The following is a 57,671-nucleotide window of genomic DNA, read 5'->3' as shown; positions in this document are numbered from 1 at the left end:
CCGGCCATTGCCGAAGCCACTTGCATGACTTGTTCCTGGTAAACGATGATGCCATAAGTCGGGGCTAAGATGGTCTTTAAAGAAGCATCCGGATACGTCACGGGTTCCTGATTGAAGCGCCGTTTGATGAAGTGGTCAATGTTTTCCATTGGCCCCGGCCGGTATAAGGCGTTAACAGCTGCAACTAGTTCAAAGGTATCGGGGCGTAACCGTCTTAACACGTTTTTGATCCCGCTAGATTCGAATTGAAAGACGCCGTTGGTATCGCCCCTTTGAAACAGGGCTAGAGTTGCCGGGTCATTGAGATCGATCTGGCTGATCTTTAGCGGCTTGCCAGTTTGGACTTGAACGTACTTTAAGGCTGCTGCCAGCAAACTCAAGTTGCGCAATCCCAGAAAGTCCATTTTCAGTAAACCGACCTGTTCAACGTAGTCCTTCGTGTATTGCGTCATCAACATGGTTTCTGAACCGTTTTGAACCGGTACGATATCGGTCAATGGCTGGTCACTTAAAACCACCCCGGCGGCATGGGTTGAATAGTGGCGGGGTAAGCCCTCCAGTTTAGAGGCCGTCTCGAATAATAACTGATTTGTCGTGGAGTCTGAGACCAGGTTTCTTAGTGGCTGAGATTGCTTGTAGGCCTCTTTGAGTGAAATATGCAGCACACTAGGGATCGTCTTGCTCCATTCGCTCAAATCATAAGGCCGTAAACCGAACACTCGGCCAACATCACGAATGGCCTGTTTGGTTGCCAACGTCCCAAAGGTAATAATTTGTCCCACTCGCTCATGACCGTATTTTTGGTGAACGTATTCCAAAACTTCTTCTCGTCGGTTATCCGGGATATCTAGGTCGATATCTGGCATCTGTGCCCGTTCTTCGTTTAAGAAACGTTCAAACAGCAAATTGTATTGCAACGGATCAACATCCGTAATGCCTAAAACGTAGGCCACTAACGAACCGGCTGCGGAACCACGGCCTGGTCCAGTGGTGATCCCCGCCCGCTTAGTAAACTGCATGACGTCCCAAACAATCAGAAAATAGTCGTCAAACCCCATCCGGTCAATGACTTCCAGCTCATGGGTAAGCCGTCCTTCATAAGGTGCCGCATCCGTGATCTGATTTTCCTTTAATCGCCACTTCAACCCCACTTGGCACTGGGCTAACAAATAAGCCTTGGCCGGTTGCTGATCAGGCGTCTGAAATCGGGGTAACTGGGGGTGCTGAAATTTCAACTGGACTTGGCAGGCATTAGCGACGGCCTCGGTCCGCTGAGCAGCGGCTGTTAAGCCCAAACGATCGTACAAACTCGTAAATTCTGCTGCTGGCCGTAACCAGTATTGCCCCGTCTTCTTCTGAGCTTCTGCCAAATTGCTGATCGTCGTGCCGTCTTTAATGGCGTTTAACACGCCGACAGCAAACCGGTCATCAGCATCCAAATAACGGATATCCGGTAAAGCGACGACGTTCACCTGTGCATCCGCAGCTAACTTCGTCAGTAATTGCCGAACCGTTTCGGACTGCGTCGGCGCGATGCCAATCAATAAACTATGCTCATCGACCACCTGAGATAGACGGGCTAATAGTTGGTGAACATTGTCTTGTTCGCCTTGGTCTAACCAGTACTGCAGCTCACCTTCATGAGGTAAGATCACCATCAGGTCGGAGAGCCACTGTTTGACCTGTGCCACAGTAACCGGTTCACGATCGGTTCTGGTTTGAATAAAGGATGAGATCGCCATTAAATGCTGGTAGCCCGCTTGATTCTTTGCTAGCAGAATCATGGGAAATGCCTGTTCAGTCGCAAAGATTCCTGCCAAATCAGCCGTTAGGCCAATAATGGGCTGCACGTCATATTTTTGACACAGTTGATAAAAAGCGACCGTCCCGTACATGACGTTGCGGTCAGTAAGCGCCAATGCCTGATAACCTCGCTGGGCAGCAGTCTTAACCAGCTCTTCCAGTTGGTTGGTGCTTTGCAGCAGACTGTAGCTGCTGATGACTTGTAATGGAACAAACGCCATGATCAATCGGCTTCCTTTCTCGTTAATCTTCCGTTTACCATTATAACAGAGTGTCTCATTTTAAAGCTTTCATTTTGGCTGGTATTATGCTAGAATTTCTTTGATTGCGAGGTGTCTACAATGAAAACTTTAGAAGCAAACCTGGTTGTTATTTTTTGGGCAATCATTTTTGGTGAAGTCATTGGTTACATTGGCGGTCAATTGGAAGTCATGACTTACGTACCCGCACAGATCGGTGTCGTAGCAGTCATCGCTGCCTTGATTTTCACCAATGGTGTCAAATTAGTTTCAAACTCAGATACAAAAGCGAACAAATAATAACGACAAAAAAACGGCGGTTCCTGATTGGGAGCTGCCGTTTTTTTGTCGTTATTTTTGCTGATCTTGGTTCGGCCGGGTATTAAAGGTTAAACCATTCCCCTCAGAATTTAATCCGAGTTCAACCGTATCTTGAGCAGTGACTTGACCACCAATGATCAGCTTAGCTAATGGGGTCTCGACTAGGCTGGTAATGGTCCGTTGCAATGGCCGCGCACCATAAGCCGGCAAATAACCGCGCTTGGCTAGCCAGTTCGTGGCCGCAGGCGTGATCGTCAATGCAATCTGCTGTTCAGCCAACCGGTTAGAAAGCCGCTGAATCAGCTTGCCCACGATCTGTTCAACATCCGCCATGGTCAATGGTTTAAACATGATCGTATCATCGATCCGGTTTAAGAATTCCGGTTTGAATGACCGTTGCAGTAAACTAGCAACCTGTTTCTTGGCATCGTCAGCAATCTGGCCTTGATCATCCGTCCCTTCCAACAAAAGATCTGATCCCAGATTAGAAGTCATAATCAGTAACGTGTTCTTGAAGTTTACCGTTCGACCTTGGCTATCAGTCAAACGGCCATCATCCAACACCTGCAGTAAGATGTTGAAGACGTCTGGGTGAGCCTTTTCAATTTCATCAAATAAGACGATGGCATACGGGTGTCGTCGAACAGCCTCGGTCAGCTGGCCGCCTTCTTCATAGCCGATGTAGCCTGGCGCTGCCCCGACTAACCGGGAAACGGATTCCTTCTCCATGTACTCAGACATATCGATGCGAACCATTTCGTCCTCGGAATCAAACAGGTTTTCAGCTAAGGCCTTCGCAAGTTCCGTTTTACCCACCCCAGTAGGCCCTAAGAACAGAAATGAACCCAGTGGTTTACTTGGATCCTGTAAGCCTGCCCGTGAACGTAATACGGCGTCTGACACCGCTTGAACGGCTTCATCTTGACCAATCACGCGGTGATGCAGGTTATCCGCTAAATGCAGCAGTTTTTCCCGTTCAGTGGCCACCAAGCGATTAACGGGGATTCCCGTCATTTTAGCGACCACTGCGGCGATTTCTTTTTCAGTGACGGATTCTTCCACCAGCCAGTCACCAGAATGATCCTTATTTTCCATCGCTGCTAATTCTTTTTTCAGTTGCGGAATGGTGCCGTGTTGCAGAACCGCCGCTTTATCCAAATCATATTGGGCTTCAGCATCGTTTAACTCACGGTTAGCTTGATCCAGCTCCGTTTTCTTCTTGCTTAGGGCATCTAGCGACTGTTTTTCGTCTTCCCAGCGCGCATTCAAGTTGCTGACGGTTTCTTTCACGTCGGCTAACGTCTTTTGAACTTCTTTCAAACGGGCCTGTGACGCCTCGTCGGTCTCCTGCTTTAAAGCCGCTTCTTCCACCTGCAGGCGCATCTGCTGCCGCCGTGCCCGGTCCAGTTCCGTTGGTGCTGAATTCATGGCCACCCGAATCGAAGCTGACGCCTCATCCACCAGGTCCAGCGCTTTATCTGGCAAATAGCGGTCGGTAATGTATCGGTCGGATAATTTAGCCGCTGCTACCAAGGCGTTATCGTGGATTCGCACGCCATGATGGATTTCGTAGCGTTCCCGCAGACCCCGTAAAATAGTAATGGTGTCTTCAACGGAAGGCTCTGCTACAGCGACCCGCTGGAACCGGCGTTCAAGGGCCCGATCCTTTTCCATGTACTGCCGGTATTCATCCGTCGTCGTGGCCCCGATCAAATGCAGTTCACCACGCGCCAGCATGGGCTTTAGGAGATTACCGGCATCCATACTGCCTTCGCTCTTGCCAGCACCCACGATGTTATGAATTTCATCAATAAACATGATGATGTCACCATTGGACTTCTTAACCTCGTTTAAGACGGCTTTTAACCGTTCCTCAAATTCACCCCGGTACTTAGCACCGGCAATCAGCGATCCCATATCCAGTGAGAAAATGGTTTTGTTTTTCAGGTTTTCTGGCACGTCGCCGCGGGCGATTCGTTGTGCTAAGCCTTCAACGATCGCCGTTTTCCCAACGCCGGGTTCACCGATCAAAACCGGGTTATTCTTGGTTTTCCGGGAAAGGATCCGCGTTACGGTCAAAATTTCTTCATCCCGGCCAATAATGGGATCCCGCTTACCGCTACGCATGGCTTTAACCAAGTCCGTCCCGTATTTTTCGAGCGCTTGAAAACCCTCTTCTTGATTTTTAGACGTGATTTTTTCACCTCCACGAATTTCAGTGACTTTATTTTTGACCTGCTGAAGGGTCAAACCCTGTTCATTTAGATAATCCCCGAAGCGACTGCCGCTCATTTGCACGACGGCAATAATCAAGGTGTCACTGGCAATATACTCATCGTCCAAGTCTTTACGGACCTCATCGGCTTTTTGCAGCAAGCGGTATAGATCTGGTGACAGATTTTGACCATACGTCACGTTTTGACCTTCAACCTCACTGATTTGATCAATTTCGTGATCCAGTTCAGCGTTGAGCTGATCCATATTCAGGCCAAGCTCACTAAAAATCTGTCGGTCCAGCTGACCTGGCTGAATCAAAAATTTAAAGAGGTGGGAGACACCGATGGATTGCTGCTTGCGATTAACGGCAATCTGCTGGGCTTCCGCAATCGCATCGGTCACTGACTGCGTTAAAATGTCTGGGTTCATTAAACGATCATCATCCTTTACTTATTTGGCTGAATTTTGCCTTTGACTTTCGTCCATTCTAGCATACGTTTCACCGAAAATAAAAATGTTTTGACCTTTTTTGACCAAAGTATTTTAACGGGCTTTTCGCCGGGTTTTGGTTGGCTTTTGGAAGACGTCAGCCGCTGGTTTAAAGCCCCAGAATTTATGGCCGCGATAGGTTTGCTGGGCAAGTTTGCCATGAACGGCCATTTCCTTGCCCCGCTTAGTTTTAATTTGAAAGTGGATTTCTTTTCCAGCCAACAGGTCGGCAACTTCCTGTTCGGAAAAGTGATGGCCGCCCCAGACTTGGTTGAAATTCACTTCTTTACCACTGGCAGTTTGACCACCCGTTTTCGCCTTTTTAGGATAATGCTTGACCAGTTTTTCGGGATCACCCAAATTAACTTTCAGTTTATCAGCGTTCGCAACCATGATCGGTAAATCGTGGTTCACCGTCTGGGTCGCGGTGGTCAGCAGTTCCGCCGGGGGTAATTTAAACGCACCCACTTGTTCCATCAGGTCCATTAACCGCTTAGTGGCATTGGTACTGCTAATAATCGTCCCTTCGGTGAGAATCGCGGAAATCGTGCCCGTATTGGTCATGGATAAAAATCCCCGCCGTTCTTTCATTAATGCGGTCGTCCCTGCGGTGATCTGCGATAAGGTCGATACCCGCGTTGCCCCAGTGCCAATATTGTGGTGCTGTAAATAGTTCATTAGCCACTTCATGGTTGGTTTCACCGGTTTCTTATTGGCACCTTCAAAAATGAACGGTGACGCGGTTTGCCCTAACTGCTTCTTAGTCGCTTCACCCGCTTCATCCGTATCACTGATTTGACGGGAACTATCAAAGATTAATTTATAATTCAAAGCTACTGGCACGTTGAAGGCTGTCTTAAACGCCGGATAATCCTTCAGCTCCGCCGTTGTGTGGTCAAATTGGTAATCTTCCCCCAGCATGGCCAGGTAGTTCTTGGCGACAACTGAATAAATGGCCGGCCCAGCTTTACCGTACTTGGCTAAACTGCTTAGTGAACTAGGCACTTTTTCACCGGGACGGTTGGCCCCATGGTCAACACTGCCGTTAGTGACGTGAGTAAACCGTGGTTCACGGTGCGTCAGCAGTTTTTGATCCACGTCGACCACTGCCGCAATCTTAGGCACTAATGGCAGTAGTTGATAGAACTGTGCCATGGAGATTTTTGAATCATCCGTCCGCGGATAGCTGACGATTTTGGCTTCATACATTTTTTGATAAGTACTCAGTACTTCCTTAGCGCTATAGCCCTTGGGCGCCAAAATTGACGCCAAGTTTGACAGGTCCAATAACTTCGGTGGTGCCGAGTGGCGCCGGACCGTCTTAACGTTGGTAATGGCACTTTCGTGGTACTGCTCCAGCTCGTGTTTGGCATCAGCCTGTTTTTCATGACGCCACTTAGCTGCTTCGTCCTCATCTTTAAAATGACGGGCGAAAACGTGCTCCGCGTTGTCTTGAAACTTCACTTCATAGAAGGGCTTGCGTTTGTAATTTTTAATAGCCATTAACTGTTCGTAAACATGGCGCACCATGAGCGACTTTAACCGCCCCTCACGGACCACTTTCACCGGATAACCCGCCTGCTTTGTCACCGTGGTGGCGATCCGGGTCAGCTGCATGGACAGAAAGTCCCACTTGCTGCGGGCATCGGACTTTAAGTAATCTCCATCCTGCATTTGGCTTGTGATCGATTTGATCTCACGAAAACCGCTTTGAATCGAACGGGCTTCTTCATCCGCAAAGTACAGCCGCTTGACTGGTTTTTCCCATTTAATCGCGTTAATGATCTCCCAGGCCAGCAGTTCACCTTCCCCGGACGGATCCACATCGGTAGCGATGACCATCACATCGCAATCGGCCACCGACTTTTTGATCTCGGCTAAATCCGACTTGGTGGATTTTTTCCGGCCCGTTCGCGGATTCTTGGCCATGATCGGCCGTTTCTCCCAGCTAAAATCGTTAACTTGCCAGGGCAGGTGTTCCAGTTTCCAAGAACGGTACTGGGCCGCTTTATCCGCTGGCACCTGTTCCTTAGGATCAACGAATTCCATCAAATGGCCATGGGAATGAACGATTCGGTACGTTTGTCCTTCAAACTCCCCGCTGGTACCGCCCAAAGCACTCGCAAAGTTCTTAGCCGCACTGGCCTTCTCACATAATATGGCGTACTCCGTCATTGTGTAACGCTCCTTATAAGTGAAAAAGAGTTTTAGCAGCCGTCTTTAACTGTTAAAGCTCTTTTTGACTGGATTATGCTTGTTCAGCATTTAATTGAATCATTTTTAAAATCACGTCCGTAGCTTTAGCCATGGTCTGCTCCGAAACAAATTCAAACCGGCCGTGCATGTTTTCACCGCCAGCAAAGATATTCGGCGTCGGCAGGCCTAAGAAAGAAATCTTAGACCCATCCGTTCCGCCCCGCACTGGTGCGATATCCGGTTTAATTCCTAATTCGGTCATCGCTTTTTTAGCCAATTCTACCACGCTCATATCTTTTTCGATAATCTCACGCATGTTGTAATACTGGTCTTTAAGGGTGACTTGCACCGTCTGGTCACCATACTTAGCGTTCAACCGATCTGCAATACCCGCAAACAGCCGTTTACGGTCTTCGAACTGCTGCCGGTCATGGTCGCGGATAATGTAACTCAAATCAGCCGTATCAACGTCGCCACTCATTTTATACAGGTGGAAAAAGCCCTCTCGTCTAGCCGTCTTCTCGGGTCGGTCATGTTCCGGTAAGGCATTATGAAAATCGATTGCCAACTGGTTAGCATTGACCATGGTATCCTTAGCTGAACCTGGGTGAACGTTGGTCCCAGTAATGTGTACCCGGCCATCCGCTGCGTTGAAGGTTTCGTATTCCAACTGCCCCAGCGGTCCGCCATCAACGGTATACGCAAAGTCCGCACCAAAATCCTGCACGTCAAAATGATCAGCACCAGTCCCGATTTCCTCGTCTGGTCCTAAGCCAACCTTGATGGTGCCATGTTTAACTTCTGGATGAGCCGTTAGGTAAGCCATGGCGGTCATAATTTCAGCCACCCCGGACTTATCGTCTGAGCCTAATAACGTTGAGCCGTCTGTGGTAATCAGTGTTTGACCCGCGTAATTTAAGAGGTTAGGGAACACCTTGGGATCCAGCACATATTTTCCAGCTGGGTCCAACGGAATCACCGAATGCCCATCGTAGTTTTCAACGATCTGCGGGTGGATATCCTGGCCGTTAAAGTCGGCCGTATCCACGTGGGAAATGAACCCAATCGTTGGTACCTGCCTATCAAGATTGCTGGGCAACGTGGCAAAAACGTAGCCGCTAGGCGCGCTGACGTGAACATCAGTCAACCCGATCTGGTTCAGTTCGGCGGCCAGCGTCTTCAAAAAATCGACTTGACTTTGAGTGGACGGAACGGTCGTGCTCTCTTCATCAGAGCGGGTTTCAACTTTGATATAGGTCAAAAAACGTGGTACTAAGTCATCGTATTGCATGTCATCGTCACCCCTTAAATAAACGTAAACGGATCCGTATTCAATTCAGATGGCACAATTTCAATTGGCCACTGCTGTTCACTTGCCCACTGCTTGAACAATTTAGTCAAGTGAGGCTTGCAGATACTTTCAATGTGGTGGCCCGGATCGATCACTGGAAAATGAGCCGCAATCATATCATGACCCGTATGGTAATAAACGTCGCCGGTCACGTAGGCGTCCGCGCCCTTTTGCTGAGCAATCTTGAAGAATTTACCGCCGTCACCGCCAAGCACCGCAATTCGCTGCACGGTCTTGTCCAGATCGTCAGCCACCACGCGTAAGCCCGGCACGTTAAACACCTGTTTGCAGTGGGCCGCAAATTCTCGCACGGTCATTTTATTAGGTAAATCACCGATGCGACCCATACTATATTGATGGCCTTCGTGATCGAGTTGGGTCAGTTCCAAAGCGGGATGCCCGCCAGGATACACTTCGTTAATGGCTTTCACCACCGCCTGTAATTTGGCATGGGGTACGCGCGTCTGAATCGCTAACTCATCGGTGTTGTTGCGTTCACCCACCGGGCCCAATTCCGGGTCCGCTCCCTGCATGGGCGTAAACCAGGTGGTGCCATTCCATTCATAGCTGGCACCGGAATAACGGGCCATATCACCAGCACCGGCGCCCACCATGGCCAACCGGACAGCATCCGCATAGACCGGCTGCACGTGGACGGTGAGCAGATAATTAACCTCGCGGATCCCGTCAACCATGCCAACCGTGTTTGACAAGCCTAAGGCATCAACTAACCAGTCATTCATGCCGCCATCGGCACTATCTAAATTGGTATGCGCTGCGTACACCGTAATGTGGTGCTGCAATAACGTGGCATACATCTGATTTTGCGGATCTTCCAAATCTAAATTACGCGCTGGATGAAACATCATCGGATGATGCGCAAAAATAAAATCAGCGCCAGCAGCCACGGCTTCAGCCACCACTTCTGGCCGCACATCTAACGTGACTAATACTTTGTGACATTCAGCTTCCAATGAACCCAGCTGCAACCCCACTGGATCTTTCGGCTCAGCGATTGACTTGGGTGCAAATTGTTCAAACCGTTCAATTAAGGTTTTAACCTTCATCTAAAATAACCTCCTGAATCTGATCGCGTTCCTGAGTAAAGGCTGCAATCTTTTCTTGTGGCGCGTTTTTAGCCTGTTTCATCGTGGCAATAACTTCGTCAAGACGCGCTTGTTCACGGCGCCACTTTTGTTGCAGCACGGGACTTTTTTCCTGCAATAAAAATGGACCGTATTTGAGTTCAACTGCCGTATAGCTGACTGCTTGATCAGTCGGATCAGCAACAATAATTTCGTAAATATGGCCGTCCTCTGCTAGAATCCGTTCAGCAATGATTTGATAGCGATTATCCTGCAGCCACCGCCGGACATTGTCTTCCCCCACGTTCGGCTGTAAAATCAGCCGTTCGTGATGGGTCAAATGCGACTTGCCGTTTTCTAGAATATTGGTGATCAACGTGCCGCCCATCCCAGCGATCGTCACCGTATCGATGTGATCTTCTGGCTGAATCGCTTCTAGCCCGTTCGCCAGCCGTGCCGTGATCACAGCCGTCAGCTGTTCATTTTCGATTTCAGTTAACGCATTGTGGTAAGGTCCCTTCACGACTTCGCCAGCAATCGCCGCACTAATGACACCCTGTTTGGCTAAATGCACCGGCAGATAAGCATGGTCTGAGCCAATATCGGCTAGCCGCGCACCAGGCTGAACAAAGTCGGCGACGACTTGTAGACGATTAGATAAATGTGTCCCGTTCATACGTTGTTTCACTCCTCTTCAATCTCGTAGTTCCATTATAGGCTAGAGCCCGAAGCTAGCACAACAAAAGAACGGGTTTTATTCGCCAGCTTATACTAAAAAGGGTGTCACGGTGATTTTCACATCGTGATACCCTTTTCGTTTTGACCTTACTTTATAATGACGTCATTACTCATCATTTCGTTTGCGACGTTTCAGTCCAGCTGCGCCTAACAGACTTGTCAGCATACCAAGCAGGCCGAAACCGACCGTTGCCTGATTTTGTTCGTTGGTCTGTGGCAACTGCTGCTGGTTAGTGGTTGAAGGATTAACTTGATTATCCAGAACTGTCGTAGTTGAATTTGCGTTAGCTGAATGACTAGAAGCGCCAGTAGTCGTCTCACTGAGTGTTTCAGCACGCCCAGCATTTTCACCAGTTTCTACCGAGGTCCCAGAACCGCCATTTGATTGATTCTGATTGGTCTTAGTAACGGCTTCACCTGGTTCAGGCGTCTTCGTAACCACTTTGCCAGGTGTCGTGGTATTGTCCGTTGGCACGTTCTCAGGAGGTGTCGGTACCTTTTGAATATTGGTTGGTGTCCCTGGAGTACCACCACCATCTGGCTTAGCAATCGGCGTGTAAGTCACAACGACATCTTCGTTATACATTGGCACGTCTCGCGTCGCAACTTTGCCAACGGTTTGCTGACCAACTTGACTTGGATTTACCGTATAACCTGGAAGCGTTGGTGACGGCACTTCGTCGTAGGCGCTATCTGGTGTTGCAACACTGTCACTCGTAACTTCATCAGTCACCACCTGCCAAGTAATCGTCTCGACCTTTGGTGCTGGCACGGTGCCCGTGTAACTTGGATCATCAACAGCATAGTGGATTGTCCGGGTTGAAATAGTCGTGGTGCGGTCCAGCTTGTGTGCCAGCTTGATTGTCAGGTTATCACTGGTATCATTACCCGCTTTAAATGTATACGGTACCTTGTCGTCCTGTCCCGCGGCTAAAACATAGTGATCCGGAATCACTACCTGGTAGTTGCCGGTTTCATTGGTCTTGCCCGTAAGCGTTTTTGGCGTACCAACTACTTTGTTGTTCGCATCCGTATCTACGTAAGTCACTGTCAGATCAGCATTATTTGCCGAATAGGTAACGGTGATGCTGCTATTAACAGGCCGCGTAGTCGTGGCTTGATCGATTCCTGCTGGTACACTGGCTTCCTTTGGCGTATAACCTGGTATTGATGGCGAAATAACTTGAGGGTAGTTACCAATTGGCGTATAGGTCGTCACGTGCGTAACCTCATCTGTATCTGCCGTCCAATTCAATGGCTGACTGACAGGATTTGGATTGCCCGCAGGAAGGCCGGTATAGGTGATTGTCCGGGTCGTGGTGCCGGTAAAACCATCCGGTAAGTTGGTAGTGTGTTTGTGAACCAAGTTAACCGTCAAATTGTCCGTATCATCTGGAGTAATCGTGTAAGTTAGCTTGTCAGCTTGTCCCTTCGCTAATTCATAGTTATCAGGAACCTTAACATCATACGTGCCTTTCTGATTGGTAACACCATCAACTTCAACAGGATTACCCACTGGTTGGTTCTTGTTATCGTTGTCCACATAAGTAACGGTTAGGCTGTTCTTGTTAGCTGTGTAGTTAATGACAACATCAGCTGGATTAGTTGGCATCGTTTTGAGCACAGTAGGCGTAACTGCTGGTGTATTTGCTGACGTTGGCGTGTACCCTTCTACATTTGGTGTTACATAATTTGGATAATTACCGCTTGGTGTATACGTTGTTACTTGAGTAACCAGATCGGTATTCGCTGTCCAGCTCACATTCTGATGGGTCACCTTTTGTGTCCCATCAACTCCATTAATGATAATCGTCCGCGTTGTGGTACCACTGAAACCATCAGGTAATTTGGTATCGTGTTTGTGAACCAAGTTAACCGTCAAATTGTCCGTATCATCTGGAGTAATCGTGTAGTTCGACTTATCTTTCTGGCCTGGTGCTAATTCATAGTTATCAGGAACTTTAACATCATATGTGCCTTTCTGATTGGTAACACCATCAACTTCGACAGGATTGCCTACTGGTTGATTTTTGTTATCGTTGTCCACATAAGTAACGGTTAGGCTGTTCTTGTTAGCCGTGTAGTTAATGACAACATCAGCTGGGTTAGCGGGCGCCTCAACCGTTGCCTTATTCGTAATTGCCGGCGTATCAATATTTGATGGCGTGTACCCCTTAACTTCAGGTGTTACATAATCTGGATAATCTCCACTTGGCGTATAGGTTGTGGTATGGGTCACCAAATCAGTATCCGTAGTCCAAGTAACGTCCTGATTAATCACAGTTTGTGTTCCATCCACATTATTGACTGTAATCTTACGAGTCGTCGTACTGTTAAAGCCCTTTGGTAAATCAGTCGTGTGTTTGTGAACCAAGTTAACCGTCAAATTATCCGTGTCATCTGGAGTAATCGTGTAAGTTAGCTTATCAGCTTGTCCCTTCGCTAATTCATAATTATCTGGAACCTTAACATCATATGTGCCTTTCTGATTGGTAACACCATCAACTTCAAAAGGAGCACCTACAGGTTGGTTCTTATTATCGTTGTCTACATAGGTAACCGTTAGGCTTGAATCACCTATTAAATCATACTGTACATAATCACCATCATCATAATAGTGCGCAACTTGGCCTAACGCAGCTAACCCATCCTTTTTGCCGCTATCAATGATAGTTCGAGTAACTGTATTATCCGTACCGGTTTCTAACTGATATCCCTTTGGAATCAATGCAGTATCTGTAGCATTAAATTCTGATTTTGTTTTCGGATAGTCTTTAAGTGTGTCGACATTATCATTAACTGTCTGAGTTAAATCTGGAATTTCAACATACTGATCGTGACCTTCGGCGTCTACATAGTGATAGCGAGCCTTCACAGTAGAAGTCCCCACAATCTTGATTAAAGCATCAGTGGAACTAACAACGACCTTTGAACCGTCACCATAAAATGCGGTTTGCAGATAACCTGTATTACCAGCCATGTCATTGAAGGTAATTGTCTTGCCATCAACCGTCTGATCAGCTACTTTACCAGCAATAGCAATCCGTCCAGTTGAAGTATTCGGCTTGATGCCACTAACTTGAATCATGATTGACCGGATCTTAGACCAGTCACCATTTGGAATCTGGTCCGCCGTTACGTAACCGGTGGTACTAGGAGACGTATCAGCAGTATTAAAGGTTTGAGCGGTAGTTGAATAAAGAACAGTGGAATTAAGCGCTGTCCCGTCACCGTTTGCAGTTGCAAAGTTCGTTGGCATGGTAATGGGACCCTTTAAATCAAAAGTGTACTGCGAACCCTTTGAATCTCCGACAGTAGGTAAATTAATAACAGCTATCGCATTGTGATCTTGGGCATCAGTTGCAGGTGAGGTATAGACAATAGTATCGTAAAAAGTCATATCAGCAGTTTTCTTATCATCACTGGTACCAACACTATTCTTTCCACTCTCCGGATTAACTGGGGTAGCATCTGTATTACCCTGTGCAAAAGAAGTGTTGAAAAATGAGCTTGCAGTTGAAATATTCCACGTCCCAGTCCCAGCTTCGCCACGCATTAAGCAGGCATTCGGATCATTTTGAACAAACGAAGAATCAATCGGTTTCGTAGAATTAACAAGCTTGGTCTTTGATGACGAAATATAGACATAATATGGGTAATCGCCAGGCAACGCATCGGGATTGTTGGCTAATGTAACCGCACCCCAATAACCCGTGACTTGACTAAAATCGACAATTTTTCCGGTCCCAGAATAATCAATTTTGACAACCGTTTGCCCATTATCCGCAGTGAATTCAGAAACTTTAGCACCAGTGACTTGAGTTAATTGAGCACCAGTAGGATCTGGCGTATATCTTGAATCATGAATGGGATCATCGTTCATACTTCCAAGACTGTTAACAGATGCTACAGTAGTAGCTTTAGGAAGGACAAAGTAAAAGGTTGGCTCATCAACACTATTTGTGTTCTGGCCCTGACCAAAATCATCATATCTAATCTGAAGTGTTCCTGCACTAGAGTTACCTGGCGTTTGATGATTAGTTCTTGTCACGAGATAAGCGTCACCGATAGCCAAAGCTTCAACAGCTGTTTGATCGACTGACGCCTTACGTTCATAATGCTCATCGCCAGCCTTAAAACTAATATTGATAGAAGAAGTCAGTTTATCATTGTATTTAACAGCGGTCGTGTTGTCATCATAATTAGTCGCTAAATGACCTTTAACAGAAAAGCCGGATGCATCATCCGAAGCCTCTGCAAAAGAGCCAGCCGCAATCGCATTTGGCTCAAACACTGCCGTTCTAATCGCAGAACCATCGGCAGAAGTAACTTTTGTACCCGCTGCTACAGTTCCGGTCTCAGTTTCCCCATTGGCTAAGGTTAACGTGTATTTATAGCTGGATGTATCTGGTAAATAGGCTGATGGCGTAATCCCTTGAGCGGGTGTTTGGATACTTGTTGCATCAAGACCATCAGGAACTTTAATTGTAATTTGGGTATCGGTGGCATTAGCAGCCGAATTAAACTCAAAACCAAAACTGTTAAGGTTTTCGGGATCATCACTGGGAATATTATCCAACACTAATTGAGAAGAATTCCCAGAAGAATTTCCTTTAGCAATAGGCGATACGTCGCTTTGACCAACATTTGTTCCACCGTTGTTTGGTAATATGGTAACCTTCCACGGGTCAGCCGAATCGGTAATTGTATTGTTAGTACTATCCCCATTGATAATTTGAGAAAAAGTGACATCACCACTTGCAGTGAGAGCTTGTGCAGTTGTAGTTTGAGAGACATCAAAAGCCCCAACAATCTGGTATTCAGGAGAATTGAGTATTCCGTTATTGCCAACTTGACCACCAGCGCCTGCTGGAGCATTAATAATGACGTCAGTTCCCTTGCCACCTGGTTGTGTGATTGTTGTACCATCAGTAAAAGCATTCATTTTGGCCGTACTATCATTGTCTAAATTAAAACCAGTAGGAACCGGAATTATGATTTTGGTTCCTCCATAATTATCTACCTTACTTGCCCGATTAGTCGTGCCAAGGCTGTCATCATAAGGAATCCCATCACTTTCGTTCACACTCACGCCGAAGATATAGTTTTGATTAGGCAATAGCTGTTCAACTGTACTAGGATCAGGATGAAGCATAGTAATCGTCGATAACTTGGTTGTTGGTTTAACTGTCTGAGTGAAACTAACTCCAGTTTGAGGCTTGTCGTTCACTGTGAAAGTAACGTTTTTAATCACTGTTTTACCCACATCAGCCATACGCGCTGGCGCCAAAAACGGACTTGTCAAATTAAGCTTTATTCGTTGCGTGCTGGCTGTGTCAGTCGCGAAAGTATCAGTAATGATATGTGAGCCATCTGTACCCAAAGTGGTTGTTGTAGTCCCTGCTTCAGCACCTAAAGAATCCACTGAATCAAAAGTATACAGTTGATTGTCCGCTGGAATTGTAACTTTGTAAATATCACCAGCTTTTGCATTGGCATTGATAGTGATTATTAAAGGGCTTTGTGCATGGGTATCAGTCCCAATTGCAGATTCAGAAATAGTTAACCCTGTAGTAGTGCTTGCCGGTTCACCCGCTACCGCATCAATTTCTTGGGCTTGATGAGTCGTTGCGTATACTTGTTCAGCACTGGCTTTAGCTGCATTTAATTGGTCTTCGGTTGGATCAACCAGCACTTTTTTCTCTGAAGTTTGAGCGGTTGAATTATTTGCCTGTTGAGTCGGTTGAGCAGTAGCCTGTTGAGTGTTTACTGCAGAATCCTCAGCAGTTTTTGATGCGCCGTCCACCGCTGCTTGTGATTGGTCCGCTGCTTTTACTGCGCCGTCAGCATTATCATTATTCGTACCCTGAGACGTTTTCAACGGTACTACCGCAGCTTTTTGAACAGTTGCAGCCGTTGTCTGACTTGATGGCGCTTCAGCTGGTTGTGAAGCACTGTCTGTGACACTATCCGCATAAGCAGTTGTACTCCCCAACAAAAGTCCAGCACCAACTGCTAAGCTCGCTAAACTAGCGTAAATCCATCTTCTACCAGCTTTATACGCTTTATAGTGTTCCTTTAAATTGGACTTAATTGTTCTAATATGATTGTTTTTTCCGACCATTTCTGGTGCCCCCTATTTGACCTACCAATTAGTTATCTCATCCATCAAAAACAACTTAACGTTAAAAGACATTTATCAACAGCGTTAACTAAAATTCCGAATGAAAATTCATTTTCCTTTCGTATACTCCCCCAATCTTTTGGTTTTATTATAATGTTGAAGTTTTCACGTGTAAAGTTTATCCTTAAAACAATTTTTGAAATTTTGTTTAGGTCACTAGTCATTTAATTGCACATAAAAACACCCTGATTATCAGTCTTTTCGACTCATAACCAGGGTGTTTTTCATCCTAAATGGTTATCAATTTCAATACTTGATTCTAATTTACTCCAAGAAATCCTTCAGTTGCTTTGAACGTGATGGGTGACGAAGCTTGCGTAAGGCTTTAGCTTCGATTTGACGAATCCGTTCACGGGTAACACCGAAAACTTTACCGACTTCTTCCAAAGTGCGGGTCCGGCCGTCATCCAAACCGAAACGAAGACGCAACACGTTTTCTTCCCGATCTGTTAAGGTGTCCAGAACGCTTTCAAGCTGTTCTTTTAACAGTTCGTAAGCAGCGTGATCTGCTGGACTCGTAGCATCGTCATCTTCAATGAAGTCACCCAAGTGAGAGTCGTCCTCTTCACCAATTGGGGTTTCCAATGAAACGGGTTCTTGAGCGATCTTCAAGATCTCACGAACCTTTTCCGTTGGCATATCCATTTCGGCACCAATTTCTTCAGGGGTAGGTTCACGCCCTAAGTCTTGCAGCAATTGACGTTGAATCCGGATCAACTTGTTGATGGTTTCGACCATGTGCACGGGAATCCGGATGGTCCGGGCTTGGTCAGCAATAGCACGGGTGATGGCTTGACGAATCCACCAAGTTGCATACGTTGAGAACTTGAAGCCTTTACGGTAATCGAATTTCTCAACGGCCTTCATCAGACCCATGTTCCCTTCTTGGATCAGATCCAAGAATTGCATACCACGGCCAACGTAACGCTTAGCAATGGAAACCACCAAACGCAGGTTAGCTTCGGCTAATTCTTGCTTAGCTTCTTCATCGCCTTGTTCGATCCGTAAGGCCAACGCCACTTCTTCGTCGGCGGTTAATAGCTTAACCCGACCGATTTCCTTCAAGTACATCCGCACAGGATCATTGATCTTGACACCGGATGGTGCAGAAGTATTCTTTAATTCACTAGCAGTAACTTTCTTGGCAGCCTTAACGGCACGTGAATCGGGATCACCGTTTTCATCAACGACACTGATACCAGCATCTTCAACTTTTTCCAGCAAACCGTCCATCTTCTTGGCGCTTAAGCCAAATGGTGAAGCAATTTTATCTGACAGTTCATCGTAGGTGACTTGACCCTTTTTCTTGTAGTCCTTTACTAGGTCCTTAACGGCTTTGTCGTAACCTTTTTGATCAAAGTCTTTGCTGCTTTTCTTTGTTTCTTTTGCCATTAGAAAGCCCCCTAAGCTTGTTTTTGAGACTGCTTTTGCTGTTGTAGCTTAATATACTCGATAACAAGTTGGCGCACGCGGTCATCATCGCCCAACCGCCGTGCTTCTTGTAACGCTTGCTCTGTTTCGCCAATTTGTTTGGTTAGTGGTGCGACATTCATGATCAATTGAATATAATCATCAATCTCGCCCTCACTGGTTGACTCATTTAACTGCATGGATTCAATATCGATCACCAGGTTTTGTAAATGATCATCATGGATAAAATCAACAAACTGGGCTGGCGCATAACTCTGGTGGGTCTCAAAGTACCCTTGAGCCAGTGTATAAACCAGCTGGTAATCATCATCGACAAAATTAAATTGCGGTAAGCCGGTAACACGTAACCACACATCGTGGTCGTGAAGCATCCGGTACAGTAACGCCCGTTCCGCTTTTTCCACTGGCGTGCGCTTAACGACCTGCTGCTGTTGCGTCTGTGGCTGGCTTTGACCGGGATTAACTGCCGGTCTGGCTGGCCGCTCAGGCGTTTGCTTAGCCGGTTTCACCATGGCCAACTGCTGGCGCAAACTGCTCTTTTCCAGTTGAAACTGTTCTGCCAATTGTGTCAGGTAAACGTCTTGTTCAACTGGCGACTTCACAGTGGCTAGGATCGCCAGAATGTCATTTAAGTATTGAAACCTGCCAGTATCCGTATTTACATCATACTGGGTCTTCAAATAACGCATCTCAAATGCAACTGGCGTTTCGCGGGCAGATGACAGCGCGTGGGCCAGCTTTTCTTCACCATAATTTTGACGGTACTCATCGGGATCCATTCCCTCAGGCATCTGAATGACACCTAACGTTAAACTGGAATTATCACGTAGAATGGATAAAGCCCGCTGAGTCGCCTTTTGCCCTGGTGTATCGCCATCATAACAAACATAAACTTGTTTGGTAATTCGCTGAATCGCGTAAATCTGCTCTTCAGTCAAACTGGTTCCCATGGAAGCCACGCCATTATCCACACCTGATTGGTGGGCTGACATCACATCCATAAAGCCTTCAAACAGGATCAGGTTACCCTGTTTTCGCACGGCACCCCGCGCCAGATCAAAGTTGAACAGCACTTTGCGTTTATTAAACAGTTCGGTTTCCGGACTGTTTAAATATTTGGGCTGATCTGGCTGCTGTTTCAACATCCGACCAGAAAAGGCAATTTCCTGACCCGACTGGTTGCGGATAGGATACATGATCCGGTCAACAAACCGGTCACGCAATTCACCATCCTGATTTTCAATGAACAAACCGGAATGCCGCAAGGTTTGATAATCAACCTTACGGGTGTCAAAAAACGGCTTCAGCAGTTGCTTACTGGGCGCATATCCCAGACCGTAATCTGAAATGGTTTGGTCTGTCAAACCGCGCTTGTGCAAATAGTCCAGCGCTGGCTGACCCATTTCCGTATTCATTAAAATATGGGTATAAAGCTTTGTTGCATCTTGGTGCAGCTTGATCAGCTGATTAGTTGGTGACTGCGGGTCGCCGTGCTGACCGGCACCGGTTGCTGCGTTAACGATTTGCTCGTCAAGCGACACGTGTGAAAATGCCGCAACTTTTACCACGGCTTCTTGAAAGCTGAGATTTTCAAGCTCCATCAAAAACTTGAAGACGTTACCACCTCGGCCACAACTAAAGCAGTGAAAAATTTGCTTATCCTCAGTGACCGAAAAAGAAGGCGTCCGTTCTTCATGGAATGGACACAGACCAAAGAAATTTTTTCCTTGCTTCTGCAATTGAACATATTGACTAATAAAATCCACGATATCGGTTGCATCGCGGACTTGTTCAATTACCTGTTCGGGTATTCTCGCCAACGGCGCAACCCCCTTCATTTAACAACCAAATCACTTTTAAAACATCGACAATAACATGCGGATAAATTGTCAAAACGAACTTATCTTCATTATTGATCTTTCTTTTTTGCAATCTACCGCGTACGTAGTTATATCATATCAAGTAAAGACTATATGTGCAACTAAAACACCTTCATATGTAGTCGATTAAAAAATAATCTTTTACTTGATTGTGCGAACGTATGTTTGTATAATAATGATAACTTTAAAAAGGTGGTGTTGATATTGACCAAATTCATTAACGTAACTGGCATACTAGGCGCTGAACCCAAAGTGATTAAGCAGGTTCCCCCGATGTTGTACATTCCCATCATAACAGTTGACGGGCAAACATTACACTGTCTTGTGGTCCAGCACGCCCTAGATTTTCTGTACCGTGCTCGCGCAGGCGCTAAGATCGCCGTCTATCGCCACTATAATCAGCGTCATCAGTTCGTGATCAATAAGTATTTTGTTCAAGCACAAGTGTCGTGAAATACTTTTACTCTTAACGAGGTTTTTCTAAATCAAGATTAGAGAACAATTAAAAAACACCTTGACATTTCATTTTCTCAAGTCGATAATGATTCACTATTAGCTGTCACCCAGTGAGATGAAGCTAAACGACATATTAAAGTCCGTCTAACGGATGGACTAACCAAAGGACTGAGAATAATGATTTCACAAAGTGGACCGCAACGCTACATATCAGACAATAAGGCTTATGACGAATTACCAGGGTTCATGGCCAAGTTAAAGGTGAGAACCGTCTTATTTCTTCATGGCGAGAAATCATTAGCCGCAGCTCAACCGTATTTACCAGAATGGCCAGACGATGTGAAGGTTGTTGACGTGCCGTTTGGTGGTGAATGTTCATTTGAAGAAATTGACCGCGTGAGTCAGATTGCTGACGAAAACAACGTTGATATGGTGATTGGACTTGGTGGCGGGAAAGTTTTGGATACCTCTAAGAGTGTCACCACTGGTACTCACCGTTACCTCGTTTTAATTCCAACACTAGCAAGCAACTGTTCGCCATGGTCAGCTATTTCCGTGCATTACAAGGAAACCGGCGAACACATTAACCATAACATTTACTTGGAAACCGCTAATTTAATGCTACTGAACCCCAAAGTTATTTTGAACTCACCAATCGAGTACTTCGTGGCTGGTATTGGTGATACCTTAGCTAAGTTCTACGAATCCGAGTTGATCTTCCAACAATTACCAGAAGACCAATACACCGTAGCCCTGACCATTTCTCGTCAAATGGCCAACAACTGCAAAGAGGTTCTATTGAAGAACTCTATCGGTGCTGTAGAAGACATGAAGGCTGGCCGCTTAACCCCTCGTTGGCGTCAAATCGCTGAAACCATTACTGTGATGGCCGGAACTGTTGGTGGCTGGGGCGATGACTACGGTCGTGCCTCTGGCGCCCACGCCATTCATGACGCTTTGACCATCTTCCCAGCAACTGCCCCACATCTACACGGTGCGAAGGTTGCCTATGGCATCTTGGTTCTACTGGCGATTGAAGGCAAAACTGACAATATCAGAGATTTGCTGCCCTTCTACCATGAGCTTGGCCTACCAACTAACCTGGAGGACTTGAACCTTGGTGATATTCCTGACAGTGACATCGAAAAGATTGCCACTGCTGCAGCGGATCCAAGCACGCAAATGCACTTCGTTCCAACTAAGGAACCGGTTACGGCTGAGGTTGTTAAGGATGCCATCTTAACAGTTGAAGATATCACAGCTTTTGTTGAAGAATAAACGTTTGAACTATAAGTTCCAAATAAAGCAGCACAGCAATTTTCTCAGTTGGGAAATTACTGTGCTGCTTTTTATGTTATACCGATTGGTGAAACCCACCCGCTTTTTAGCGTAAAAAAGAGCCTTAGCGGTGGCAGCTGCTAAGGCTCGTTCATGTTGTTCAACTTTTTACATTTATTATATCATTTTTCTCAGTCACAGAAAGCGACCACAACTTAATTCGTACCACCTTGCACAGACTTAATTCAATTCGGTTTTCTAATAGCAATTACTGTGCCGTTAATCCCCCATCAACCGTGAATTCTGCACCCGTCGAATAGCTCGAATCATCTGACGCCAAGAACAGTACCATCTTAGAAACCTCTTCTGGTTCAGCAATTCGTTGCAGCGGAATCATTTTTGCAAATTGTTTGACTGCTTCATCCGTATCGCCCTGATGAATCATCGGTGTTGAGATCACGCCTGGATGAACAGAGTTGACCCGGATATGATAGTGGGCCAGCTCCAGTGCTGCAGCCTTGGTCATCCCGCGGACAGCAAACTTCGTGTCGGTGTACCCAATGGCCCCGCCGACTAAGCCATTGATAGAAGAAATATTCACGATGCTGCCAGAATCCGCTTTTTTCATTTCAGCGGCAGCGTACTTCATGCCCAAAAAGACGCTTAATTGATTAATATTGAAAATTTTCAGGTATTCATCCGTGGTGACGTCAAACAGTGATTTGGCATACGTGATGCCGGCATTATTAACTAGAATATCCAATTGGCCAAAATGAGCAATTGTCTCTTTAATCACCGTTTGCCAGTCGGCTTCACTGGCAACGTCTTGCTTAACAAAGATGGCATTGTCTCCCAATTCAGCCGCTAATTTGGTCCCAGCTGCTTCATTAATATCCGTGATGACCACTTTAGCGCCCTCGCTAACAAACAATTTAGCGTGCGAGGCGCCCATACCTTGTGAACCACCTGTGATGATGGCTACTTTGCCGGTTAATTTATTCATGACAATGATCTCCTTTGCTGTAAGCGCTTTCTATTTATTTAACAATAATTTTCCAGATGGCAGGTCCCTGCCCCTATTCGTCACTAGCCGTTAACACATTTAGCCAGCGTTTCGCGGATCGAAGCAGGCACATCATGAGGCTTAATGCCTAGGAATGCTTGCGTCTCTGCCGGATCAGAGCATAACTGCTCCTCTTGTAATTGTTGCGACAGCAACAGGTTAATCCCGTGTTCTTTACCGGCCTGTTCAACTTCAGCCTGAGCTACTTCCAGTTGTGGCTTTATTTGGTCAAATGAAATCACGGGTACTTGCGTTTTACCGGTCTGACCTAAGGCCGCCACAATCATCGTATAGAATTCCTGATAGCTGAGGTTGTAACTATTAATCGCAAAAGTTTGTCGATGGCGACCATTTTCCAACGCACCAACGGCGGCTTCCCCGACTTGCTCAACGGTCACAGACGAGGTTGCCCCCCTTAAAGCGGGATAGACGGGCTGATCACGGATCATATCAACAAACATTTTCCATAATGGCATTCGGCCTGGCATAGTCCCAAAAATATAGGGCAATCGCAGCGAGGTCACGGTCATGCCACCTTCACCTTCCGCAAAGGCCACTTGTTCTTGCAGCAGCCGGGTATTAACGTAAGGCTGTTCTTGATAGTCTGGGTATTTTGCTGCCAGCTTAATCGCAAACTCACTATTATATGAACCGAATAACACAAAATGGCTGACCCCGGCTTGCCGTGCTAATCGCGCAAATCGCTGAGTCGGGAGAACGTTAGCTTGATAGTAAAAACTCAAGGCCGGCTTATCTGGAACCGCACGCTCATCCGCGCCTGCGGCATACATAAAGCCATCGCAATCGGCTAATAAGTCAACGACTTGTGAATCACTAAGTTCGTTCATATCGCCAAGAGTCAGTTCGACTTCGTCAGGGAGTAAATCAGCTTCCGGCAATGGTGGCAACGCCATGGTTTTGACTTGATAATCGCGTGACAACAGCTCCTTGATGGTGTAATAGCCTAAAAAACCGGTACCACCTAAAACAAACACTTTCGACATTGAAATCCCTCTCTTCTAGGTTGCTTGATAATTAATTCACAACCAGTATAATAGATTCCAATAACACTTAAGTAACAAAAATCGGTTAAGTGTTCAAATGTTGTGGGGTGATTGCATGAATCAGAATTTTCCGTATGTCAGTACTAATTATTTATCGGGTCAGTATCAGCCGCAAGCACTGACAATTGTTCATCAGCACTTGAAAAAAACTCAGCCAGCTCATTTTTCAGATGAAGCGGAGTTTCTCGTGATTACTGATGGTCAAATAACCCTGGAATTAAACCGGCAACCCATCAACCTGTCTGCTGGGGAAATCATCCAGCTCATGCCCTATCAAATGCAGCAGTTAAAGCTATCTGACAATCAATCGGTGACGCTTTTTCGAATTCGTTTGTCTTTGGGACTGCTCCTACTTTCTTCAACGGATGAAGTACAGTATTCAAAGGCCCTTAAAACCACTGATCGATTCTACCCAATCGTACGGGTCAACACCACTGAACAGGCTTTTCTAACGCAGTTTTGCCAAGAAGTTATTCGTCAAAAACAATTACCGTTTGGCGGATCATCAAGTCTGAACTTATCCTTAGTTTCATATGTCATGTATTTGTTTCAAACGGGAACCAAAGTCCCCCTCCCAAAACAGAATATGGAGCCCGCTTGGCAGTGGTTAAAATACTTGCAGTTTCATCATCAGTCAGCAGTTACTGTGGCAGAAGTTGCGAAAGTCTTTAGTGAAGATGAAAGTACCATTCAAGAAGAACTGCTGCGGATTACGGGTTTTTCATTTGACCAATTACTCAATCAAGTCAGGATCAGAAACGCCACGGCCTTATTAGAGTTTTCAGCGCTCACCATTCGCCAGATTGCCAACATCTGCGGGTATCATTCAGTTGGCACCTTCTACTACCAGTTTAAAAAAGCACATCGACTGTCACCGGAAGAATATCGTATGCAACTCAGCATCCATCAGCAACTTGTGGGCCTCAGTGACGGCTGGGTGATCGGCGTTTATCTGCTGGAACACTGTTATGAACCCTTAACAGTTGAACAAGTGGCTCAAACGTTGAACTTTTCAGTTGATACGATTACCGACCGGTTAAAAGAGCATTTTGGCTTAACGTTTAAACCCCTACTCAACCTCTTCCGCTGTGAATTAGCTCGCCCACTCGTTCTAGCCTCAAAGCTGACTTTTGCACAAATCGCCATTAAAGCTGGTTACCACGATACAGTCAGTTTTACACGAAACTATCGAAAAGTTTGGCAGGTAACGCCGAGTGTTGATCGTGGGAGCGGATCGGGACATTAGCGTCGAAATTTCTAAAGACATTAAAAAGCCGCCCAAAACTTTGACGGGTTTGGCGACTTTTTAGTGTTGCTATTTAGTTAGTCACAACTCGGAGAAGTCACTGTGCTACTTCTACCACGTCTTGATTATATCATGAGGCGTGGTATTTTTGCTGATTAAAATTTGTTAGATGTTTTGCCGCGGTTTAGGACACTTTTCGATAATGTCCCACTTTCGCAAAACCCTTATAAATTGTAGGTAAACCAGGCTTCGCATGATACAATTTTAAATGTTGCCTACCCTACACAGCAACTGTTGGGAGGTGAACATGTTGTTCAGCTTTCTAGTAGCACCCCTTGTGGTTTCAATCATTTCTATTTGGTTTGCGGATTGGTTAGATCGTAGACACCACAAGTAAAGCTTTAGGCAACAAGCTAACCCACCCGCTTTTTAGCGTAAAAAATAGCCTTAGCAGGTGCAACTGCTAAGGCTATTGGTGTACACGTTGTTCAGCTTTTTACACCTATTATTATATCATCTTTCTCCGCTATAGCAAGCAAGCATAACTCAACTTGTACCATCCACTGACTGTTTAGCTTTAACCAATCCCAACAATTGAAGATTACTACCTACTTTAGTGCTTATCCTTACCATAACCGTCACCCAAAAATCACGATCGAATTTTTCACAAATCGAATGTCATATTCGCCACGTAAACACCCAAAATAATAATAGTGGCGCCTAAAAATTGATAGCCATTGAACTGTTCACCCAGAATAACCATCCCCGCAACGATTGAAACAACCGTTGAAATACCAATGAACGATGACGTCTGATTGACCCCAATTTTTGAAATCGCAAAATTGGCTAAGAACAGTGCGACCACTGAGCTGCCAATACCTTGGTATAATACTGCCGCCAAGAACTTCATATTGACCACCGGCAAACGCAGTAAAGTACCAATGTTGCCTTGACCCGCGGCTTCACCAATGGCTAATGCACTAAAGACAACCACACCCGCTACTAACATTAAATAGGTAATTTCAATCCCCGTATAGTCCGTGGCTTTCTCCACAAACACACTGTAAAGTGCGTATGTACCAACGGCCAGTAAGAGGGACAAATATCCCACTACTGACAGGCTGGTCTGCGTTCCGACAGCCACCACCGTGATGATGACACCGACCAACGTCATCAAAATGCCGATCACTTGTTGGCGGCTCGGACGCCTATGTAAAATCAAAGTTGATGCCAGTAAGCTTGCCACCGGGATGCAAGCTAAGAAGACACCACTTTCCGAAGCAGTTGTATGACTGATGCCAACCGTTTCACCAACAAAATATAGCACGGGGTTAAATAGGCTGACTAATAAAAGTGGTTTTACCGCCTTACCCCGCAAATCAATATGCACGAAACCAGCCAGTATCAATCCGCTCATCACCACAAAGGCAATCACAAAGCGCCACCCCAGCAAAGCTAACACACTCGCCTGATTTGTCGCTTGTTTTGTAAAAATATAGCTCAACCCATACAGTCCTTCACTACCCAATGCAGCCATACTTCCAAGAATTAACGACCGTTTGTTTACTTCTTTCATCTGTTTGCCAGCCCTACAATCTGATATTATTCTTCCAATTCACGTACTTAATAATTATACCCCAAACTTTTTGCGAACCCTAGGGCATCGTCGCTGGCAATAAGGCTGTCATTCAGCCATGCTATATCTAAATCTTCCTATATATTAGGCATGGTGGCCGCCCACCAAGCCAGAACGTTCAATTGCAGTTCCACCAGGTGTCAAAGACGAGGCCCGCACCAGTGCCTTGTAGCCAAACCGTTTGCGGATGCGGTCAATGGTGATTGATAACTGCTGACGGTGCAGGGTAACCTCCGGATCTTCAAATAGTGAAAACTGCGTCATCCGCTGAGTAGAGATTTTGGCACATCTAACGCCAACTTGTCGCACGGGACTGCCATCCCACTTGGTACTGAGTAAATACCAAATCGCTGAGGTCAGCTGTTTCGTGTCGTTGGTCGCTTCTACGTGCATTTGTGCTGAAAAATGAGTGCGGTTGCTTTTATCTACATCCGCAAAGCCAATATGCAAACTGATTAGCTCAGTAACGACGTGGTTATTTCGCAACCGCGTCGCCACTTGGTCAGTGACCTCTTCTAGTACGACTTGCAAATCAACAGGCTTAATATAGTCCCGCATCAGAATTTGTGAATTGCCGTAACCTTTACTGGCAGCTCGCGGTACATAGCGTTTAGTTAAGGTTGAATAATCGATGCCCCACGCGTCGTAATACAGCTGTTCACCCAGCACACCAAAGTGTTTTTTGAGCTGTTTTAATTCAGCGTGAGCCAGATCAGCCACTGAGTATATCCCCATCAAAGCCAAACTTTTAGCCGTTCGATGACCAATACCCCACATAGCCGTTATTTTGGGGATCTGCCAAATAGTCTGCGGTACCTGGTCATACGTCCATTCGGCGATCCAAGGTGCCTGCTCCTTAGCCGCGTTATCTAAAGCTAATTTTGCCAATAACGGATTCTGGCCGATGCCCACCGTGGTGATAATGCCAGTCTGATCAAACACCCGTTTTTGAATCTGCCGGGCAATTTGCTGATTATTGCCAAACAGCTGGTGACTGCCGCTGACGTCGATAAAGGACTCATCAATCGAATACGGAAACCAGTGCGCATCATCCGTAAACTGACGGTATATCTGGTTGATCCGGTAATTGAGCTTGATGTAATCCTTCATGTGCGGCTCTACCAGCTTCAAGTCCATATCATCACGTAGTTCAAAGCGCCGTGTCCCCAGCTTTACACCATAATTCTGCTTACTGTAAGGACTCGCTGCCAAAATCAGCCCGCCACTGGATTCTTCTCTGGACAGCACCGCAATTTTTGCCGAAGTCGGGTATTCCGCCCGCTTAATGGCCTCCGTCGACGCGTAGAACGACTTACAATCAATACACATGATATCGTGTACCGGCAGCCGGCTGGGATCTGATAGTGGATCGCTCATGCCGACCACCACTTCTCTGCTTTCTTTAACGTAACGTGGCGAATATGAGCAAACCGAAGCGTCATCAGGCCGCTGTCGCCCTGTAAATACACCAAGGCCTGTTCGTAGCCAATCACAATGCCCTCGACAGTCTGATAATGATCACCGCGGTCTACCTGCAAACTCAGCGGCGTCGTTTTTTGCCAGCTTTGCTGCAGCAACCGATCGATGCTTGCACTAGCCATCTGGGGTAACGGTCGCTCAGCCGCCTCTTTGCCCTTTTGCTGATCCATATAAACGGTGTGGTCCGACATGAAAAAGCCCATCCATTTCATCATGCCTCGGTCGTGGTATAACCAGTTTTCTTTTGCAACCTCTCTAATCATATTTACCACCCTTTCTCGCTTAACCGTGTCCGTGAACACGGTCGTTTTTAATGTCTTTAGTTGGGTGCACCAGCTGATGCGTGTTGCGATACTGAATCCGTAACTTTGAGAACTGTTTCAACTCTGCCAAAACCCGCTGGTACTTTTCCGGATCATGTTCCAGCGCCAATAGCTCGTGTGAGTGCAGGAGCTGAGTACCCTGCTTTTGTTTTTCAAGGAAGAAATAGTAGCGATCGAAGAAATGGTTATCGACAACTAACAACCAGTACCGAAAACGGTATTCACGCAAGAAGTAATGGTCGTACTGGGTCTTTAACGCCTTAGTTTCTGCTAACATTTTCTCATCCCAAATCTCATATAGAACATATGTTCGTACTTCATTGACTAAATCCTACCAGAAATTTACCTCGGATTCAAGCCTTTCCGCAAACTAAATCAACACTTGCTAATCTTTTCTATACAACAAAAAAAAACGTCAAGACGTATGCTCGACGGTTCCTTGGCATCTAATTTAAATGAACTTACCCACCTCATCCCTCTTTTAACCAATAAATTGTAAAAGTCAAGTTTATCTATGATAGAATAATATTTGTAGAATATGGGACGGTGACAAACGAAAAATCGAGAGGTGGTGCCATGACGATCATGACGAGGACTGAACGGATAGGAAGTTTGTTGGTTGATAGAGATTGGCCTGTTTTTCTTGAAAGCTGTGTGGGTCTGCACCTGTGCAACGCTACTAGTCAAACAGGCAACCCGATTGGTGAAAGCCATCAGGAAATTTCTAAAGACGCTAAAAAGCCGCCCATAACTTTGACCGGTTCGGCGACTTTTTAGATCTTTTAAATTGTTGTAGCAACTTGGAGAAGTCACTGTTCTACTTCTACCACGTCTTGATTATATCATGAGGCGTGGTATTTTTGTAGCTTACTGATTGAAATCCACTAAATGTTTAGCACCCGCTTTTAGCGTAAAAAAGAGCCTTAGCAGTCGCATCTGCTAAGGCTCTTGGTGTTCACAGTGTTCCATCTTTTACACTACTAATTATATCATCTTTCCCAGCTACAGCAAGCAGCCACATGCTACTTCACCGGATGCTTAAAGTACCGCTCTTCAGCTTCCTTACGCAACCGCACCGCTTCTTCAAAGTCAGGCGTCATATGATTCAGCACGTATCTACCATGAAACATGAGCCGGGCGACGAACCGCTGAGCGTTGTTGTCAAATGATACGCCGATCACGCCCGTTCGATTCCGCTTCCCCTTATACAAGCTGGAATAGGCAATGCCATCTTCGTTGTACATAGGATTGCCCTGATTGGCCACAAAGGCTTCATTACACTTTGCGGCTTGACTGGACATTTCCCGCCGTAAGCAGCCGCAACTTCGAGTAATGCCGTGGCGCAGGGAATAGCCATCCGCGACAATGTGTTTACCGCAATCGCACACACAGTTCCAACGAGCGTTACCATTCGCCCCCTTGTCGTAAGCCCGGCTAACCACTAACAACCGACCAAATTTTTGATTTACCATATTAATCACTTTACTCATGCCAATCAAGTCCCCTCAAGATAGTAATGAACGGGTCTGGTGTTATTGGCAGCAGATCCTCTCCAGAACAAAAAAGCGATTAAAGATAATCGTTTTTTCGCCGGCTGAATATAAAGCGTTAGTTACTGTCTGATCACTTCGCCGCCACTTGCAAGAGCTTGATCTGATCCACCAAGAAGGCCATCAGACTGGCTTTCGTCAATCCCTTATAGGCTGGTTCAGTGGCGAGTAAATGATCGATTTGATTCCCCACCAAAGCACTGACGTTGGGCCAGATGCTGGCAAACTCCCGAACTAACCGGGCGTGTTCCCGCTGGAAAGTGTCCTGGTCCGCTGCAGGAAAGCGTTGTGCGCGTAAGTAAATATCTGCGAAATACGCCACCGCGCGAGGCACCAGCTGTTCAGGCCGCTGATCACGAATCTTCTCTAACAGATAACGGTTAACTTCGACCCACTGATCAAGCTGACCAGCAAGCGCCCGTTTAATGGCATCCTCGTGCCACAACCAGATATAGACCACTTGATCCAGATAGGAAATATCGGTGGCCATGGCACACGCCAGCCCCACAAAGTAGGTGTCTTCATTGAATTGCAGATCTTCCCGCCACGTGAGCGACAGGCTTGCAATATACTTCCGGTTAAACCATTTAGCAGCAACCGTCTGCCAATTATGCTCAGGATGAGTGACGTACTGGTACGTGCCGTCAGCATCGCGGATCTCCTCCACGTAGCGGGCGATGATGACTTGGTGGTCCCCCGCTTTGACTGCGTTGAAGAACGACCACAGCGCTTGGGTATTTTGCAGCTCATCGTCGGCGTCCACGAACATATAGTAATCCCCACTAGATATGTCCATACCGACCTGCCGAGCCACGCCAGCACCTAGGCTGTCTTCATAGCCGTAATAGCGGGCATCTAAGTTTTCAAATTCCTCAAACAGCGCGTCCCCATCGATGGCTTCAGCCCCATCACCAATAAGGATGACTTCTACCTGGGTAAAATCGATCCCCGTTTGGTTGTTAATCGACGACAGTACCCGTCTGAGCTGGTTTAACGTCTCGTTGTGATACGGAATAATAATTGATACTAGCTTACTCATCGCCCATATCCCCCTTAATTTTGCGCGACGTTAAAGGAAAAGCCCAACTGTTTCAAATAAACCGTGAAGCCTTCTAGATACTGATTGAACTGAGCGGTCTCAGCGTTCCAGGGTGCCTTTGGTGACTGGTCTTGACGCTTCAAATCACCGATAAACCCAAGGACGTACCCCCAAGTCAGCGCGTTCTTCCCCACTAGTGACTGCATCAGCTGCTGCATGGTTCCCTTAGCCGTTTCTGGCAGCTGTTTGATCTGGCTGTAGAAACGAACCACGAAGCGGGCAAATTCATTCGCGTAGGTCTGCTGATTCAAGTTCTTGAGCTTCTCAAAATATTGTTCCTTCATGGTCAGCCATTGCGGGTCTACCGGCCGCTTGAAACCAGCTAAGACACCGGCTGGCAAGTGACGGTTCGTGAACTTGGTGTAGCCGATTTCGTTGACCGCCACATCTTCGTTAGCAAATAGATGAACGAGGTTGCAGAAATATTCTTCCGCGTGTTCAGGTACGCCAACGGGGAAATTAATCTGTTGTTCACTGAGAAAGCCTCGCCGAAACAGTCGGCCACGAACCGTTCGCGTGTTTTGACCAACTTTATAATCAAACTGCAGATCAGGTGAAAACGCCTGTTCCAGCAGTAAGGGTGAAATGACATCGGCTCCCGCATGCGCCTTCATCTGCCGCAGGAAGGTCTGCAAAATATCGGTCTGGTTCAACTGGCCATTGACCCCCATAAACATCACGTATGTGCCGGTGGCCTGGCCCAAGCCAAACTGCAACGCTGCCACCCAATCCAAAGCTTGATTCGTTTTGAGGTAGGTCATTTCAATATTGGCAAACAGTTCCAGTAGTTTGGGCTGCTTCAGCTTGTACGTGCCGTTATCCACCAAGATCACTTCGATCTGGGCTAAATCCACCCCGATCTGATTGTTAATGGATGATAACGGGACTGCCAAATCGCTCTCCTGTGCGTTGTTAACTGGGATGATAATACTGATCTGCTTTTCCATTGCGCCTACCTCCTAAAATATTAGTGTTGCTATGTATCCCCAGCGGTCAGGCTCCGCCGGGGAATCGAGATGAACTCATCTCGATGAGTGCTGATTATGATTAGCAGTCAAGAAACGTTGGGGGCCGCCGTGACCGCTATGAGGAAGAATCAGCTATGGGAAATCTTGGTTCAATTCGTGACTTTCGGAGAATGAATTAACCGGTTTCAATTAATACAGAGCATCCTCGTCATCATCGTGACGTTTCTTACGCTTCAATGCACCGTAGACCATTGCGGCCTCCAGAACACTTGCGCCGATACCTAACATGACTGCTGCTTCGCCATCGTTAGTCTCGCTGGTTTGTGGCAACGTCTTAGCAGCTACGCTAGCCTGCTTAGTGTTGCTGGTGCCAGAGAGAACTTGCGTGGTGGCGGTTGGGGCAGCCTTGCCGCCTTCAGTATCGTAACCCGTTTCAGTCACCACACCGCCGTTGTCGGTATCAGTACCGTTGTCGCCGATCAAGCTGTCACCATCGACACCGGTAGAATCGCCATCTGTCGTCGTGGTTTGACCATTATCGCCGCCTGGAACAACCGTATTGTCACCAGTTGTCGTCGTGGTATTGTTGCCCGTTGGTGTGTTACCGCCTGGGGTATTGTCACCTGTTGGTGTGTTACCAGTTGGGGTATTACCATTTGGTACGTTGCCGTCTGGCGTATTACCACCTGGCTTGTTACCATCCGGTGTGTTGCCATCTGGGGTATTACCGTTTGGTGTTACACCGCCAGGAACCTTTTCGATCGTGTCCGTGGTGGTCGTTGACTTCGAACCGTCTGGGTTGGTAATCGTGGTAATGATTACCGTCTCAGTCGTCTTCGAACCATCTGGGCCATTGGTGATCGTCACTGTCTTATTCGTGGTGGTGTTAGAGTTATTGCCACCATTGTTATCCGTGTTGTCTTTACCCGGAGTCGTCACAATTTCGGTCGTGGTCGTCGTAGTCTTATTGCCGCTAGGATCCGTAACGATCGTGACAATAACCGTCTTGGTGGTCGTTGAACCATCCGTGTTATTGGTGATCGTCACTGTCTTAGTGGTGTTCGTTGAAGACCCGTCAGTACCAGTATTGCCACCATTGTTGTCGCTTGGCTTCGTGTTATCAGCAGGGGTCGTTACGATGTTGATTGTGGTCGTAGAATCGGCACCATCTTCACCTGGCGTCGTCGTGGTGGTTGTCTTAGTCGTCTTCGAGCCATCTGGATTAATGATAATCTCAACGGTCTTAACGGTCTTTGAGCCATCAGGATTAGTCGTGGTGTTGGTGGTCGTCGACGTATTCGAAGTCGTCGAACTATCGGTTCCTTGACCATCACTACCGCCACCGTTGTTGATATTGTTGTTGGTAATGTTAATGCCACCGTTACCAGTACCCGTACCATCACCGGTGGTGCTGCCACCACCGTTTGGCACCGTGATTGAACCAGCATTGCTGCCGTCTGGGTAAGTGAAGTAGTAAGTGGTTGTTCCGGCTTCTTTATTGACTACCGTCTTGGAAGGATCGATTTGTGGTGTTTGACCATCTTTACCGTCAGCACCATCTTTGCCGTCTTTACCATCCTTAAGGGTGTAATCAATACCGTTCAAGGTGAAGGTCCAGCCATCGACATTGCCGTCAGCATCGTAGTGTGGCGCAACCGTTGGCGTTTGACCATCTTTACCATCCACACCATTCTTCGGTGCGTCTACGCGACCAACGGAAACCTTGTCGCCGTCAGCGTTAGTGTAGTAGAAGTTGTAAGCAACGATGTTACCGTCGCCATCTTTGATAGCTTCAACGTGCGGTGTCTTACCATCCACACCATCTTTTGGTGCGTTGACCTTACCAACGGTGGTAGTTGAGCCGTCTGGGTTAAGGACGTAGAACTCGTATGAAGTCGTGCCGTCAGTGTTCTCAACGGCTTTGACTTGAGGCGTTTGACCGTTCTTACCGTCTTTGCCGTTAGGAATCTTAACTTGACTGCCATCGCTGAAGGTAACAACCGTATTACCATCTGCATCAGGTGCTTGGCTAACAACGGTGATGCTTTGACCATCTGCACCGTCTTGACCATTCTTAACGGTGTAATCCTTACCATTCAAGGTAAAGGTCCAGCCGTCAACGTTGCCATCACCATCAGTGTGCGGTGTAACTGTTGGGGTTTGGCCATCCTTAGGTGCAGGAACCATCCCAAGTGTGACTTTCTCGCCCTTATCATTGGTGTAGAAGAAGTTGTAGCTGACCGTATTACCGTTAGCATCCTTGATTGGTTCGACTGATGGGGTCTTGCCGTCTTGACCATCCTTAGGTGCGGTGATCAAGCCAACCGGCGTCTCAGAGCCATCTGGGTTGTTGACGTAGAACTCGTATGAGGTCGTGCCGTCTTCGCCCTTAACCACTTTCATTTGAGGCGTGAGACCATCTTTACCATCCACACCATCTTTACCATTCAAAACGGTGTAGTCCTTACCGCCAATCGTGAAGGTAAAGCCGGTTTGACCGTCTTTATCGTATGGTGTAACCGTTGGCGTCTCACCATCTTGACCGTCCTTAGGTGCAGGTACATTACCAACCGTCTTTTCGGAGCCATCTGGATTAGTGATGTAGAAGACGTAAGACTTCGAACCATCATTATTCGTGACTTCCTTGACTTTTGGTGTTTGTGCATCTTGACCGTCTTTAGGTGCGTCAACCGTACCGACGTCAACTTCCTTGCCATCATCACCAATGGTGTAGAAGACGTATGAAGTCTTGCCGTCTTGGCCAACAACCGCTTTCACTTGAGGCGTCTGACCTGGTTCACCTTGATCACCCTGATCACCTTTGTCACCTTTATCACCTTTATCACCCTTGGCGACTGTGACTTGTGAGCCATCACTGAAAATCAGAACGGTGTTGCCATCCTTATCAGTGGTCTGGTTGGTGATCGTTAATGGTTTGGCGTCTTCACCATTCTTAACGGTGTAATCGTGACCGTCGATGGTAAATGTGTAACCGTCAACGTTGCCACTAGGGTCAGTGTGTGGCGTTACTGTAGGCGTCTCGCCATCTTTACCATCCTTAGGCGCTGGAACGTTACCCATATCAGTGATAGAACCATCTGAGTTGGTGATGTAGAACTCGTATGACTTCGAGCCATCTGAGTTCGTTACTTCCTTAACCTGAGGTGTTTGAGCATCCTTACCATCGACACCGTTAGTCCCGTTGATACCATCTTTAGGTGCCTTAACTGTACCAATTGTCGTGGTTGAACCGTCTGGGTTAACAACGTAGAACTCGTAAGCATTCGTGCCGTCTTCACCCTTCACAGTTCTAACTTGAGGTGTTGGCGCATCCTTACCATCAGTACCGTTAGTGCCATCTTTACCTTTGTTAACAATGATTTGTGAACCATCGCTGAAGGTAACGACCGTGTTGCCGTCGGAATTGATAAGTTGGCTCTTAACGGTTAATGCTGCGCCGTCTTTACCATCCTTAGGTGCCGGAACGATGCCCATGATCTTGTCGTCAGAACCATCACCAGTAGGACCTGGAATGTAGAATTCGTATGAAATGGTGTTGCCGTCAGCATCCTTAATTGGTTTAACTGTTGGCGTCTGACCATCTTTACCATCCGTACCGTTAGTCCCATCCTTAGGTGCATCAACCTTGCCGAGAACTGTATCATCGGAACCATCACCCGCAGGACCTGGAATGTAGAATACCAGTGACTTAGTCCCATCAGGGTTAGGAACTTCCTTAACCCGTGGTGTTTGACCATCCTTACCAGCAGCGCCGGCAGGAATCTTGACGTTATGGCCATCGGAGAAGGTAACAATGGTGTTGCCATCCTGATCAATGGTTGAACCGGTGACGGTTAAGTCTTTACCATCGGTACCGTCTTCACCATCTTGACCATCAACACCGTTCGTAACGTTGTAATCAACGCCGTTCAGCGTGAAGGTGTAGCCAGTCTTGCCATCAGTGCCAGTGTAAGGTTTAACCGTTGGTGTAGAACCGTCCTTAGGTGCCGGAACAATACCAGTTGAAACCTTTTCACCCTGGTCGTTAGTGTAGTAGAACTGGTAATTTGTAATGTTGCCATTATCATCCTTAAGTGGTTCAACCAGTGGTGTGTGACCGTCTTTAGGAGCAGGAACGTTGCCAACGATCGTGTCATCCGAGCCATTCTCGCCAGGAATGTAGAAGACCAGCGTCTTGTTACCATCACCATCGGTAACTTCCTTAACTGTAGGTGTCTGAGCATCCTTACCATCAGCACCCTTAGCGATGGTTGCTTTAGTACCATCAGAGAAGGTGACAACCGTGTTACCTTTATCATCTTTCGAAGTGTCGGTAACGGTGATTGACTTCCCATCCTTAGGCGCATCAACAGTACCAAAGTCGTGTTCCGTACCATCCGGGTCAATCGTGTAGAAGACGTATGATGTCTTGCCATCAGCGCCTGGAACGGCTTTAACCTGTGGTGTCTTACCATCGGTACCATCTTTACCGTTAGAAATGTTAATGGTTTGAGCTGGTTGATCAGAACCTGGCGTGGTAATGGTGATGGTTGTGCCAATGACGTTGCCGTCCGTATCCTTTTCAGGCGTCTGGGTAATCACTGGTGTCTTGCCATCAGAACCATCAACACCGTTCTTGATGCTGCCGACAGTCTTGCCGTCAATGGTAATGTTGTAGCTGATAACATTGCCCTTGTCGTCTTTAACTGGCGTGAAGTCAGGTGTCTTACCATCTTCACCATTGTGCAGGGTGCCGACAGTCTTGCCATCGATGACGATATCAAGCGTCCCAGTTGGGTTGCCGTCAGGATCTGTTTCTGGCGTGATAACTGGTGAAGCACCATCTTTACCATTCAAGATTGTATCGCCGTCTTTACCATCAATCACAAGGGTGACACCGATTTGGTTGCCTTCCTTGTCAAGTACTGGCTTAGTCGTGACAACAGAACCATCTTTACCATTCTTGAGTTCGCCGGCTGGATTGCCGTTAATCGTAATTGCGTAACCAGTAACGTTACCATTGTCGTCTTTTTCAGGCGTCAGTACAGGCGTTGAGCCGTCTTTACCATTAGTAACGTTGATGGTTTGAGCTGGTTGATCAGAACCTGGTGTGGAAATCGTGATTGTGGTACCAGTAACGTTGCCATCGGCATCCGTTGTCGGCGTCTGGGTAATGACTGGTGTAGCACCGTCCTTACCATTTGTGATGGAGCCAACCTTGTTGTTGTCAACCAGAATGTCGTAGCCAGTAACGTTGCCGTCATTGTCCTTGACTGGGTTGAATTGCGGTGTTGAACCATCCTTACCACTGCGCAAGGTACCAACCGTTTGGTCGCCTACCGTAATGGTGAAATTGCCAGTTGGTTGACCATTTTCATCAACTTCTGGTGTGATGACTGGTGAAGAACCTGGATCACCCTTGTCACCTTTTTCACCTTGAGGACCATTCAAGATAGTACCGGAGTCTTTACCATCAATGACCAGCGTAACGCCGATTTGTTTGTCGCCATCCATTAATGGCTTAGTGGTTACAACTGAACCATCTTTACCATTGGTAATGGTACCGACCGTCTTGCCATCAATCGTAATGGTGTAACCGAGAACTTTACCTTCAGTATCCTTGTTTTCAGTAAATTCAGGTGTCTTACCGTCTTTACCGTTTTGCAGGGTACCAACCGTCTTGTCGCCAACTTTAATGACGAAGTTGCCAGTTGGGTTGCCACTGTCATCAAGTTCTGGCGTGATGACTGGTGAATCACCCGTGTCACCCTTAGGACCGTTCAAGATCGTACCGGAGTCCTGACCATTGATAACCAATGTGGTACCGATTGGCTTGCCATTTTCATCAGTAGCTGGCTTAGTCGTAACCGTTGGCGTCTTACCGTCTTCACCATCCTTAAGTTCGCCGACCTTGGTACCATTCAGCATGATATCGTAGCCAGTTTCAGTCTTGGTAAATGTTGGTGTTGCACCGTTAGAAATGGTTACGGTCTGTGGTGCGTCAGTTGAACCTGGAGTAGTGATCGTCAGCGTGTTGCTAATGACGTTACCGGCGTCATCGTTGTTAGGCGTTACGGTAATCTGTGGTGTCTTACCATCTTCACCATTCTTGATCGTAGCCACATCCTTACCACCGATTGAGATGGTAAAGCTCTTACCGTCTTGAGATGGTGTAATCTCTGGTGTAGCACCGTCATAGATGTAGGAAATGGTATCCGGATCGCCATTCGCATGGGTAACGGTAATCTTAACACCGCTTACACCTGGCTTATCAGTATCGGTTACCCGTTCGCTGGTGATCGTGTCACCCGTATTTGGAACTGGCAAAGTGCTGATATCAGTATCATCCGTACCATCGCCCTTTGGACCTGGAATGTAGAAGACCAACGTTGGTTTCCCATCTTTATCCGTACCAGGTTTAACTGAAAGTGGCGTGCCATCCTTGCCGTCATTACCGTTCTTGACGGTGAATGAACCGGCTGGCTGACCGTTAACAGTCATGTTGTAAGTGGTTGTGCCATCGCCGTTATCAATCCCCTTTGGATCAACGACTGGTGAGGCGCCATCGTTACCATTCCAGATAGTTTGGGTCGTATCATCACTGCCATCACCATGTTTGATGGTCAACAGCGTACCGCCGTTTGGATGATCAGCGTCGCCATCAATCGGTGTTGCTGTGATGGTGTCGCCATCTTTTGGTTGAGGAATCGTAACCATATCGTTTTCAGGTGTATCATCATGAGCAGGCGTAAAGAAGATGATGACTGGATTACCGTTAATATCCGTCCCAGTCTTAGCTTGAACCGCTTGTCCATCAGCACCATCTTTACCATCCTTAACGGTGAATGAACCAGTTGGTTTGCCGTTAACCGTAAACTGGTACGTGGTCGTGCCGTCACCGTTATCGGTACCCTTTGGATCAACGACTGGTGTCGCACCGTCGTTACCATTCCAAATGGTCTCGGTGGTATCTTTGCTGCCATCACCGTGTTTGATTGTGATTAAAATGCCGCCGTTTGGATGGTCAGCATCGCCATCAATTGCACTTGTGGTGATCGTGTCGCCGTCCTTTGGTGCAGGAATGTCACCTAAGTCTTGTTCAGGTGTGTCGCCGTTAGCTGGAATAAAGAAGGTCAAAACTTTATTACCGTCTTTATCCGTCCCAGGCTTGACACGAGGCGTTTGGGCATTCTTCCCATTTTCACCATCGTACAGGTAAGTGATGGTTGGGTCGCCCGTAGCGTGGGTGACCGTGATCTTAACACCACCGATACCTGGCTTGTCAGTATCCTTAACCCGTTCGGCAGTAATCGTGTCACCAGCACCAGGTAGTGGAACTGTGCCAAGGTCTTTTTCAGGAATATCGTTGCCATCAGCATCTTTACCAGCAGGGATAAACAGAATTAAGTTGCCGCCCTCTTCTTTGATAGAAGGATCGCCGTTGGTGTTGCTGCTGCCATCGGTGCCGTTCTTAATCGTGAAGCTTTCTTTCGTTGGATTACCATCATTGTCGTAACTGGTAATGGTGATCTCTTCGCCAGTAACTTTGTCCTTGTTGGTTGGATCATCTTTGACATCAGCGTGAGTGATAATCGGTGGATTCATGACAACGAATGTTTGAACATCTGGTGTCCCATCATCCTTAAATGAGTTAACAGTGATCGTCTTACCAATAACAGTGGTACCATCCTTGGCATACTTATCAGCCGTCTGAATCGTTGGTGTTTGACCATCCTTAGGAATTGGAATCGTCCCAACTGATTGATGGTGACCATCAGGTCCAGTGACATAGAAGCTGTAAACGTTCTTGGTTGAATCATCAGGATCCGGAATCGTTTCGATTTGTGGTGAAACCCCATCAGAAACAGTCACTTCACCTACTTTAGCACCTGCTGGAATATCAGCTGGCGTCAGCGCATCTTCACCTTCTGCAGGTTTGAGAACATCACCGGTGTAGAAGTAAGTCGTGTGCTGAGTTGGCGTACCAGTAGTAGCATCGCCTAACTTATCGACTGTAAATGAGTGGATAGCTTCCGGTGTTGGTTCTTCAACCGTACCGATTGACTGGTGCGAATTATTAGGGCCAGGAATATAGAAGTTATAAACGTTCTTGCTTGGATCGTCAGGATCCGGAATCGTTTCAACTTGTGGTGTCTGACCGTCTTCACCATCTTGAGTCTCCACATCCCCAATGATTGGGTTCTTAGCATTTTGAACATCTTCATAGGTTAATGGCGATTCAGGCGTAATCGCTGTACCATCCGCATGCTTTGCTGGCACATCACCCGTGTAGAAGTAAGTGGTGTGGGTACCCTTATCAGTATCATTAACAGTGACGGAGTGAATGGTTGGGGCTTTGGTTGGAAGAGTGATCGGTGTACCAGTACCAACCCCGTTAATTGTAAGTTCAAATGTACCGTCATGATTATCTTGAAGATCCAGATCTGGCAAATTACCGGCTGGTGCATCCGGAATATCAACTTCTGTTCTATTGCCACCAGCAGTGTTCGTCGTATCACCATCAGCAAAGATATAGATTGGCGTATAACCATTGGCTGTGTCAGTCTTGTCAACGTGGTCACCAGCTACAAACGCTGGAATATTCCCCTTTGGCATTGCGACCGCAGTACCACTCGGTTGACCGTTAACAGTGAGTGTAAAGGTCCCATCATGGTTATCCTGAGCGCCAATCAGCGGATCATCAACAGTAACATGGCCGATTTCTGTATCCTTATTCTTTTCAATATCAGCTTGAGTCAGCTGAGTACCTTGAGCGGGATCTGGAATCTTGTCACCAGTGTAGAAATAAGTTGTGTGACTTGCTGCTTGGGTGATTGTACCGTCTTGGCCTTTAGTAGCTGGTGTGTCCACAGTAAATGAGTAGATATTTGGTGCTTTACCATCTTCACCATTCTGAGCATCGAAAGTACCAACCTCGGTTGTACCGTTATAGATAGTGTAAGTGGTCTTATTATCTTTAGGGTCAGTATCGGTATTCTTGACATCCAAATCAAGTTTTGGCGTTTCACCATTCTTCACAGCAACTTGACCAATCAAATCATCTGCTGGAATGTCTTTAGGATCTGTGACCTTAGGACCCTTGTAGAAGTAAACCGTGTTGCCGGTACCAGTTTCATTGCCCTGATCATCTTTGTCAGGAACCGTCAATGATTGAATATTGCTTGCACTTGCCGTGTAAGTTACCGTCGTCTCCAGATCTTCAGGGTTACCTTCGACATCTAGCGGAACGTTTTGGTCATCGACCGTGTCGTTATCAGCTGTGTAACCATCGATTGTAGGTGACTTGATTGACGTAAAGATCTTGTGTAGGTCAGTATCAGCGGTACCATCACCATCCTCATCAGAAGACTTAACAGTGTATGATACAATCTTTTGACTGCCATCATCGTTCTTAATGATCTTCGTGCCTAACGTCAAGGTTTGAACGACATCCGGACCAGCAGGAGTGCCGTTAGGGGTGCCATCGTCCTTCACATAGTGAATTGTCCGCTTAACGGTTACATCAGGACCATCCACTGCGTCGTCCATGTTGAGACCAGGCTTAGCGGTGTAAATGACCCAGATATCTTGACCATCCGTCTTGTAGTTAGCATCCGAACCGGCCTTGTCAGGCATCGTATCGAACAGACCACCATTAGGATCAGCAGTTGCGTAGTAGTACAGATTCTTGGTATTTAACGTACCGTTGGCATCATCAAGTGTAGAACCGTCAGTTGCTACACCAGGGGTTGTTGGTGGGACAACGATCTTACTTGTGTAATCTTCACCGGCATTACCGGTCAGCGTTACAGGTGGTAAGACTTCAGTACCGCCAACTTGCTGGTAAACGTAGTGGACGGTAGCGGTTTCTTTTTCTGGTGCGTAGTTAACCGCCCGATCAATCTCAATCGGCGAGTTGTCCGCGTCCTTAGCAATCGTCAGTGCGATATCAGCATTGGTAGTCTTCTGATCATCCGTTAACTCAGCACCGGTTGCAGTGTTCGCAAAGGTTTCCGTGTAGCCCGGTTGCTTTTGCTGTTCAAGCGTGGTGAGCTTGGCGACGTTAATCGTGTCAGTCCCATCAGTAAACTTACCGTCAGCATTGGTCGTCCATGCACCGTAAGTCACTGTTGGTTTTGGATTGCCTTCCTGATAGGTGACGGTAGCTGTCCGATAGAGATCGTAATCCTTCAGCTCTTCCTTAGTACCATTACCAACCGGATCACCGTAAGTGACGTATTCAGTCACTGCTTTAGTCAGTGCATTGTGGTTGGTTTGGTCGGTATCGCCAGGGTTCCCAGGGGTATAGGTGGTAACCGCTTGACGGACATACGTGTAGAAGTCTTGTTTGTCCGTATCCTTGTAAGTTTTACCACTTAAATTAGGGCTTTCTACCGCTACGTAACCATGACTAGCATAGTCATACAGTGTGGCACCGTCAGTTGTAATCGGATCACCAATCTTACCGTCCAGAACAACCGAAGCAATCTGATTACCATCGTTTGGCGCAAAGTCGGACGTCTTCTTGGTGTTAGAAACATCAATGTAGTGAAGTTCAGCACCGGCTGAAGTCGTCTTAGCTAACGTAATCTTAACTTCTTGGTTAGCTGTGCTAGGTTCAGTCACAACTGCACTCTCACCAATAGATGATGCGCCAGCAGCACCAGAAGTTAAGGTACCACCTTCTGCAGTAGCACTGTGATCTGCTGGAATCGTGAAGGTCCCTGATGCACCGTACTTAGTAGCAATCTTTTTCAGAGCAGCAGCATCGTTCGTTGCATCGCCATCGGTCATATCAGTTACGTAGTCTTTAGCGTCACCTTCGCTGGCAAATGCTAACCACGTGTCTTTTGGCGTAACCGTGTCATTGCCTTTGGCATCCTGTGTAATTCTGTTGGTTGTTTGCTTTACCCAGTAAAGGGTCTGAGCATCTAATTGGAGTCCAGTAGAACCGTCACCGGTAAAACTAAACGTCCGTTTTGACTGATGATCTGCAGCTTTAGGATCATCCGTATCAAAGGTGACTTTCTTAATCAAATCAACCGTAACGTTATCGGTATCTGCTGTAGATGATAGTGTACCCGTATAGGTATATGTGCCATCCGCATTTGCAGTAATATCAGCGGCATAATTTGCGTCTGACTGATCAGGTGCCACCAGATAACCAGTAGGAATCTTTAAGGTCGCGTTACCCTTCTCACCATCGTTGCCTTCAACCTTTTGTGCTGTCGATGCGTCAAGTGGCGTTGCAGTCCCTGTCGTCACATCCGTATACGTAACGGTTGCACTAGTCGTCGTTGCGGCTTTAGTCACCAGCACATTAATGGCATCTGTACCAACCTTATTGTTTGCGTCTTTTGGCGTAACAACGTAACTAGTAGCCTTAGTCGTAGGATACACAGCGGCCTTGTAGGTAAAGTCTTGACTGTCACCTACTAAGTGATAACCATCTAACTTGTTAGTAGTCCCATCTGTATCTAGAATTATTGGCAATTTATCATCTTTAGTGATGGTATATGCCCCAGTGTCACCATCAGTAACAGGTACATTCAAGTCAGCCATGCCGCTGCCTAATACTTCATTAGTCGAGCTATCCACATAGTTAACTTTGATTTCACCGTTTACTTGAATGTTATCAGAAGTAACGGGTAAATGCGAAATGTCATTTGCTGTATAAGTTAGCTTAGTCCAGTCACTAGGCCAGACAATTCCCAAATGCAACGTTTGATTGTAATAATGGCTAGTTTTATCAGTGACTAGCTCATTCATAACATTAGTAAGTGCACTTAGCTGTTGAGGTGCAATTACCACATAAACTGAACCGTTATCCTTACTTGCTATCAACTCATTTTCAATCTCTCCGTCGTGATTGACACCGCTTACTACAACATCATCTTTGGCATCAATCTGCGCTTGTTGAGCGGTTGTTAATTTGGCTGAACCCACCAGTCCATTATTTTGGTCATAGATACCAATTGAATACATTAGCCCTTGAAGTGGAACTATAGTCTTTGCTTGACCGTTTACATACTTATTCGGGTTGCTTGGATCGGTCGGTATAAGTTCACCTGCATTTACACCATTCTGGTATTTCGGATTAACATCCGGTGTATACTGATACCAAAGTGCAGAAGGTTCATGAACAATTGGATTCCCCTGTGCGTCCCGTGTCACATTAGCTGCCCAAAGATAACTACCACTAGTTACAACACCTAAGTAAAGCCATCCTGGATTATCAGGATTAGTAATAGCATTAGGATCAGAGGTAATAGGAACAGTTACTTTCTCTCCGTCCTTCAAATTAAAGGTAATAATATCCCGAATTTTAGTTGATCCTTGGGTATAATAGTTGTCTAACCCTAAAGCGTTAGATTGCGTCTGCGTTGTAAATTGGTTCACTGACCAACCGTTAGTGGTCGCAGCAGCCTTAATTTTAGCTAAATCATCAGCCGACACCGCAGCTGAATTTGTCACCGTCAAAATATTGTCCATTAAGCTCAGTTTGATCGATTGATCGCTCAAACTGTCTTTAAGACTACCGGTTAAGGCAGCTGCGTCAGTACCGCCATCGGTACCAGCCACAGCTGTAATTTCTTGTGGTTGCCCCGTCTTTTGATAGTCAGCTGTCGCAGCAGCCTTGGCACTATCGATGTCAGCTGAACTTGCATCGCCTAAATCAACCTGATTGACATCATCAGTAGTGACAGCTTTGGCAGTACTGTTGTTATTAGCATCAGTACTGTTATTTGTTGTCTTATCTTGTGTCGTAGGAGCTGCACTAGTAGTGGTTGCCGCGTCCGTCTTAGCAGCGGTTTCAGCAGCGGCCTTAGTATCTGTTGCGGTTGGTGCAGTTGTCTTACTATCAGTAGTAGGAGTTGCTGTACCTTGCGTTGTTGAAGCTTGAGTTGCACTGTCAGCTGCAGCGCTCTGTGTGGCTGTCCCCTGTTGATTCTGGGCTGTAGCAGCTGGAGCACTAGCTGCAGTACTTGTGTTGTGCAACGTAACCTGTTTAGGCGCGGTCGCCGCCTGATTTGTTGTGCTTGAATTTGCAGAATCACTGCCATCAGTGGATGCTGTATCCGCTTTGGCTTGTGTTGGTAAAGCGAACGCTGAGATACCAAATGTCAGCGTTGCCATTCCAGCAACTAACCAACGTGTTCCAGCCTTATAGAGTTTGTAACGTACTTTTCTATCAGCCGAATCACGTTGGAGTTTATCCCTATTGAACTTATACTTTTCCAATGAAATTTCCCCCCTCGTAAATTTTCCGATGTACTTTTTAGGGTACACCCTAAAAAGTATAAAATTTAAGCTGAGGCTACTCGCCTCAGCTTATTTTGATAGGAGGATTTTCATGATTTATGGTTATGCACGTGTCAGCAGTAAAGATCAGAATCTGGCCCGCCAAATTCAAACATTATCTGATCTAGGTGTTGACCGGATATTCAAAGAAAAGGCTTCAGGTGCGAATTTATCCCGGCCAGTTTTAAAGCAGCTCTTAGCTATTCTGAAACCAGAAGACGTGATCAAAGTTATTAGCCTGGATCGGCTGGGTCGAAATGCAAAGGACGTGACTAATATCATCATTAATGTGAGGGATAAAGGTGCCAACATTGACTTTCTAGACATGCCTTCGTACAAAGAAGTTCAAGATGAAAACACCCGCAACTTACTGAGTTCAATTACCATCGAGCTGCAAAAATACCTGGCAGCTGAGGAACGCAAAAAGATCCTCGAACGCCAGCGTCAAGGTATCGCACTAGCTAAGCAACGAGGTGTCTATCAAGGACGCCCTATTCTCTATGGCCCAGATGTCGCCAACTTAGATAGGAGGAAACAGTACTTTGAAATCAAACGGTTATTGAAAGCTGGCATCCCAATAAGGCAAATTGTACAGCTTACCGGTAGAAGTATGACACTGATTCGGCGGATCAAAAATGAGCTTTCAAAATAATGAAAGTTAGGAAAATTATAAATATCGTTTGCATTGTTAATTTTGTATTATTTATGGCAGCATAATTTATTTGAATTTATTCAGGATGATTAATAATTATTTATGATATGTAAATTAGTTCTACCTAACGCTGTTGTACTTTGGCTTATCCGGTGATATATTTCGTTATGAGTTTAGCTGACTAGAAATTCTATCTTGGAGGAGGAAGGAATTGGAAGGGAAACTGCTAGTTTACTGAACGATTTGCAAAGAAGTTTTTTTGTATGTTTATGGGTGTACCCTAAAAAATTATGCTCATGCTCTTCGCCCAAGAGGTTTTACATAAATATTCATTATGAAAAGGCTTACCATTTTTTTGCGAAATTTTAAAAAAATTGGTGATTCCTTGATTTTTCGGGCTTGTACCCGATTTTACTGGCTTTCAGTCAAATCGCTGAATACCCATTTTTGCAGCTAATTTGGATAAAGATTTAGGGTCAATCAGAACTCCGTATCGGGTAGCTGCCAGTAACGATTATGATTCAGGTCGTCATCGACTTCATCGGTGAACTCTAGGAAGCCGACCTTCCCTAGAATCAGTGCGCGCTTGTATTTCTCAATCTTGACCATGAGTTTGTCCAGGACTTCCAGTGAATGGGTATGGCCCAGATCCGCCAATTTAAACGTGGGACAGACTAACGCCGTTTGCTGCTTGAGGTAACTGGCGATCTGTTTGCAACGGTGCTGGCGCTTTTCCATTACTTTTCTGGAGATGGCCCACTGCAAGACCATCCGGTGTCTAACGATCACCCGGGTGTAATTATCCACGTAGTCCCACATGTCGCTTTGATACTGCCAGCGAAACCAAGTGCGGTTATGCGCGACAACTGGCCCGACTTGCATGAGCCAAAAGTCCCGGCAGATATACGGCACGTTCTTTTTGATGTTAAGTGCTTTGGCAATCGTCTTGCAAATGTCGTTGTGATAATCCAGCGCAAAGTGCTGCCTGAGCTTTTTCACCAATTTATTCGTCGTGGGCCGAACTTTGATCAGCCGCTGGTCATCATACAAGATGATGGTATTATAGTGGCTTTGGGTGTCGGCGCGATTGATTAAGGCGAGCACGTGGTCCCACCTTGGCAGGAACTTGGCGTCCTCACTGGCGGGAATCACCTCTTCAAGTTGCAGTTCGTCGGGTACCAGATACCCTTGCCTTTCGACTCGCTGACGACAGGTTGGTTCCAGATCGATGTAATAGGTCACGTAGTTGTTCTCCTTATGGGGAATTATTTTTGTTTCGGAAGCATCATAACTGGAATAGACCAAAATTGGAAGTGAAACGAATCGGCGGTGGCTGGCGGATTGGGCTGGTCGGGTGCTGATCGATTAGGTGGCGGGTATGGGAGATTGGGCGGTGGTTTATAGCTTGGGTGGTGTGGATTGGTTGGGGAATGGTCTGGGCCATTACTTACCGTGATTATATGCAAGCTGGATGACATCGTTCATTTAGTTGAATCTTGAAGAATGAAGGGTGAGATTTTCGGGGAGTTGGGAGGGGAAATTTTTTTATTTTTTGGTGTGCTAAGTGCGGATTTGTGTCGGTCAGTTTCTGGGTGGATATGGGACCACTTTTGATGAATCTGAAAAATATTATATGGTAATCGCAATCACTTAGTGGCAAAATATATTTGAAATAATTGAAGGACGCTGCCAGCTACGTTTTGACTAGCAAATATGTAAGGTGAACGATGAAAGAAGGCAATGACAATGAAACGTTTTCGGTTCTTAGTTTGGGGAATGGTACTGATTTCTTTGGGCTTTACGCTGATACTGTTTTTCTTGGCGCCCCACCACGTTGTGATGCACTTCAACGATACTGGTATGGCTGATAACTGGGGCAATCGAGCCGGTTTATTTTTACAGCCAGTCTTGCTTGCGGTCATTACTTTCATCTGTGATCGACTTGCCTATTCAAGACGGAAGCGTGATGGTTTGGAGGCCATGACCATCATCACTTATCGAGAATGGCGGTTTGTCAGTTTTGTGTTTATTGTCTTGTTGATATTTGGGGGATTACAGCTTTACCAGTCTGGGATTTTGTCTTAATCACGTATTATGGGTCAATATTTTTAGACTGATTACAGTCATGCATCCTGTTCCGCAAAAAAAGCAATCTAACCAGGTTGCTTTTTATTATCTATCCTAAAGCTGTCAAAACTTAGCTTCAGCTCAAAACCGTTGAACAAAAGATTCACACCCGTTTCATTTCAAAAAAAAAGAGCGCAATCATGGATTCGACCCCATGCGGCAAACGCTAGGATAACCCCACCCACGGGGGAACGGACTGTCAACTCTACATGCTGAATTTAAAGGATTTGGTTGTTCCTGTTATAAAGCTGTGTCACTGCCCCCAACCAAGCTAAATCGTTCAATCGCGGTTCTACCAGGTGTCAAAGACGAAGCTTTTACCAGAGCCTTGTAGCAAAACCACTTTCTAATCGTTTTTGATCAGTTTGAAGCAAAAAAATAAAACGCTGATATATTAGAGATATCAACGTTTTACTCGATTGTATTAATGCCCCGAATTATCGAGTGCGCTAGGCTATACGTTCCATGTATACCTGACTTTTAGATGATTAAGTCGAGAGTTGTACAATACTAACCCCAGTTTCTGCAACCTACCTACAACAATGCCAGCATGAATACCAACTGACTTGGCGAATTCTTCAATGCCTTGCTCTGTAAAATTGCTTTCTTTTATAAATGAATCCCATTCATCTTTCGCAATAAGTGTATTGCTAGCCCAGTCGTTAGCTTGTTTTTCCTCTAAGCCAGTATCGTAGTTCTTACTAGGGAAAGTTATGAAACTTTTTTTATTATGCAAAATGAGATGTGCTATTTCATGGAAAAAAGTAAACCACAGTGAATCATTGGTCTTATAGCGAACACTCAACTGCACAATCACTTTGGGAAAAGGGGATAGCCATTTAGTAAATCCACTAATATGGCACCCCTTCAATTCCGGTACAAAAACAACCGCTACACCCACAGTTGCCATAAGTCGTTGTAATTTAGGAATGAAATTCTGAGGCTCGTCAATAAGCGTTAATGCTCTAAGATCTGGTATCAGCTGTTTTAGCTTATTTTTATCAAATAGCTCAGTATCAATAGCATCAGCCTCTAACTTGCCCTTTTGAATCCATGCTTTAAGCGCGTATTCATCAACTACATCTGGTAAGGCTATTCGGTATGCACCTTCCAATTCATCATTACTGGCAAAATAGTTTTGCATTGCATCAAAGTTCGGGAAGCGGAAAAATTTCAATAAATTTCTTGTACGTTCCCCTTTATCTTTGGTTTTTTCAACAAATCCTTTTTTTACCATATCATTGTAATTAAAGTGGTCAGAAAAGTTGGACTGTTGTTGAAAAAGTTCCTCCTGCTTTTTTCGTTCTATAAATTGTTGATAGTTTGCTTCTAATTTATTCCAAAAAGAAGCTGGCACTCCCAAAACCATTTCTAACTTACTAGCTAGTTCCGGACTAATGCTAGCCTTGCCATTAATGATTTCGGAAATATGTTTTGGGCTCACTTCCATACGTTGTGCCACATCCGATTGAGTCATACTAAGGCTTTCAATGGTTTCCTTCAACGTATCACCAGGTTTAGTAACATAGTTAGGAGTTAGGATATTCACTTTACTTGCCATGATAATCTGTAACCTCCTTAATTCTAATGCTCATTATTGCGTCTTTATCAACACAAAATTCTCCACTGGCGTCTAACCCACGAAAAACCATCCGCATATTACTCGATACATCAACCGCAAAATAATCTTTATAATCACCCGTTAATTGGTGTAATCGAGGAGGCGGTAAATGTGAAACGGCTGATAAGTTTTCCGCAGCCCGAAGCTCAGTAATACGTTGCATTATTTTCTTCGCAACTTGACTGCCAAAAGCTTTAACTAACTTGCTGTCGTTTTCTAGTTGTTTTTGCAACTTCTTGGTTTCAGTTTGTATTTCCAACTAGACAGCTCCTCTAAAAAGATTACCTTTTCGGTTAACATCTCTGTTTATATTATACCATCGTCGTCTAGGTGTCCATATAATTCTGCTTGAAGTCGTTAAAAAAACGCCCTCAAATTAATGGGGGCGTACTTTGTTATCTATCCACTAAGCAGCCGATTAAAAATGTCAAAAATTATCTTCAAATTAGGATCATTGGGTAAAGAATTCACACCCGTTTCATTTCAAAAAAATACCGTCAGTTGGAGTAAAAACTGACGGCTTTCATAGATTCATTAAAGGGTATGAGTTAGGAAGCGTCCCTAACTGCGACTGGTGAGCAGATACAAAGCCTCTACTCAGGCAATATGGCTACCCACTACCATATCGACCAAAAACATCAGCAAAAGCTCGCAAGCTTTTACTCACTTTGTATTGTACAGGCTACACTATGATATTTCAAAATAAACAATCTATTTGTAAAGAACTATACACAAAAATTACATTCTGATAGTCTCTGAATGACTTCTTACATTAGCATCAATTGGATGCTCTTAAAATCCATTTGTAATATTGGAATCAGCTAACCAAGGAAAGCAGCTGTTCCCAATATTACAAAAAGCACCAAAAGTGCCACCCGCAAAATGCACCTTGATTAAAAACTGCTATATATCAACGCTTATAAAGAATATACTGTTGCTTTTTATATTTGAGGGTGGAGAATCATTCAAAAGAATAAACTTACTCAAGATACAAAGCAACCCTATAACAATCAAAAACGACCTGACTCCTTTGATCGGAATCAGGTCGTTTTGGGTGTGCTTGATTTGGGATTCATAGGCATAAATTTCAGCGAAACAGAACCCATCATACCCCCACTCACCTTGCAGTCAAACACCGGTCAATTCACACATATTTATGATTATGCACAGATTAAACAATTAACTGTCTTTATCCCAATTCGGGAATTGGGACATTCAAGGGGAACATATGTGCTAGAATAATACTTGAATGAGTGAAGTGAATTTGATTGCAAGACTGGAGGTGAACTCCCTGGATACTGATAATCTACTTGACGATTATACCCAGTGGCTCCGAGACCAATATCGGATCAAGCGAATTGGTACCTCTGATGAGATCACAACCCCGTCTACTAATATGAATGGCGATAACTTGAGGATATTAACCGGCTTTGCTTATCTGATGATGAGACAAAACCTGATTTCAGCTATGGTTCGAATCAATGATTTGTCGATTATCGATTGAAAGTGGGCAATCCTTTAATCTTCATCTAGCGTTCTCGCCCACTTTTCAAAGTCATCCGTATCACCAATCGTTTCTGCCATATGGTGTTGATCTTCGTACTTTGCGTGCTGCGCTTCTGGGGTATCTAGGAAACTGATTGATTTTACTTCATTATTGGCTGCTTTAATTAGAGACATTCGGGCATACTCAGATATAGTTAAACCCATTTTGGCTAAGTTTGTTTTAGCACGATCATGGACGTCTTGAGTGACACGGGTGGTAATAACTTTGCTCTTTGCGATATGTGACATGACGTTGCCTCCCTTGTAGTGTTTGCTATCATTTTACCTATTGGGGGTTGGGATGGCGAGAGTTTGAACTTGCTACATTCGAGTAAAGAATGCTTGGATGGCCATTTTGCGTAGGTATCAAAGATTAGTCCCATTTCGACTCCAGCTTCATTACTAGAGATACATATGGAAGGATGGTTTGCCATGAACCAGACAACGGAACAAACCAAGCTTTCACAGTGGGGACACTCAAAAGCTGTCCGTATTCCTAGCAGCGTGATTAAGCAACTTGACCTTAAGAATGACGATAAACTTTCAGTGACCATTGAAAATGGTTCGATTGTGCTTACCCCTTTGAAAAAGAAGCCTACCAATATTCACGAATTATTTGATGGCTGAGTAGATGATGGTGTTCGGGATAGTGAAGTTGATTGGGGTAAGCCTCGGGGGAGTGAATTTAAGTGGTAGAACTTGGGAGTACCCTTGATGGATACTCCCTGGTTGTTGCTATTTCTTGTACAGCCACTAGTAAGCTAACCAACTGCCTTTTCCATAATAATACTTCACTGCGATTTGCTGACTTTTTTGTAATGATACTATTTAGTAGCAAGAACAGAATATTTCAGTTATACTTAAAATACATTGATGGACACATGGTGAATTCATGAACGAAATTGAAGCACTTACGTTAGTTAAATACTTAGTTAGTATCAACCATTTCACTCTTACTAAGCGACGTCAACTAGCCGCGTACCCAGTAACCAATGCTTTGGCAAAAGTAATCATTAACCAGTTAAGCGCTGACGATTTTGTCCGCTATGATGCAGACCGAAGCACCAAGTACGCAGGTGAATTCGTTTGGATATTCGAAACTGATTTTGAAGAGATATACTACATCAAATTTAAATTCACAGATCATAATAAACATGTCAAATTCATCTCATTTCATCCAAGCAAGTACCACTAAAGGAGGAAAGCGTAATGAAAAAAATGGATAACACCTATATAAAAAGCTATACGAATACCTTCGTAATCAAGGGACATTCCTATACTGTCACTGCGCCTGCTCGCTTTGATTCTAAAACTAATGAATTAGTTGACGATTTTGAACTAGATGATCAAGCTGCTGAGAAAGCTAATGAAATGTATAGAGAAGAATTCGACCTCCTCTCCCCCAAAGAAATTAAAAGCTTTAGGAATCGACTAACATTAAGCCAAAGAGATTTCGCTAAGCTAATCGGCGTTAGCCCCAATACAATTGCACTCTATGAAGCTGGTGCCTTTCCAACTACGGCACATAATCGCCTATTAAAGTCACTTATGTATGATGATCGAAATCTGAAGGACTATATCACTGTTGACCAGCATCAAATACCAGCTGATATTCAAAATAAAGTAGAAGAAGCACTTAAAACAAAATCAGATTCAAAGAGAACATTCACTCACTTTATTGCTGGATTTTCAAAATACAGTGCCCTTCAGTTAGCTAACTGGTTTCGTATAAAAAACTTTCATGATAGTTTAAATGATGAAAATGTTGAAGAATTGACCCAGATGAAAGTTGTTAAACTACTCTATTTTGCATTTGGACGATATGCTTCACAGACAGGTAAGGAATTGTTCACCTCGCCTATTATCGCTATGCAACATGGTCCTGTTGTTGAAGAAGTACACCAAAAGTTTTCAGGCAATAGAGGAATTATAGGAGAAAAAGGTCAGAAACTTGATGACGACGCATATCATGATCATGATTTAATTGAAACTGATTCTGAAGTTTCCAGACTATTAACTGAAATCGAAGATGAATACGGCGATAAAACTGCGGTTGAATTAAGAAACATTACTCATCAACCAGGATCCCCTTGGAATCAAACATTACAAGGACGCCCTATAGACAAAACCTTGATTTTAAAAACATTCGGCAGTCATTACGAAATGTGAATGAGCTGATTAAACATTGATCACGCACTGAATTTGGCTTGCCTTGAAAGGAAGTAACACTTATGGAGCTTAACCACGATTGTGTTAGAGATTTGCTTCTGCTTCTTGAAAAAGTACCATTTGACGACGGTGGTATCTTTGACTTGGACTCCATCATTAAGTCTGTTAATTTCACTGATCGGTATTCTGTTGACACAATTCGTTACACATTTGTTGAATTAGTTGACGCCGGATACATAGACGGCACCCCTACCGGTCAAATGCCGGTTACGTATGGATTTGTGAAAATTACTTTTGAGGGACATAAATTCTTAGATAACATCCGTGATGAATCGGTTTGGAAACAAACTAAGCAGACCATAATTTCTAAGATTGGATCGGCATCATTAAGCGTTATCAGTACGGTGGCTGCCAAGGTTATTGCTGATCGACTCAACTATTAAGCTTTATATCTTCGCAAACGCAAAGTTATCCATTCAATGTATGTCATCGAAGTTTTACTTAACGTATTAGCCAAACAAAAGATGGTTCGACTGTTTGCTAATGAAGGTACTGCTGAACGTTAGTTATTAAGGAGGCTGGTCAATGTATTTATACATTGGCTGGCCTTTTTCGTTGTAAACAAAAAGTCTTCCAACTACTGGTCAGAAGACTTCATTATCATGATTATGCTTTAATATGTTGCTTTTCCCTCATAGCAGCTTTAGCAAGCTGATGTTTCTTGCGCTCATTCAGCCAAAGAAAAATAAAGAACGCCCCACTGCTGATGGCCCAAGCAAGACCCGTTATCAGCGACAGCCAAAACGGATGGAAAAAGATGGTGATCATCATTGAAATAAACGCAACAGAATTAAATCTATCATTGATTCTGTTCCACTTGTCGTATGGTGCAACCCATACTTTTGCAGTTTTCATTAATAGACATCAGCTTTCAGAGATTTAGTGATTGGCTCAATCTTTATTCTACTAACATTTTAACATTAAAGGCGATACACTTCTCCCCAGTGTCTAACAAGATTGCTACCTTATAGGTCCTCATCTGTCCCGCCAAATTGACGGAAAACTTCTTCCATTGAATGGGTTTCCTTACCACTTTCTTGATACCGCTTAAAGGCGACCTGAGCAACTTGTTTATCGTATTTATCTTCAAGTTGTTCCATTGAGAATTTCTTAATCAAATCAGACAGCGTAATGCCGTAGAAATCTGCCATGCACTGCAGCCATTTCTTTTCGGAATCGCTGACACGAACAGTAATCATTGCCATAAGCGGTCGCCCCTTTCTGTGTTTCATCATATTATATGCTGATGAAATTGCAAAGGGATGTGGTTCGAATTTACCGAGGACAAATTATAGAATATACTCTTAACAATTGTCGAATCAACCCTGTGTAACTGTTTCAGCCGGATTAAATGAAACCAACTCAATCGAGGTAATTACTGTGGAGAATACAAACGTAACATTCAGTATTGAGCATGCAGATTTAAATATCCAGCTCATCCATCTTTCAGCCCTTCAGCAAAAGAGCAAAAACAAATTATTGATGCATCAGCAGCGGAGGTATTCGGTGATCCAGTGGTACAGGAAACGCTACGGGAACTTTTTGAGCTTTAAATTTGTATCAGATTTGACCCACTGAGTCGGCCATGTTAAACTACAATCATTAGCTGCTAATCAGGCTTCGAGGAATCGGAGCAGACTTGGTTGGCTTTTTTTGTGGAATCATTTTCTGCTTTATAACATAACAACTTCATCCAATATAAATAACACCCCCAGTTGCAATTTGGAGGTCTCATTTATCATTCCAACACTTTAAGAGAATCAATCACACAATTTATATTGGTAAGACGCTTAAACCCAGTTGATTTCTCAAGAACCGACCACGGATTTGCTTTTGTGATCAGTTTTTGATCTTCAAGAAAGCCTAAGAAGTCTGTCACCGTTGGATGCTGATTTAAGAACGCATCAATGACATCGAGCTTTGCTTCTTGATCGTATTTGATTTCTCCACTTAAAACATGCTCTGAAGTAATAGAGAAAAAGATTAGGCTATAAGGAATAGACCAGATTTCCGTTCGAGTTGACAACGTCCTTAAACGCCCATGTTTAAGTTGCCAAGATTGACGGTTGTTTTCCTTCATATCAGTACTTTCGGAGTATACCAACTCTTCATCAACTGCATACTCATGACTTCTATCAAGCTTCTTTAACTCTTCATTCACTAAGAAGTGTCCATGTTTAATAAAACTGCCATCAACATCTACTACGTGAAATACAGCAGCAATATCAGATTTCTTATATTTCTGAGTACTCATCACTTCTTTAATCTTTGCTAGGACAATATTTTCAGCATTAGCGTGGTGCTGATTGTTTCCTAAAACATCACCAACAGTGACCTCAAAGTGATAATCAGTTTGTTTATTTTGCAGGACCTCATCAACGTATTGCTCTAGTAAAATTTCATCATTTTCGCCTTCGACCATTAAAATGACAACTTTAGCTGTAAGATTACTCGCCATCGTGTGATTCCTCTTCTACTTTTCTAGCACTGCGAAATGCACGCTTGATCTTGGTTGGATTAACTTTTTCAAAAACGGGTTCATCCATACCGCCTAATTGAATGGCACGAATGTATGTGTCACGAAGATTGTTCGTTGGCTTAATGTTTTTGATCGTGATATACCGATTTGCAGGATTAGTCGATGTGAAGACGATTTTCTTATAATCTAACACTTCCAGCGGGCGCAGATTATGAGAAGTAAAGATCAGCAACCCCTTTGCATTTTCAGCAATAACATCTACGATTTCACCTAGTAAATATTCGAAAATACCGGCATCTAGTTCATCGATGATGGCAATTGCCCGCGGTGTATTATAAACATTGATCAGTGTACTTAATATAGATATGATTTTTTTGATGCCATCTGACTCATAGCGCAATGGATATTCTTTTCCATCACGTTCGGCCATTAACTCCACCACATTCAATTCCTGCTGATCTTTGGTGATAACCGTGTCTTTTTTTACAAGTGAAATGGTAAGCTGCGGAATCAATATTGGTAACATTTGATTAATTTGTTCAAAGATTTTTTGACTGAATTTATAGGTACTCGGTTCAATTTCGTGCTTACCGTCCATTGGAATTTCTGTCATACCAAACCCGCCTTCAACAGAGAAGCTAAGGGGCAGACTGATATCTGAATAGATTTGGCCGGAAATTTTACTTGAATAAATGGATAGATTCAAAGCAAATGTATTGAAGATTTCCTGTACATAGTGTAATTCAGGGCCAAATATCTTTTCATCCTGAACAATCGTGACCATCTGATCATTGAAAAATAGTGAACTACCCTTGGGTTGGGCTATTCCACTAACAATTCCAAGCTTGATTTGATTCTTTGGCTTAGCAACTGTGCTTTCCACACTCTTAGTCAGATCGAGTAATGGCAAATCAATAGCAGAGCTTAATTTAGCACCCTGTTTGTAGTGAAACAGAAGTCGTGTTTTAGCCCGGGGAACATTGCGCTTATAGTAAATCCGTTCTTCGTCAATCCATAACCTTGATTGTTTTGTGCTAAAAGTCACCTGATACGTCACGTCCGCTTCTTCACCAGCAATTGCAACAGAAATAGTCGGTGTATTCCCTTCTCCAAGCGGAACCAGGTCTACCAAACTATGGTATAAGTCTTCAGATTTCGGAACTACTGACGCTTCAATAATCGTTTTTACTAACGTCATTGCATCAACAAAGGTCGTTTTACCCGAACCATTAGCCCCGTATATCCCCACCGTATTAAGTGGCTGGTCTTTGTTCATAAAATTGATTTTACCGTATTTCACGTTCTTAACATTTTCAATCGTAACTTCTTGGAGATGATAATGAAGATCGAAATAACTAACTTTTGTTCTCATTTTAACTCCCCATTTAGTATATTTTATACTGATTATTGATTTTAGTATACAAAATGTAACTACCTATTACAAGAGATTGACGAACATGTTGATGAATTCATACCGTTCTCCCTGTAAATACGGGCTCTACAATATCTGTTGTTGGTAATAGATTCTATCTATTACTGATAACAGATTTTTTGTACACTATTAACTAATAAAAAAACGGGCATTCCCGCCCGTTCATTAAAATCAACCACGACGAAGAT

General features: G+C 45.1%; 39 protein-coding genes (1 of these 39 running past the window's edge). 12 read left to right on the top strand and 27 right to left on the bottom strand.

The genetic code is table 11. The features are described from left to right. A protein-coding gene (gene dnaE, locus IWT5_RS10365; RefSeq protein WP_089109885.1) for a DNA polymerase III subunit alpha crosses the window boundary here: on the bottom strand, window positions 1-2,024 show its 5' portion. 1,354 nt of this gene lie to the left of the window's left edge; only the first 2,024 of its 3,378 coding nucleotides appear in the window; the start codon lies at window positions 2,022-2,024; its stop codon lies beyond the left edge, outside the window. Window positions 2,025-2,144: 120 nt separating this feature from the next. On the opposite strand from dnaE, the gene IWT5_RS10360 reads away from it, so the two are divergent. Next, the gene (locus IWT5_RS10360; protein WP_089109884.1) at window positions 2,145-2,342 is read left to right on the top strand and encodes a YjzD family protein; all 198 of its coding nucleotides are present in this window, start codon (window positions 2,145-2,147) and stop codon (window positions 2,340-2,342) included. A gap of 51 nt (window positions 2,343-2,393) precedes the next feature. On the opposite strand, the gene clpB is transcribed toward IWT5_RS10360, so the two are convergent. The 8 genes from clpB to dnaG all read right to left on the bottom strand — a co-directional run bounded on the left by clpB (window position 2,394) and on the right by dnaG (window position 19,892). Continuing rightward, a complete protein-coding gene (gene clpB, locus IWT5_RS10355) occupies window positions 2,394-5,009 on the bottom strand; it encodes an ATP-dependent chaperone ClpB (protein WP_089109883.1) in 2,616 nt (871 codons plus the stop codon). Between the two features lie 114 nt (window positions 5,010-5,123). After that, on the bottom strand, window positions 5,124-7,244 hold the full coding sequence (locus tag IWT5_RS10350) for a DNA topoisomerase (protein WP_089109882.1): 2,121 nt from the start codon (window positions 7,242-7,244) through the stop codon (window positions 5,124-5,126). A gap of 73 nt (window positions 7,245-7,317) precedes the next feature. Beyond that, window positions 7,318-8,556 carry a peptidase T gene (pepT, locus tag IWT5_RS10345; protein ID WP_089109881.1) on the bottom strand — a complete coding sequence of 413 codons (1,239 nt, stop codon included), beginning with the start codon at window positions 8,554-8,556 and terminating at the stop codon, window positions 7,318-7,320. A 14-nt stretch (window positions 8,557-8,570) separates the two neighbouring features. Next, on the bottom strand, window positions 8,571-9,683 hold the full coding sequence (locus IWT5_RS10340) for a Nif3-like dinuclear metal center hexameric protein (RefSeq protein ID WP_089109880.1): 1,113 nt from the start codon (window positions 9,681-9,683) through the stop codon (window positions 8,571-8,573). Then, window positions 9,673-10,377: a tRNA (adenine(22)-N(1))-methyltransferase gene (locus tag IWT5_RS10335; RefSeq protein WP_089109879.1), complete on the bottom strand. Its 705-nt coding sequence runs from the start codon at window positions 10,375-10,377 to the stop codon at window positions 9,673-9,675. Before IWT5_RS10335 ends, IWT5_RS10340 begins: the two co-directional genes overlap by 11 nt. A 168-nt stretch (window positions 10,378-10,545) precedes the next feature. Next, window positions 10,546-16,563, bottom strand: coding sequence for a mucin-binding protein (locus IWT5_RS10330; RefSeq protein ID WP_089109878.1), 6,018 nt, complete (start codon window positions 16,561-16,563; stop codon window positions 10,546-10,548). A 324-nt stretch (window positions 16,564-16,887) separates the two neighbouring features. Then, complete coding sequence (rpoD, locus tag IWT5_RS10325) at window positions 16,888-18,015, bottom strand: RNA polymerase sigma factor RpoD (RefSeq protein WP_089109877.1); 1,128 nt, start codon at window positions 18,013-18,015, stop codon at window positions 16,888-16,890. An 11-nt stretch (window positions 18,016-18,026) separates the two neighbouring features. After that, window positions 18,027-19,892 (bottom strand): DNA primase, encoded by a 1,866-nt coding sequence (gene dnaG / locus IWT5_RS10320; RefSeq protein ID WP_191981311.1) that lies wholly within the window; start codon window positions 19,890-19,892, stop codon window positions 18,027-18,029. Window positions 19,893-20,138: 246 nt separating this feature from the next. Between dnaG and IWT5_RS10315 the strand changes: the two genes are divergently transcribed. After that, complete coding sequence (locus tag IWT5_RS10315) at window positions 20,139-20,387, top strand: hypothetical protein (RefSeq protein WP_089109875.1); 249 nt, start codon at window positions 20,139-20,141, stop codon at window positions 20,385-20,387. A 180-nt stretch (window positions 20,388-20,567) separates the two neighbouring features. Then, window positions 20,568-21,668, top strand: a complete 1,101-nt coding sequence (locus IWT5_RS10310) for an iron-containing alcohol dehydrogenase family protein (protein ID WP_089109874.1) — start codon at window positions 20,568-20,570, stop codon at window positions 21,666-21,668. 268 nt (window positions 21,669-21,936) lie between these two features. On the opposite strand, the gene IWT5_RS10305 is transcribed toward IWT5_RS10310, so the two are convergent. Next, window positions 21,937-22,671: a glucose 1-dehydrogenase gene (locus IWT5_RS10305; protein WP_089109873.1), complete on the bottom strand. Its 735-nt coding sequence runs from the start codon at window positions 22,669-22,671 to the stop codon at window positions 21,937-21,939. 83 nt (window positions 22,672-22,754) lie between these two features. Then, the gene (locus IWT5_RS10300) at window positions 22,755-23,735 is read right to left on the bottom strand and encodes an NAD-dependent epimerase/dehydratase family protein (RefSeq protein ID WP_089109872.1); all 981 of its coding nucleotides are present in this window, start codon (window positions 23,733-23,735) and stop codon (window positions 22,755-22,757) included. 115 nt (window positions 23,736-23,850) lie between these two features. On the opposite strand from IWT5_RS10300, the gene IWT5_RS10295 reads away from it, so the two are divergent. Next, entirely contained in the window at window positions 23,851-25,041 is a 1,191-nt protein-coding gene (locus IWT5_RS10295; RefSeq protein ID WP_159459323.1) for a helix-turn-helix domain-containing protein, read from the top strand. A 664-nt stretch (window positions 25,042-25,705) separates the two neighbouring features. Here IWT5_RS10295 and IWT5_RS10290 read toward each other — a convergent pair. From IWT5_RS10290 to IWT5_RS10275, 4 genes are all read right to left on the bottom strand, one after another. Continuing rightward, complete coding sequence (locus tag IWT5_RS10290) at window positions 25,706-26,617, bottom strand: DMT family transporter (RefSeq protein ID WP_089109870.1); 912 nt, start codon at window positions 26,615-26,617, stop codon at window positions 25,706-25,708. Between the two features lie 144 nt (window positions 26,618-26,761). After that, window positions 26,762-28,054, bottom strand: coding sequence for a Y-family DNA polymerase (locus IWT5_RS10285; protein ID WP_089109869.1), 1,293 nt, complete (start codon window positions 28,052-28,054; stop codon window positions 26,762-26,764). Beyond that, window positions 28,051-28,419: a hypothetical protein gene (locus IWT5_RS10280; RefSeq protein WP_089109868.1), complete on the bottom strand. Its 369-nt coding sequence runs from the start codon at window positions 28,417-28,419 to the stop codon at window positions 28,051-28,053. The genes IWT5_RS10285 and IWT5_RS10280 overlap by 4 nt, the downstream gene beginning before the upstream one ends. Window positions 28,420-28,438: 19 nt before the next feature. Then, window positions 28,439-28,756, bottom strand: coding sequence for a hypothetical protein (locus IWT5_RS10275; protein ID WP_089109867.1), 318 nt, complete (start codon window positions 28,754-28,756; stop codon window positions 28,439-28,441). Window positions 28,757-29,055: 299 nt separating this feature from the next. Here IWT5_RS10275 and IWT5_RS10270 point away from each other — a divergent pair, with 299 nt between their 5' ends. Beyond that, on the top strand, window positions 29,056-29,256 hold the full coding sequence (locus IWT5_RS10270; protein ID WP_089109866.1) for a hypothetical protein: 201 nt from the start codon (window positions 29,056-29,058) through the stop codon (window positions 29,254-29,256). Window positions 29,257-29,501: 245 nt separating this feature from the next. Here IWT5_RS10270 and IWT5_RS10265 read toward each other — a convergent pair whose 3' ends face one another. The 4 genes from IWT5_RS10265 to IWT5_RS10250 all read right to left on the bottom strand — a co-directional run bounded on the left by IWT5_RS10265 (window position 29,502) and on the right by IWT5_RS10250 (window position 45,338). Next, a complete protein-coding gene (locus tag IWT5_RS10265) occupies window positions 29,502-29,969 on the bottom strand; it encodes an AP2 domain-containing protein (protein WP_089109865.1) in 468 nt (155 codons plus the stop codon). A gap of 133 nt (window positions 29,970-30,102) precedes the next feature. Beyond that, window positions 30,103-31,068, bottom strand: coding sequence for a glycosyltransferase family 2 protein (locus IWT5_RS10260; RefSeq protein ID WP_089109864.1), 966 nt, complete (start codon window positions 31,066-31,068; stop codon window positions 30,103-30,105). A gap of 14 nt (window positions 31,069-31,082) precedes the next feature. Further along, window positions 31,083-32,075 (bottom strand): glycosyltransferase, encoded by a 993-nt coding sequence (locus IWT5_RS10255; RefSeq protein ID WP_089109863.1) that lies wholly within the window; start codon window positions 32,073-32,075, stop codon window positions 31,083-31,085. 210 nt (window positions 32,076-32,285) lie between these two features. Next, window positions 32,286-45,338, bottom strand: coding sequence for a KxYKxGKxW signal peptide domain-containing protein (locus IWT5_RS10250; protein ID WP_159459322.1), 13,053 nt, complete (start codon window positions 45,336-45,338; stop codon window positions 32,286-32,288). Between the two features lie 112 nt (window positions 45,339-45,450). Between IWT5_RS10250 and IWT5_RS10245 the strand changes: the two genes are divergently transcribed. After that, a complete protein-coding gene (locus IWT5_RS10245; RefSeq protein WP_089109861.1) occupies window positions 45,451-46,050 on the top strand; it encodes a recombinase family protein in 600 nt (199 codons plus the stop codon). A gap of 480 nt (window positions 46,051-46,530) precedes the next feature. Here IWT5_RS10245 and IWT5_RS10240 read toward each other — a convergent pair whose 3' ends face one another. Beyond that, window positions 46,531-47,154 (bottom strand): competence protein ComK, encoded by a 624-nt coding sequence (locus IWT5_RS10240; protein WP_159459321.1) that lies wholly within the window; start codon window positions 47,152-47,154, stop codon window positions 46,531-46,533. 636 nt (window positions 47,155-47,790) lie between these two features. Between IWT5_RS10240 and IWT5_RS10235 the strand changes: the two genes are divergently transcribed. Next, window positions 47,791-48,135: a DUF1648 domain-containing protein gene (locus IWT5_RS10235; RefSeq protein WP_089109859.1), complete on the top strand. Its 345-nt coding sequence runs from the start codon at window positions 47,791-47,793 to the stop codon at window positions 48,133-48,135. Between the two features lie 496 nt (window positions 48,136-48,631). On the opposite strand, the gene IWT5_RS10230 is transcribed toward IWT5_RS10235, so the two are convergent. Beyond that, the gene (locus IWT5_RS10230; RefSeq protein ID WP_089109858.1) at window positions 48,632-49,738 is read right to left on the bottom strand and encodes a HigA family addiction module antitoxin; all 1,107 of its coding nucleotides are present in this window, start codon (window positions 49,736-49,738) and stop codon (window positions 48,632-48,634) included. Then, entirely contained in the window at window positions 49,728-50,057 is a 330-nt protein-coding gene (locus IWT5_RS10225) for a type II toxin-antitoxin system RelE/ParE family toxin (RefSeq protein WP_089109857.1), read from the bottom strand. The genes IWT5_RS10230 and IWT5_RS10225 overlap by 11 nt, the downstream gene beginning before the upstream one ends. A gap of 990 nt (window positions 50,058-51,047) precedes the next feature. On the opposite strand from IWT5_RS10225, the gene IWT5_RS10220 reads away from it, so the two are divergent. Further along, on the top strand, window positions 51,048-51,302 hold the full coding sequence (locus IWT5_RS10220; RefSeq protein WP_089109856.1) for a hypothetical protein: 255 nt from the start codon (window positions 51,048-51,050) through the stop codon (window positions 51,300-51,302). A 14-nt stretch (window positions 51,303-51,316) separates the two neighbouring features. Here the strand turns inward: IWT5_RS10220 and IWT5_RS10215 are convergent, their stop codons facing one another. Further along, complete coding sequence (locus tag IWT5_RS10215) at window positions 51,317-51,592, bottom strand: type II toxin-antitoxin system RelB/DinJ family antitoxin (protein ID WP_089109855.1); 276 nt, start codon at window positions 51,590-51,592, stop codon at window positions 51,317-51,319. Between the two features lie 183 nt (window positions 51,593-51,775). Between IWT5_RS10215 and IWT5_RS10210 the strand changes: the two genes are divergently transcribed. The 4 genes from IWT5_RS10210 (at window position 51,776) to IWT5_RS10195 (ending at window position 53,955) form a co-directional block, all read left to right on the top strand. Continuing rightward, entirely contained in the window at window positions 51,776-51,970 is a 195-nt protein-coding gene (locus IWT5_RS10210) for an AbrB/MazE/SpoVT family DNA-binding domain-containing protein (RefSeq protein WP_225360275.1), read from the top strand. Window positions 51,971-52,235: 265 nt separating this feature from the next. After that, window positions 52,236-52,538 carry a type II toxin-antitoxin system MqsR family toxin gene (locus tag IWT5_RS10205; RefSeq protein WP_089109854.1) on the top strand — a complete coding sequence of 101 codons (303 nt, stop codon included), beginning with the start codon at window positions 52,236-52,238 and terminating at the stop codon, window positions 52,536-52,538. A gap of 14 nt (window positions 52,539-52,552) precedes the next feature. Next, a complete protein-coding gene (locus IWT5_RS10200; protein ID WP_225360274.1) occupies window positions 52,553-53,512 on the top strand; it encodes a type II toxin-antitoxin system antitoxin SocA domain-containing protein in 960 nt (319 codons plus the stop codon). 62 nt (window positions 53,513-53,574) lie between these two features. After that, the gene (locus IWT5_RS10195) at window positions 53,575-53,955 is read left to right on the top strand and encodes a DUF2513 domain-containing protein (protein ID WP_089109853.1); all 381 of its coding nucleotides are present in this window, start codon (window positions 53,575-53,577) and stop codon (window positions 53,953-53,955) included. Window positions 53,956-54,178: 223 nt separating this feature from the next. Here IWT5_RS10195 and IWT5_RS10190 read toward each other — a convergent pair whose 3' ends face one another. The 4 genes from IWT5_RS10190 to IWT5_RS10175 all read right to left on the bottom strand — a co-directional run bounded on the left by IWT5_RS10190 (window position 54,179) and on the right by IWT5_RS10175 (window position 57,423). Continuing rightward, window positions 54,179-54,427, bottom strand: a complete 249-nt coding sequence (locus IWT5_RS10190; RefSeq protein WP_089109852.1) for a hypothetical protein — start codon at window positions 54,425-54,427, stop codon at window positions 54,179-54,181. A 110-nt stretch (window positions 54,428-54,537) separates the two neighbouring features. Then, window positions 54,538-54,777 (bottom strand): type II toxin-antitoxin system RelB family antitoxin, encoded by a 240-nt coding sequence (gene relB / locus IWT5_RS10185; protein ID WP_089109851.1) that lies wholly within the window; start codon window positions 54,775-54,777, stop codon window positions 54,538-54,540. A 533-nt stretch (window positions 54,778-55,310) separates the two neighbouring features. Further along, the gene (locus IWT5_RS10180) at window positions 55,311-56,030 is read right to left on the bottom strand and encodes a hypothetical protein (RefSeq protein WP_089109850.1); all 720 of its coding nucleotides are present in this window, start codon (window positions 56,028-56,030) and stop codon (window positions 55,311-55,313) included. Continuing rightward, window positions 56,020-57,423: an AAA family ATPase gene (locus IWT5_RS10175; protein WP_089109849.1), complete on the bottom strand. Its 1,404-nt coding sequence runs from the start codon at window positions 57,421-57,423 to the stop codon at window positions 56,020-56,022. The genes IWT5_RS10180 and IWT5_RS10175 overlap by 11 nt, the downstream gene beginning before the upstream one ends. Between the last annotated feature and the right edge of the window lie 248 nt (window positions 57,424-57,671).

This window comes from Secundilactobacillus mixtipabuli (genome assembly GCF_002217925.1).
GTDB classification, from domain to species: Bacteria; Bacillota; Bacilli; order Lactobacillales; family Lactobacillaceae; genus Secundilactobacillus; species Secundilactobacillus mixtipabuli.
Note: the sequence above shows the minus strand (reverse complement) of the source record. Positions and strands in the feature narration are given on the sequence as shown.

Bases quoted from the DNA above. Each gene is read 5' to 3' on its own strand.
- IWT5_RS10360 (WP_089109884.1), top strand. From the start codon at position 2,145: ATGAAAACTTTAGAAGCAAACCTGGTTGTTATTTTTTGGGCAATCATT.
- clpB (WP_089109883.1), bottom strand. From the start codon at position 5,009: ATGAACCCAGACATTTTAACGCAGTCAGTGACCGATGCGATTGCGGAA.
- IWT5_RS10350 (WP_089109882.1), bottom strand. From the start codon at position 7,244: ATGACGGAGTACGCCATATTATGTGAGAAGGCCAGTGCGGCTAAGAAC.
- pepT (WP_089109881.1), bottom strand. From the start codon at position 8,556: ATGCAATACGATGACTTAGTACCACGTTTTTTGACCTATATCAAAGTT.
- IWT5_RS10340 (WP_089109880.1), bottom strand. From the start codon at position 9,683: ATGAAGGTTAAAACCTTAATTGAACGGTTTGAACAATTTGCACCCAAG.
- IWT5_RS10335 (WP_089109879.1), bottom strand. From the start codon at position 10,377: ATGAACGGGACACATTTATCTAATCGTCTACAAGTCGTCGCCGACTTT.
- IWT5_RS10330 (WP_089109878.1), bottom strand. From the start codon at position 16,563: ATGGTCGGAAAAAACAATCATATTAGAACAATTAAGTCCAATTTAAAG.
- rpoD (WP_089109877.1), bottom strand. From the start codon at position 18,015: ATGGCAAAAGAAACAAAGAAAAGCAGCAAAGACTTTGATCAAAAAGGT.
- dnaG (WP_191981311.1), bottom strand. From the start codon at position 19,892: ATGAAGGGGGTTGCGCCGTTGGCGAGAATACCCGAACAGGTAATTGAA.
- IWT5_RS10310 (WP_089109874.1), top strand. From the start codon at position 20,568: ATGATTTCACAAAGTGGACCGCAACGCTACATATCAGACAATAAGGCT.
- IWT5_RS10305 (WP_089109873.1), bottom strand. From the start codon at position 22,671: ATGAATAAATTAACCGGCAAAGTAGCCATCATCACAGGTGGTTCACAA.
- IWT5_RS10300 (WP_089109872.1), bottom strand. From the start codon at position 23,735: ATGTCGAAAGTGTTTGTTTTAGGTGGTACCGGTTTTTTAGGCTATTAC.
- IWT5_RS10295 (WP_159459323.1), top strand. From the start codon at position 23,851: ATGAATCAGAATTTTCCGTATGTCAGTACTAATTATTTATCGGGTCAG.
- IWT5_RS10290 (WP_089109870.1), bottom strand. From the start codon at position 26,617: ATGAAAGAAGTAAACAAACGGTCGTTAATTCTTGGAAGTATGGCTGCA.
- IWT5_RS10285 (WP_089109869.1), bottom strand. From the start codon at position 28,054: ATGAGCGATCCACTATCAGATCCCAGCCGGCTGCCGGTACACGATATC.
- IWT5_RS10280 (WP_089109868.1), bottom strand. From the start codon at position 28,419: ATGATTAGAGAGGTTGCAAAAGAAAACTGGTTATACCACGACCGAGGC.
- IWT5_RS10275 (WP_089109867.1), bottom strand. From the start codon at position 28,756: ATGTTAGCAGAAACTAAGGCGTTAAAGACCCAGTACGACCATTACTTC.
- IWT5_RS10270 (WP_089109866.1), top strand. From the start codon at position 29,056: ATGACGATCATGACGAGGACTGAACGGATAGGAAGTTTGTTGGTTGAT.
- IWT5_RS10265 (WP_089109865.1), bottom strand. From the start codon at position 29,969: ATGAGTAAAGTGATTAATATGGTAAATCAAAAATTTGGTCGGTTGTTA.
- IWT5_RS10260 (WP_089109864.1), bottom strand. From the start codon at position 31,068: ATGAGTAAGCTAGTATCAATTATTATTCCGTATCACAACGAGACGTTA.
- IWT5_RS10255 (WP_089109863.1), bottom strand. From the start codon at position 32,075: ATGGAAAAGCAGATCAGTATTATCATCCCAGTTAACAACGCACAGGAG.
- IWT5_RS10245 (WP_089109861.1), top strand. From the start codon at position 45,451: ATGATTTATGGTTATGCACGTGTCAGCAGTAAAGATCAGAATCTGGCC.
- IWT5_RS10235 (WP_089109859.1), top strand. From the start codon at position 47,791: ATGACAATGAAACGTTTTCGGTTCTTAGTTTGGGGAATGGTACTGATT.
- IWT5_RS10230 (WP_089109858.1), bottom strand. From the start codon at position 49,738: ATGGCAAGTAAAGTGAATATCCTAACTCCTAACTATGTTACTAAACCT.
- IWT5_RS10220 (WP_089109856.1), top strand. From the start codon at position 51,048: ATGAGTGAAGTGAATTTGATTGCAAGACTGGAGGTGAACTCCCTGGAT.
- IWT5_RS10215 (WP_089109855.1), bottom strand. From the start codon at position 51,592: ATGTCACATATCGCAAAGAGCAAAGTTATTACCACCCGTGTCACTCAA.
- IWT5_RS10210 (WP_225360275.1), top strand. From the start codon at position 51,776: ATGAACCAGACAACGGAACAAACCAAGCTTTCACAGTGGGGACACTCA.
- IWT5_RS10205 (WP_089109854.1), top strand. From the start codon at position 52,236: ATGAACGAAATTGAAGCACTTACGTTAGTTAAATACTTAGTTAGTATC.
- IWT5_RS10200 (WP_225360274.1), top strand. From the start codon at position 52,553: ATGAAAAAAATGGATAACACCTATATAAAAAGCTATACGAATACCTTC.
- IWT5_RS10195 (WP_089109853.1), top strand. From the start codon at position 53,575: ATGGAGCTTAACCACGATTGTGTTAGAGATTTGCTTCTGCTTCTTGAA.
- IWT5_RS10190 (WP_089109852.1), bottom strand. From the start codon at position 54,427: ATGAAAACTGCAAAAGTATGGGTTGCACCATACGACAAGTGGAACAGA.
- relB (WP_089109851.1), bottom strand. From the start codon at position 54,777: ATGGCAATGATTACTGTTCGTGTCAGCGATTCCGAAAAGAAATGGCTG.
- IWT5_RS10180 (WP_089109850.1), bottom strand. From the start codon at position 56,030: ATGGCGAGTAATCTTACAGCTAAAGTTGTCATTTTAATGGTCGAAGGC.
- IWT5_RS10175 (WP_089109849.1), bottom strand. From the start codon at position 57,423: ATGAGAACAAAAGTTAGTTATTTCGATCTTCATTATCATCTCCAAGAA.